Annotated in this window: 48 protein-coding genes, 10 pseudogenes and 1 other annotated feature (1 of these 59 running past the window's edge); of the genes and pseudogenes, 42 read left to right on the forward strand and 16 right to left on the reverse strand. The window is 56.4% G+C overall.

The window, feature by feature from the left end; all coding sequences use genetic code 11:
* Positions 1-388 precede the first annotated feature (388 nt).
* The 7 genes and pseudogenes from RBRH_RS15280 to RBRH_RS15315 all read left to right on the forward strand — a co-directional run.
* Positions 389-1,147 (forward strand): hypothetical protein, encoded by a 759-nt coding sequence (locus tag RBRH_RS15280; RefSeq protein ID WP_013436639.1) that lies wholly within the window; start codon positions 389-391, stop codon positions 1,145-1,147.
* An 80-nt stretch (positions 1,148-1,227) separates the two neighbouring features.
* Complete coding sequence (locus tag RBRH_RS15285) at positions 1,228-4,764, forward strand: hypothetical protein (RefSeq protein ID WP_013436640.1); 3,537 nt, start codon at positions 1,228-1,230, stop codon at positions 4,762-4,764.
* A gap of 4 nt (positions 4,765-4,768) precedes the next feature.
* The gene (locus RBRH_RS15290) at positions 4,769-8,113 is read left to right on the forward strand and encodes an SRPBCC family protein (RefSeq protein WP_013436641.1); all 3,345 of its coding nucleotides are present in this window, start codon (positions 4,769-4,771) and stop codon (positions 8,111-8,113) included.
* A 10-nt stretch (positions 8,114-8,123) separates the two neighbouring features.
* Positions 8,124-15,968, forward strand: a complete 7,845-nt coding sequence (locus RBRH_RS15295; protein ID WP_013436642.1) for a LysM peptidoglycan-binding domain-containing protein — start codon at positions 8,124-8,126, stop codon at positions 15,966-15,968.
* Positions 15,969-16,161: 193 nt separating this feature from the next.
* Positions 16,162-16,904 (forward strand): annotated as a pseudogene (locus RBRH_RS18260) (IS3 family transposase); the annotation flags it as partial.
* Positions 16,443-16,559, forward strand: a sequence feature (AL1L pseudoknot). Its footprint overlaps the pseudogene before it by 117 nt.
* Positions 16,905-17,578: 674 nt before the next feature.
* A pseudogene (locus RBRH_RS15310) lies at positions 17,579-18,804 on the forward strand (reverse transcriptase domain-containing protein).
* 83 nt (positions 18,805-18,887) lie between these two features.
* Positions 18,888-19,352 (forward strand): annotated as a pseudogene (locus RBRH_RS15315) (IS3 family transposase); the annotation flags it as partial.
* A gap of 68 nt (positions 19,353-19,420) precedes the next feature.
* Here RBRH_RS15315 and RBRH_RS15320 read toward each other — a convergent pair.
* The 3 genes and pseudogenes from RBRH_RS15320 to RBRH_RS15330 all read right to left on the reverse strand — a co-directional run.
* Positions 19,421-19,657 (reverse strand): annotated as a pseudogene (locus tag RBRH_RS15320) (transposase); the annotation flags it as partial.
* 569 nt (positions 19,658-20,226) lie between these two features.
* On the reverse strand, positions 20,227-21,108 hold the full coding sequence (locus tag RBRH_RS15325) for a ParB/RepB/Spo0J family partition protein (RefSeq protein WP_013436649.1): 882 nt from the start codon (positions 21,106-21,108) through the stop codon (positions 20,227-20,229).
* On the reverse strand, positions 21,109-21,921 hold the full coding sequence (locus RBRH_RS15330) for a ParA family protein (protein WP_041755093.1): 813 nt from the start codon (positions 21,919-21,921) through the stop codon (positions 21,109-21,111).
* A gap of 360 nt (positions 21,922-22,281) precedes the next feature.
* On the opposite strand from RBRH_RS15330, the gene RBRH_RS20785 reads away from it, so the two are divergent.
* Positions 22,282-22,605, forward strand: coding sequence for a tyrosine-type recombinase/integrase (locus RBRH_RS20785; protein ID WP_049786586.1), 324 nt, complete (start codon positions 22,282-22,284; stop codon positions 22,603-22,605).
* An 88-nt stretch (positions 22,606-22,693) separates the two neighbouring features.
* Here RBRH_RS20785 and RBRH_RS15340 read toward each other — a convergent pair whose 3' ends face one another.
* Genes RBRH_RS15340 through RBRH_RS15350 form a run of 3 tightly spaced genes read right to left on the reverse strand, consistent with a single transcriptional unit; the run spans position 22,694 to position 23,636 of the window.
* Entirely contained in the window at positions 22,694-23,029 is a 336-nt protein-coding gene (locus RBRH_RS15340) for a helix-turn-helix domain-containing protein (RefSeq protein WP_013436652.1), read from the reverse strand.
* Complete coding sequence (locus RBRH_RS15345; protein WP_013436653.1) at positions 23,026-23,340, reverse strand: type II toxin-antitoxin system RelE/ParE family toxin; 315 nt, start codon at positions 23,338-23,340, stop codon at positions 23,026-23,028. The genes RBRH_RS15340 and RBRH_RS15345 overlap by 4 nt, the downstream gene beginning before the upstream one ends.
* Positions 23,337-23,636 (reverse strand): tyrosine-type recombinase/integrase, encoded by a 300-nt coding sequence (locus RBRH_RS15350; RefSeq protein ID WP_041755094.1) that lies wholly within the window; start codon positions 23,634-23,636, stop codon positions 23,337-23,339. Before RBRH_RS15350 ends, RBRH_RS15345 begins: the two co-directional genes overlap by 4 nt.
* Before the next feature lie 422 nt (positions 23,637-24,058).
* Between RBRH_RS15350 and RBRH_RS19505 the strand changes: the two genes are divergently transcribed.
* On the forward strand, positions 24,059-24,262 hold the full coding sequence (locus RBRH_RS19505; RefSeq protein ID WP_041755095.1) for a hypothetical protein: 204 nt from the start codon (positions 24,059-24,061) through the stop codon (positions 24,260-24,262).
* A 728-nt stretch (positions 24,263-24,990) separates the two neighbouring features.
* Here RBRH_RS19505 and RBRH_RS15360 read toward each other — a convergent pair.
* Positions 24,991-25,383: a helix-turn-helix domain-containing protein gene (locus RBRH_RS15360; protein ID WP_013436657.1), complete on the reverse strand. Its 393-nt coding sequence runs from the start codon at positions 25,381-25,383 to the stop codon at positions 24,991-24,993.
* A gap of 112 nt (positions 25,384-25,495) precedes the next feature.
* Between RBRH_RS15360 and RBRH_RS15365 the strand changes: the two genes are divergently transcribed.
* Positions 25,496-26,101, forward strand: a complete 606-nt coding sequence (locus RBRH_RS15365) for a hypothetical protein (protein ID WP_157864635.1) — start codon at positions 25,496-25,498, stop codon at positions 26,099-26,101.
* A 48-nt stretch (positions 26,102-26,149) separates the two neighbouring features.
* Here the strand turns inward: RBRH_RS15365 and RBRH_RS15370 are convergent, their stop codons facing one another.
* The gene (locus tag RBRH_RS15370; RefSeq protein WP_041755145.1) at positions 26,150-27,199 is read right to left on the reverse strand and encodes a Fic family protein; all 1,050 of its coding nucleotides are present in this window, start codon (positions 27,197-27,199) and stop codon (positions 26,150-26,152) included.
* Between the two features lie 467 nt (positions 27,200-27,666).
* Between RBRH_RS15370 and RBRH_RS15375 the strand changes: the two genes are divergently transcribed.
* From RBRH_RS15375 to RBRH_RS18275, 3 genes are all read left to right on the forward strand, one after another.
* A complete protein-coding gene (locus tag RBRH_RS15375; protein WP_013436660.1) occupies positions 27,667-28,887 on the forward strand; it encodes a ParA family protein in 1,221 nt (406 codons plus the stop codon).
* The gene (locus tag RBRH_RS15380; RefSeq protein WP_041755097.1) at positions 28,884-29,912 is read left to right on the forward strand and encodes a ParB/RepB/Spo0J family partition protein; all 1,029 of its coding nucleotides are present in this window, start codon (positions 28,884-28,886) and stop codon (positions 29,910-29,912) included. The genes RBRH_RS15375 and RBRH_RS15380 overlap by 4 nt, the downstream gene beginning before the upstream one ends.
* A gap of 460 nt (positions 29,913-30,372) precedes the next feature.
* Positions 30,373-31,593 carry a Replication protein O gene (locus RBRH_RS18275; RefSeq protein WP_157864637.1) on the forward strand — a complete coding sequence of 407 codons (1,221 nt, stop codon included), beginning with the start codon at positions 30,373-30,375 and terminating at the stop codon, positions 31,591-31,593.
* A gap of 136 nt (positions 31,594-31,729) precedes the next feature.
* Here RBRH_RS18275 and RBRH_RS20790 read toward each other — a convergent pair.
* Positions 31,730-31,936: pseudogene (locus tag RBRH_RS20790) on the reverse strand (GNAT family N-acetyltransferase); the annotation flags it as partial.
* 431 nt (positions 31,937-32,367) lie between these two features.
* Positions 32,368-32,466: pseudogene (locus tag RBRH_RS19515) on the reverse strand (transposase); the annotation flags it as partial.
* 95 nt (positions 32,467-32,561) lie between these two features.
* On the opposite strand from RBRH_RS19515, the pseudogene RBRH_RS21605 reads away from it, so the two are divergent.
* From RBRH_RS21605 to RBRH_RS18295, 8 genes and pseudogenes are all read left to right on the forward strand, one after another.
* A pseudogene (locus RBRH_RS21605) lies at positions 32,562-33,038 on the forward strand (RNA-guided endonuclease InsQ/TnpB family protein); the annotation flags it as partial.
* A gap of 94 nt (positions 33,039-33,132) precedes the next feature.
* A complete protein-coding gene (gene relB, locus RBRH_RS15410) occupies positions 33,133-33,360 on the forward strand; it encodes a type II toxin-antitoxin system RelB family antitoxin (RefSeq protein WP_041755101.1) in 228 nt (75 codons plus the stop codon).
* Positions 33,344-33,610, forward strand: coding sequence for a type II toxin-antitoxin system RelE family toxin (locus tag RBRH_RS18290; protein WP_013436667.1), 267 nt, complete (start codon positions 33,344-33,346; stop codon positions 33,608-33,610). The genes relB and RBRH_RS18290 overlap by 17 nt, the downstream gene beginning before the upstream one ends.
* Before the next feature lie 460 nt (positions 33,611-34,070).
* A complete protein-coding gene (locus RBRH_RS15415; protein ID WP_041755148.1) occupies positions 34,071-34,325 on the forward strand; it encodes a type II toxin-antitoxin system prevent-host-death family antitoxin in 255 nt (84 codons plus the stop codon).
* A complete protein-coding gene (locus RBRH_RS15420) occupies positions 34,322-34,747 on the forward strand; it encodes a type II toxin-antitoxin system VapC family toxin (protein ID WP_013436669.1) in 426 nt (141 codons plus the stop codon). The genes RBRH_RS15415 and RBRH_RS15420 overlap by 4 nt, the downstream gene beginning before the upstream one ends.
* A 238-nt stretch (positions 34,748-34,985) precedes the next feature.
* On the forward strand, positions 34,986-35,276 hold the full coding sequence (locus RBRH_RS15425; protein ID WP_041755149.1) for a nucleotidyltransferase family protein: 291 nt from the start codon (positions 34,986-34,988) through the stop codon (positions 35,274-35,276).
* Positions 35,273-35,668: a HepT-like ribonuclease domain-containing protein gene (locus RBRH_RS15430; RefSeq protein WP_013436671.1), complete on the forward strand. Its 396-nt coding sequence runs from the start codon at positions 35,273-35,275 to the stop codon at positions 35,666-35,668. Before RBRH_RS15425 ends, RBRH_RS15430 begins: the two co-directional genes overlap by 4 nt.
* Positions 35,669-35,734: 66 nt before the next feature.
* Positions 35,735-35,907: pseudogene (locus tag RBRH_RS18295) on the forward strand (integrase core domain-containing protein); the annotation flags it as partial.
* Here RBRH_RS18295 and RBRH_RS19520 read toward each other — a convergent pair.
* Together RBRH_RS19520 and RBRH_RS20795 are read right to left on the reverse strand one after the other, a co-directional pair.
* Positions 35,888-36,181 (reverse strand): annotated as a pseudogene (locus RBRH_RS19520) (IS3-like element ISBcen23 family transposase); the annotation flags it as partial. The pseudogenes RBRH_RS18295 and RBRH_RS19520 overlap by 20 nt on opposite strands.
* 338 nt (positions 36,182-36,519) lie before the next feature.
* A complete protein-coding gene (locus tag RBRH_RS20795) occupies positions 36,520-36,771 on the reverse strand; it encodes a hypothetical protein (RefSeq protein WP_013436673.1) in 252 nt (83 codons plus the stop codon).
* A gap of 351 nt (positions 36,772-37,122) precedes the next feature.
* Between RBRH_RS20795 and RBRH_RS19530 the strand changes: the two genes are divergently transcribed.
* The 5 genes from RBRH_RS19530 (at position 37,123) to RBRH_RS15455 (ending at position 41,387) form a co-directional block, all read left to right on the forward strand.
* The gene (locus RBRH_RS19530) at positions 37,123-37,362 is read left to right on the forward strand and encodes a hypothetical protein (protein ID WP_157864638.1); all 240 of its coding nucleotides are present in this window, start codon (positions 37,123-37,125) and stop codon (positions 37,360-37,362) included.
* 85 nt (positions 37,363-37,447) lie between these two features.
* Positions 37,448-37,723: a hypothetical protein gene (locus tag RBRH_RS15440; protein WP_049786588.1), complete on the forward strand. Its 276-nt coding sequence runs from the start codon at positions 37,448-37,450 to the stop codon at positions 37,721-37,723.
* Between the two features lie 98 nt (positions 37,724-37,821).
* Positions 37,822-38,091: a hypothetical protein gene (locus RBRH_RS15445; RefSeq protein WP_041755103.1), complete on the forward strand. Its 270-nt coding sequence runs from the start codon at positions 37,822-37,824 to the stop codon at positions 38,089-38,091.
* Between the two features lie 565 nt (positions 38,092-38,656).
* Positions 38,657-39,160, forward strand: coding sequence for a hypothetical protein (locus RBRH_RS15450; protein ID WP_157864639.1), 504 nt, complete (start codon positions 38,657-38,659; stop codon positions 39,158-39,160).
* A gap of 1,276 nt (positions 39,161-40,436) precedes the next feature.
* On the forward strand, positions 40,437-41,387 hold the full coding sequence (locus RBRH_RS15455; RefSeq protein WP_041755151.1) for an Rpn family recombination-promoting nuclease/putative transposase: 951 nt from the start codon (positions 40,437-40,439) through the stop codon (positions 41,385-41,387).
* Between the two features lie 386 nt (positions 41,388-41,773).
* Here the strand turns inward: RBRH_RS15455 and RBRH_RS15460 are convergent, their stop codons facing one another.
* The gene (locus tag RBRH_RS15460; protein WP_232509430.1) at positions 41,774-41,917 is read right to left on the reverse strand and encodes a hypothetical protein; all 144 of its coding nucleotides are present in this window, start codon (positions 41,915-41,917) and stop codon (positions 41,774-41,776) included.
* Between the two features lie 48 nt (positions 41,918-41,965).
* Between RBRH_RS15460 and RBRH_RS20800 the strand changes: the two are divergent.
* Positions 41,966-42,175, forward strand: a pseudogene (locus tag RBRH_RS20800) (transposase); the annotation flags it as partial.
* 288 nt (positions 42,176-42,463) lie between these two features.
* Positions 42,464-43,584 (forward strand): IS3 family transposase gene (locus tag RBRH_RS15470; protein WP_157864640.1). Its coding sequence is split into 2 segments (ribosomal slippage): positions 42,464-42,713 and positions 42,713-43,584, totalling 1,122 coding nucleotides; the frame shifts between segments, so codons are not numbered across the junction.
* Positions 43,585-43,611: 27 nt separating this feature from the next.
* On the opposite strand, the gene RBRH_RS21530 is transcribed toward RBRH_RS15470, so the two are convergent.
* Positions 43,612-43,794, reverse strand: a complete 183-nt coding sequence (locus RBRH_RS21530) for a FitA-like ribbon-helix-helix domain-containing protein (protein ID WP_041755107.1) — start codon at positions 43,792-43,794, stop codon at positions 43,612-43,614.
* A gap of 629 nt (positions 43,795-44,423) precedes the next feature.
* On the opposite strand from RBRH_RS21530, the gene RBRH_RS15480 reads away from it, so the two are divergent.
* The 5 genes from RBRH_RS15480 (at position 44,424) to RBRH_RS15500 (ending at position 47,451) form a co-directional block, all read left to right on the forward strand.
* Complete coding sequence (locus RBRH_RS15480; RefSeq protein WP_041755152.1) at positions 44,424-45,065, forward strand: DNA methyltransferase; 642 nt, start codon at positions 44,424-44,426, stop codon at positions 45,063-45,065.
* A gap of 521 nt (positions 45,066-45,586) precedes the next feature.
* A complete protein-coding gene (locus RBRH_RS15485; protein WP_013436683.1) occupies positions 45,587-45,787 on the forward strand; it encodes a hypothetical protein in 201 nt (66 codons plus the stop codon).
* 12 nt (positions 45,788-45,799) lie between these two features.
* Complete coding sequence (locus RBRH_RS15490) at positions 45,800-46,339, forward strand: hypothetical protein (RefSeq protein WP_013436684.1); 540 nt, start codon at positions 45,800-45,802, stop codon at positions 46,337-46,339.
* A 556-nt stretch (positions 46,340-46,895) separates the two neighbouring features.
* Complete coding sequence (locus RBRH_RS15495) at positions 46,896-47,153, forward strand: type II toxin-antitoxin system RelE/ParE family toxin (RefSeq protein WP_049786593.1); 258 nt, start codon at positions 46,896-46,898, stop codon at positions 47,151-47,153.
* Position 47,154: 1 nt separating this feature from the next.
* Positions 47,155-47,451: an addiction module antidote protein gene (locus RBRH_RS15500; protein ID WP_013436687.1), complete on the forward strand. Its 297-nt coding sequence runs from the start codon at positions 47,155-47,157 to the stop codon at positions 47,449-47,451.
* A gap of 282 nt (positions 47,452-47,733) precedes the next feature.
* On the opposite strand, the gene RBRH_RS15505 is transcribed toward RBRH_RS15500, so the two are convergent.
* On the reverse strand, positions 47,734-48,003 hold the full coding sequence (locus RBRH_RS15505) for a hypothetical protein (RefSeq protein ID WP_013436688.1): 270 nt from the start codon (positions 48,001-48,003) through the stop codon (positions 47,734-47,736).
* A gap of 312 nt (positions 48,004-48,315) precedes the next feature.
* Here RBRH_RS15505 and RBRH_RS15510 point away from each other — a divergent pair, with 312 nt between their 5' ends.
* The 5 genes from RBRH_RS15510 (at position 48,316) to RBRH_RS15525 (ending at position 55,111) form a co-directional block, all read left to right on the forward strand.
* Positions 48,316-48,708: a plasmid mobilization protein gene (locus RBRH_RS15510; RefSeq protein WP_013436689.1), complete on the forward strand. Its 393-nt coding sequence runs from the start codon at positions 48,316-48,318 to the stop codon at positions 48,706-48,708.
* Positions 48,695-50,719 (forward strand): type IV secretion system DNA-binding domain-containing protein, encoded by a 2,025-nt coding sequence (locus tag RBRH_RS15515; protein WP_013436690.1) that lies wholly within the window; start codon positions 48,695-48,697, stop codon positions 50,717-50,719. The genes RBRH_RS15510 and RBRH_RS15515 overlap by 14 nt, the downstream gene beginning before the upstream one ends.
* Positions 50,720-50,883: 164 nt before the next feature.
* Positions 50,884-52,944 carry a MobF family relaxase gene (gene mobF / locus RBRH_RS15520; RefSeq protein ID WP_232509431.1) on the forward strand — a complete coding sequence of 687 codons (2,061 nt, stop codon included), beginning with the start codon at positions 50,884-50,886 and terminating at the stop codon, positions 52,942-52,944.
* Positions 52,941-53,813: a DNA helicase I TraI gene (locus RBRH_RS20805; protein WP_013436692.1), complete on the forward strand. Its 873-nt coding sequence runs from the start codon at positions 52,941-52,943 to the stop codon at positions 53,811-53,813. Before mobF ends, RBRH_RS20805 begins: the two co-directional genes overlap by 4 nt.
* 659 nt (positions 53,814-54,472) lie before the next feature.
* Positions 54,473-55,111 (forward strand): sensor histidine kinase, encoded by a 639-nt coding sequence (locus RBRH_RS15525; protein ID WP_232509432.1) that lies wholly within the window; start codon positions 54,473-54,475, stop codon positions 55,109-55,111.
* 110 nt (positions 55,112-55,221) lie between these two features.
* Here the strand turns inward: RBRH_RS15525 and RBRH_RS15530 are convergent, their stop codons facing one another.
* Positions 55,222-55,893 (reverse strand): response regulator, encoded by a 672-nt coding sequence (locus RBRH_RS15530; RefSeq protein WP_013436694.1) that lies wholly within the window; start codon positions 55,891-55,893, stop codon positions 55,222-55,224.
* A 453-nt stretch (positions 55,894-56,346) separates the two neighbouring features.
* On the opposite strand from RBRH_RS15530, the gene RBRH_RS15535 reads away from it, so the two are divergent.
* The 4 genes in view from RBRH_RS15535 to traL are tightly spaced (at most 17 nt apart) and all read left to right on the forward strand, a layout consistent with a single transcriptional unit that may run on beyond the window.
* Positions 56,347-56,844, forward strand: coding sequence for a lytic transglycosylase domain-containing protein (locus RBRH_RS15535; RefSeq protein ID WP_013436695.1), 498 nt, complete (start codon positions 56,347-56,349; stop codon positions 56,842-56,844).
* A gap of 3 nt (positions 56,845-56,847) precedes the next feature.
* Positions 56,848-57,285, forward strand: a complete 438-nt coding sequence (locus RBRH_RS15540; protein ID WP_013436696.1) for a hypothetical protein — start codon at positions 56,848-56,850, stop codon at positions 57,283-57,285.
* Between the two features lie 17 nt (positions 57,286-57,302).
* Positions 57,303-57,635 carry a TrbC/VirB2 family protein gene (locus RBRH_RS15545; protein ID WP_013436697.1) on the forward strand — a complete coding sequence of 111 codons (333 nt, stop codon included), beginning with the start codon at positions 57,303-57,305 and terminating at the stop codon, positions 57,633-57,635.
* A 15-nt stretch (positions 57,636-57,650) separates the two neighbouring features.
* On the forward strand, positions 57,651-57,671 hold the 5' portion of the coding sequence (gene traL, locus RBRH_RS15550) for a type IV conjugative transfer system protein TraL (protein ID WP_041755108.1). 273 nt of this gene lie beyond the right edge of the window; 21 of the gene's 294 nt are visible here — the first part of the coding sequence; its start codon is at positions 57,651-57,653; the stop codon falls past the right edge of the window.

A 57,671-nucleotide genomic window follows, 5' to 3' on the forward strand; every position in this document is an offset into this window, starting at 1 on the left:
ATAATATCATGCCCGGAAAAAAATTCACAAAACTTCGTATTGTGAAAATTTTTCATTTTTTCAACATCATAACTTTTAATAGATTTATTTGTTGTGATTCATTTTATTACTTGACATAGACATCGAATGTTGTAGATTGAAGTTAAGGCCTTATTTTACAAGGGCGGATTTGATGTAACTACGCTTCGTACCAATGTAAGTTACGGGGTACAGTATGTTTAGTCTGTGGAAAGTATAGCTGTGCAGCATTGCTGCGTCATCATGTTGACTTGGTAGCGAAAACCTGTTTTTTGGGGGCCACGACAATGTAGAAATTTGCATAGATAGATATTTCAGGATCTATAGTTATTTTAAATTTAAGTTCTTAAATTTTAAGAGGAATTTCACCATGTCACAAGAAAACAAGCCTCGCATTCAGTTGCAGCTCGGGAAGCAAACCCCCTCAAACGTTATGCAGGAAATTCGTGAGATAWRTTCCAATTACATTTTAGAGGAATATGGGGGTCCGGATGGTAACAAGCCGGCGGAGTATAGCAATTATTTGTTCGTTTGGAATGGCTCCCAGGTTCCATGGAATGAAACTCCCTTGATTGAGCTCGGGGCTGAAAAAGACGGAATGCCGATTAGTCAAGAAGGTTTTAAGTTCACGAATCAGCAGTATATAATCGGCTATTCGGTTGGACCGAATGTCAATAGCCCGAACGAGAAAAATTCAGATGGGGCGAGCCCCTATCGCAACGTCTGCGCGACGGCGGTCCTGCCAGCGAATTGGAAACTCGAAGACATCATTATTGACCCATCAAACCTGTCCGTTTCCACGATCTCGACTCGAGTCGTCACTTTTACGTTTAAGTTCCCTAACGGCTTCAACCCCGGCGCCAACAAGTCATGGATCGGGCTGTTCAACGGCCACGTGATCCCTTACGATCTGGATCCATTTGCGTTTGTCCCCATCACCACTACTACATCATTGGGCTCAGTTGCAATAGGCCAACTAGCGATCAGTCCCGGAGAGACTTATACAGCCGCTCTCTACACTTGCGGCTACGATAAGGACTTTGCCAAACGACGCGAATCCAAGCGAAGAATCGCAGCTACGCTAGTTTTCGACACGGGTTTCCCGCTCTCGCGCGACGCGCACAAGTGACAACATGCCCCCAGCCAGGGGCTTTTTTGTAAGGAAGTCAGCCATAGGCGAGACCGGCATGGCTGGCAAGGACTTGGATCATGGCCTTTTTCAGCAAAGCAGAGGACTCGCGGCTTTTTCTCAGTCAGCCCGGACCAGACGATACCGGCACCGTCGCGGCGATTTTACCCAACGCACACGACTGCGGGGCGATATGTTACGACATCGCTCAGATCCTGAACGACACGGAACTGTCGGCTTCCATTCTTTTTCTCCAGCAGCGGCCGCCGAGCGATGCCGCCGGCCAGCAGGCGCTGGTCGATGCCATCCTCGCCTTTAATGCGAGGCACGATGAGCAGAGGATGATGATCTGGGCGCCCTCTGCCTCATCTTGCACTTCGCCAGAATTCTCACCGCCATACACCGCCCTGCTACGAGATGGCGAGGCGAAAATGTATATTGGTCACACTCTAGTGGCCAACATTGGACGAACCCTGTCCGTGACGCTTTCCCATGGCGCGAAACTATCGGCCCTGTCCCAAGAGGCGGGCCTTGACATAGACACCTCGCGCGCGCCTATCACCTTCAATCAGACTTCCGGCGTTAAGCCATCCAGTGACATCCTCAGCGCGGCCATTCCCTTTTCCGGCGCCCATTGCGGCTGCCTGAGATTTACCGTCTACCTTCCGTTCAGCAGCCTAGCGTCCTTAAACATGGGTTTTGCCTTCGGAGCGCCGCAGGTTGAGCCAACATCGTCGCAGGATATCGTCTGGTCACCAATTTTATTGGCCCCCCTAGCCGTTAACTCGGGAAATAGGGGCTCGGTTAGTTTTACCGCCACGGTCGATCTCCTCGACCCGTTTAACGAGATTAAGCCCGAGCGCACAGCCTTGGCCTTCGACGGAACCACCTTGGCCTTCGACGGAACCAACCGGCGTAGCTCGACGACCGTGCTCACCAGCACCTATGTTACCACCAGCGGTGCTGACACCGTGCTGCTGACACCGGTCAGCATCCCGGGCCAGGGAAAGACGGCGCGGCTGGTATTCCACTATCCCTCCTCGATCGGTATTGATGATCCCATTTACTTGCATGTAGCCCCCGAGGGTGACTTCATCTTATCGCTGAGCTCGGGCGCCGCATCGGCCGAACTGATGTGCGGGCTACAGGGAACAGAATACCTTTTGGTCAATGCCGGAGACCGCCTGCGCTTCACGTCAGGCCAGCCAGCCTTCGCTCCCGACTTCCCATTCGGCCTGTCGTCGCCGACCGCGGCGCCGCCGGCCTCCGAAGCGCCGCTGACATCGGCCTGGGAAACATCCTATGCGTCCGTCTGGCCGGCAGGAAAGTTGGCCGTCGCGGTGGCCCAACCACCTGGCCTGAACCTGTTCGGCAACGACACGCTTATTCATGATCACTACAATACCCTGCTCGGGCCTATGGATCCCGGCCAGTCGCTAGCAGCCGCCCCGCAGCAGTGCTTTCCCCTAGTGCCCTATTCGGAGGTGCACAATGGCGACGGTAAGCCCACCTTCACCGCCGCACAGGTGGCCACTTTCGAGGCACAAGTTTTAGCACCGCGGCGGCGCCAGGCGCTGACCGCTGATTCAGTGGGAAGCCATTTGTCGGCGGCGGAACGCCTAGCCGCCGTGCCCTCGGACGACCACGGGACGGTAACCTTCACCACGCCCAATGGCTTCCTCGTAACAGCCGCTGGAAGCGGCAGCACCGCCTCGTGGCAGCAGATCTTGCTGGGAATCCTGCGAAAAACCGGCCCAGATCAAACGGACCAGAGGCTGGCCTTTAACAATCCATCCCAGCCTCTAATCGATGCTTTCCAGAGCGGAAGCCTGATGCTGGTCTGTGCCAACGGCGAAAACCTGGGCGGTAGCGCCTTCGAGAACGAACTAACCCTCAGCGGTTGGAAGCTGAAGGCCAACGTGGGAGTGGGTAGCCAATACGGTAGCTACGCCAACATCATGATCATCAAAGCGATGAAGGGACCACTCTACGATCCCACTGGCCCAGCCTCTGCCAATCTGGTCGGTAACCCAGCTAAGTGGACTATGGCCAGCGAGTTCGCGGCGCCCGTCACCACCACGCCGGGCCACAACACGCCAAGCGATCGCGACCCCGCTCAGATGACCAACCTGGCGCTGTGGCTACGGGACTATTTCGCCGAGGCCGAGGCCGAGGCCGAAGCCCACCCCGACACTCACTACTACGATTCATTCAACACCATCGCCAAGGACCCGAATTGGACTGGCCTGTTGGTGTTGCGTGGCGACATCCGGGGATTTCCTAAAGAATTTAATGGTCTTCTTAAGGAGGTACCCCCTGATGAGGTACCCGATCGCAATGCCCCCTACTTCCACCACCTGGCTATCCCAATCACGCCAATTAAGAATGGCTCCGCCGGTCCGGTGCCGGTGGAGGATCAGGCCAGCGCGATCTCCGGCCTGATTCACTACCTCGATCCGCAGGTGGACCCAACAAACAATCCACCCAACCCTTTGCCAAAATCAGCGGGCAGTGGCGCCTATGACTTCCGCTTGCTCCAGCTCAAAGTCCTGTTTGAGGGCGGCGCAATCAAGTTGTTTTCCTGCTTCGCGCAGATCAGCTTCGATGAACTATTAGGTATGACAGTGAAGGGGATGGACAACCGTGGTAAGAAGGACAATGGTAGTAATCGAGTGAACGCCATCGTGCTGACCGGCTCGTGCCAGTATGATGAGAACAAGAACCCCATCTATAGCATGTCCAGCGTCAGCGATACAGTGTTCCGCATGGGCAACGCTACTCAACCCAGCATCCGGGTGTCAGGCGTGCAGATGGTCCACCTCGGCGACACCAGCTCCATGCGCTCCATGTTCGTCCTCAGTGGTTCGCTACACTTTGCTGTTCTTCAGGGAGCAACGCCGTCCGAGACCTTCGATCTGTTTAGCTTTAGCGAACCAGCCAAAACATCACGGCCTACCGGTCCTACCGGTCTAGCCTTTAACAGCCTAGTGTTGAACATGGACTCTTCGGCCCAGCCCAAGTTCACGTTGGACGCTCAGGCTATACGCTTCGATCTCGACGCTAGTAAGGTGCGCGAGGGCAGCCTGGCGGACCAGCTGGCGTTGCAGTTGACCGACTTTGTGATCGGCGCATCGGGAACGTTGCAGGACGCCGGTTACCTGCCGATAGTCGCCAACATGATTCGACCGGGCGATTTGGGTGACAAGTGGAACGGTTTAGTGTTTCGACTGAACCTGGGCACGTTAGGCCAGCTTGGCAATGGAGTCGGCTTCAATGGCTCGCTATTGCTGGCCTGGTCGTTGCAAGACGGCCCCGCTGCCGTGCAAGTGGGTCTGTCATTATCCGGAGCCGCAACGGGAGGGGCAAAGCTGATTACCCTGCAAAACATCCTCAAGCTTTCCATTGGCCGTATCCGCCTGAGCTACGACACCATCCATTCGTCCTATCTACTGCTACTGGACGAAATTGCTCTGCAATTCCTAGGGTTGAAGATTCCTCCGAATGGCGCCACAAGCTTCTATCTGTTCGGTAATCATGATCCCGCCGGTGTCGGCTGGTATGCCAGGTACGCCCAAGAGCTCCCAACACTAACGACACCACAACCAACCGAGAGATAACGTCATGACCTTCACCAATCTACTACAGAAGTTTAATGAACAGGTTGCGACCGTGTCGGACCGCATAGCCTCACAAGCCACCGAGGCACTTTCGAAATGGTTGTCGGAGCATCTAGAGGTCCGCCTAGTAGTCGCGAGCGGCGTTGACATGGATCGCCAGGCCTCGAGCATCATCGTGCTCGACCGGCTGATTGAACTGGGATGTTCCAAGATCAACATCGTCTACGAGAAGGAAGCCAGCAGCAACTTGGAAATCCTGATTCCAGGCTTCAAAGCGGGAACAAACGCGCCGGCTGGCACGCAATACAGCGGGGCGCAACTCACGTTCACTGAGACCGATTTCAAAGCTCCGCTGACAAACAACATGTTTCTCGGCATAACTGGCGACATAGACCTTATCGAGGGAATGCAACCGAACACACTATTTAATGTGGAATATTTTTTGGAACTTAATCCGTTTGAAAAAAACCTTGGCAAGGAAGGCGCAATAAACGCGCTGTGGTATCAGGGCACCAGGACTTTGCTGAACACAGTCCCTGGGCTTGGAAAGCAGCACTTCGACAACCTGGCATTTAAGCAAATTGTACCGAAGGTCGAACCGGCGTTAGAAAGCCTCAAATCAGAAAACCTTAAAAAAAGAGTGCAAGCCCTTCTAGCCATCAATCCCAAAAACGTCAATTTCCTACCGACTGATGGGCTACTCTACCCATCGCCAACCGGGCGCACGGCATTCACCTTCATGCCGGACCAGCTGCTGGCCACCCTTTGCGGAGCCATCAGCCTGATGCAATCCTACGTGCCAAAGTCCGGCGAGCCAAAGCCGGAGGAATATGGCCGCCCGACGATCGTCGTGCTGGTAGGGGATCCGCAGGCCAGCGTCCTGCAAACATTTCCTCAGCTTTGCCAATTCGCTGCAGCCCATGACGATTGGCCGGCGGAAGTACTCGCGGAGAAAAGCGAAATAAAAATCTTCACGAACAAGATAAGGACCGAAATATTTGAAAACATCAGGAGGTCGATAGCAAATAAAACGCGGCTTCAGTTCTCCTTTACGAAGGACTCCGACGATCTTTCGAATAAGCTTAAAGCTCTGAAGCCCGGAGATATTCTTTTTGTTTCCCTATTGCCTCTGCCACCGGCCGTGCTCAACAACTTATTGCAGATGGCGACATTGCCCTACATCTTGAATGGCCAGGGCAGTGCCAATATCGCTCTGAATTTAGGCAAGCCCTTCTTAAAAATGGCTAATCAAGCATTTAACACGGAGGCCATTGAAGACATCATTTATCACTTTCCCATGATGCCCCCCGACATGGGAGAAGTTCATCAAAAGATGGCGCTTGCCACCCTCAGCCTATGTGGGACAGTGGGCAACCTGAGTCTTGACGAAAAGCTCAACGCAATAGTCAGTGTATTCGAGGATCAATTTTCCAGGGATTCCAACCTCTCAAAATATTTTACGTTACTCCGGCTCTTATATCAAGAGAAAAGCAACCGCTGCGACAAGCTGACGCTGGCTCTACGTTACCTGCTGGCACTTAGATCGCCCCCGACATCACCTCCGAACAACAAGCCTCTGGACGCCCTATTCGCCAATTTGCAGGAGCATGTTTCGAAAGGCACTCTGGCACTTTGTCCCGGCGCGTTCACCGCCGACGACAGTCCCATTGCCGCTGCACTAGACTCGCTAGCGGGTTCCCAGGCGAAGGTGAACGGCGTGAGCATTACGCGGCCCAACGCCAATTCCATTCAGGTGACCGGTCGGATGGCTATGACCGTTAGTCCCATTGACGATCAAATCACTCTGACGTTTAGCTTCGACAATACGACCCAGTCCATCGTCATGGCTATGACATTGACCGGGAAAGATTTCAGCTTCGATGGCGTCCCATGGTTCACCGTTAAAACACCAGAGATAACGCTAACCTTCTCGCAGGACGGGTTGCAAACGCTGGGTCGCCTGTCCGGCACTCTCGCCATTGGCTCCACCAACGTGCCCGTATCGGCAGACTTCCCCACCCCTGACGGCATCAGCATTGTCCTCGACGCTCCGTTCGATCAGCATGCCCCTAGTTGGCAGGGGCTGTTCCAGCTTCTGGGCGGCATCAATCCGGTGGCAACACTGCCGAATCGACTCGATGAGCTGGCTGGACTGTCTATGCATGGCGTGTCTTTTGCCTACGACTTCTCCAACAACGCCATTTCCTACTTCACCGTCCGGCTGCAAACCACGCCGGCCTGGGAACTTCTCGGGTCGCTGACGCTGCAAACTATTAACTTCTCTTTCACCGTCCAGAATCCCACCGGGTCGCGTGCCGTATCATGGACGGCGGATTCACAGGTCACCATCGCCTCTGGCCATTTCGATGTGGGCCTCACCTATCCCAACCTGACCATCACCGCCAGCATGGCCGACGACAGCCCGTCGGTGCCCCTGTCTGAGGTGGTGAAGGCTTTCGCCTCAAGCATGCCGGTGCCGGTCTCCGGCGACCTGATGGGATTCGGCATGTCAGTGGTGCCAGGACCGCCGACCGACTATTCAGTGACACTTTCCGTGTCGGCCAACTGGAAGTTGCCGTCGGAGTCCCTTCCCATTTTTGAATTGGAAGGGCTAAATTTTATCATCGACGGTCAGGACACGAAAACAACCGCACGTGTCTCTGGCCAAATGGGCTTCTTTCCCGAGGACAATGACCTCAAATTTTATCTGCCGATGACGGCTAGCTATAACAATAGCGGAAAAAGATGGATTTTTTCCGGCACGCAGCACAGCAACATTTCCGTCATCCAACTTTTGAAAACTTATTTGCCTGCCCAATTGCCTACGGCGCAAATACCGGATTTCTTCATCACAAGCTTCAGTGCAGAAATTCAAACGGGTGACGAAGAGACGGGTGACAATGCCTATTACGTTCTCGGGGGTACGATCATGTTTACCGTACCTTTCCTTGAAGGCGTTCAACTGACCGGCGTCGGACACTTCGCCAACGTCAGGAGCGGCGGTAAGAACAATCTCAGCGCCAAGATCAGCACGACCTTTGACTGGAACAATATTCCCTTAGTGCTAGGCTACAACTACGACCCTGACGCAGATAACTGTAGCTATACCCTGTCCTGGGGCAACCTTCAAGGCAACGTGAAAGAGAAAGACGGTCATTGGATGGGCTCCCTAACTTTCAGTGACGTGGTGACGCTGGGCGAGATCGTGGAAACCTTTGTCTTCTGGGCGACGGGTTACAAGTTTCGCCTCAGTTCACCCTGGAACCTGCTTGACGGTATTGTGCTGGGCAAACCAGAGTTGACCTACGACTTCACTGAAGGCGACCGTTTCCGTCAACCTCCCGATTAACTCCATCGAGTTGGGCTTCGCCAAAATCAAGTCCATCGATTTAACTTACAGGCCAAACGCAGATCCCCAAAAGGCGGATAAAGAAGTGGAAGTGACCGTTACAGGGTCTTTCCGCTGGTTGAGAACAAGTCAGGATGACCAAACGCTCAGTTGGTATGCGACCGATCCCACTTCTACGCCCGCGCCTCCTGGCCAGGGCAATGAATTCCTAGAGCTACGTTTGCTCGCTATGGGCCAGCACGTCGAAGTTAAGGACCTCGTCGCCGCCAACAATCTAAGCGCTACCAGCAACCTAGGCGCCACCATTCAACACGCCATCGGCACCTTTACGCGTTTGCCTCCCACTAGTGGGGAGACAAAGCCGGCGGTAGATTTTTCCCCTGGCAATTCGTGGCTGATCGGCACCGATTTTGGCTTGCTGAAGTATTCCGAAAAAGAGGGGAAGCCGGAATACGCCTGCACTCTCCAGTTCGTCTTCAACGATCCAGAGCTTTATGCTCTTAGGATCGCGCTGGCTGGCCCGCCGGCCAAGATCCTGGACGGCCTGGACTTTGGGATCCTCTATCGCAAGATTAGCGACACGGTCGGAGTCTACGAGCTCGAACTGACACTGCCCAATTCCATCCGCACCATCGAGTGCGGTGTCTATACCATTCAGTTGCCGGTAATTGGTGTGTGTATTTATACCAACGGCGACTTCCAATTGGACATCGGTTTTCCCTGGAAAATTGATTTTAGCCGTTCGTTCACCGTTCAAGCCATCGTTTATCCTGGCATCCCGCTAATGGGCTCGGGTGGCTTCTATTTTGGCAAGCTGCCTGGCACCATTAGCAATTCGGTGCCACAGGCGACCAACGGCACCTTCGATCCGGTGATCGTCTTCGGCTTCGGCGCCCAGCTCGGTTTAGGCAAGAGCCTGTCCCTTGGGCCGCTGCAGCTCCATTTCAGCGTGACCGTCCTCAGCATTATCGAAGGCGTCCTGGCGCGCTGGAATCCCAACCCCCCTAAGGAGCCGGATGAGCCTACCCCGTCGGTTGAGACTACCCCGTCGCAGATGGACGGTACCTACTACTACCGAATTTCTGGAACCTTCGGGGTGGCCGCCATTGTCAACGGAGTGATAGATTTCGCAGTGGTGCGCGCTGCCGTCAACTTGTCCCTAGTGGTCACTGCCCAGATCGTCTTCGCCGCCTATGAACCCATCGCCTTTACGGTGGAGGCGGTGGTGGATGTCTCGGCGTCGATAAAGATCAAGGTAAAGCGGCTATTCTCCATTACTATCCGATTTCACTTTTCGCAGGATCTCACCACCACTTTCACCATTCAGCCTTGGCGTAACGTCTCCGCACCCTGGCAACTTGCCACACCGGCCACTGGCCGCCTCGGCGCCCCGCTACGCGAACGGCTAACAGCGTTGCGCCGCATGGACGGTCTATGTAACCAGCTGACGCCAAAATGGGACAGCTTGGCGGCCAAGAAACCCGCCACCTCCGGCGTTGCGCTGAACGCGTATCTCACCTACGCCCTGACCGCAGCTGGTGATGCAGCTACCAGGCTGAATCAGCAGCTGCCCTGCTACATCGCCACCTTGGTGTTAGATGCGCCGCAGCCCGAGTCCCCCAGCGGCACCGGAACCGCCAACACCTCGTTCGATGAACTGTGCAAGCTAGTGACTCGTTGGGTAGTAGCAGCCTTTACCGGTCCGGCCACGCTCGACGATATCGACGAGCGGCTGCTTTGCGATGACACCATCGACTGCATCCTGCTCCATCTTCAGGACACGACCAGCAACCCACAGCCGATCCCCGCCGACGCCTTGCTGACCATGCTGGCTCAACAAGTGACGATGACCCTGTGGGACCCTAATTTCAAAGACAAAAAAGAAATCATCGGCGCCTTCTTCCCTATGCCGCCCGAACTTTCGCTTAATGTAAAAGCTTATGAAGGAGCACCTGCCTACAACTATACCTTCTCTGATTACAACACCCTGTCGGAAGCGGGAGTGAGCAATCTAAGAAGCTATTTCGACCAGTTGGCACTCCAGGTGGACAAGGAGAGCCCGGCTAAGCGTTTGAAGCTTACCCCCACCGCCTTGTCTGCCGGATCGGTGGCTAGCTTCGTTTTCACCGACTACTTCCTGCTAGTGGCTCGCCAGTGCCTTACCGCGCTGCGCACTGGGCTACGCGATTACAAGTGGCCGCTGCCACTCCCAGGGGACGCCCAGCCGACCCCGCAGTCCATCGTCGATGCCATGAACAATGCAGGCAACCTGGCCGCCATCAGCAAGATGTTCACGTTAGCTGACCTATTCACAGCTAACGCCTCGGCGGCCCTCGCAACCGGATCGATTTTGACCATCGCAAACGCGAAGGTTTTGGCTCAAGCCACCGATTCGTTTGCCTCCATCGCCGCCCAGGCGCGCTTTGGCAGCACCTTTACCGCCATTGACCTAGCCCGCGCCAACCAAGAAAACAGCACTTTGCTGCAGCCCGGCCAGTCCATCACCATCAACGGCCACAGCACCGTGACCCAAACAGGCGATACCCTATCTGTCATCGCCTCGCGCCTGCGCAGCGCGCCCGATGCCTTTCTGACTTCCATCACAGGCATCTCCAATCTGTTGTTCATGCCTTTTTCCGCCATCGCCTTGCCGGCTTTCCCGTACACGACCCAGCCCGGCGACACGCTGGCGATAGCAGCAGCGGCTAACGGCATCACCGTAGCCGACTTGGCAGCAGTTCCGGCCAACGGCGCCATCGCCGGCCTGTTCGATCCTTCCACCAGCCGCCACCTGGACGTGCCGCATGTGGCACGCCTGCCACTCAGCATGCTGCTGGCTGAGGCTCAGGACACCGGTGCGTTCAGCACACTGTCCGGCATGATCTCTCGGTATCACCTGCACGGGCTACGGCTGCCGACCTCGGACATTACCGCCAACTCGCCCGGTATGTGGGTGGCCAAGCCCGGCGACCCGTTGCCTTCAATGGCGGGACTGTATGCTTTAACCGGCCAGCAGTTCCCGGTGCCACCGCTGGCCCAGAACGCCCCTTTCACCGTCACCCTAGGGTTGAGCGACTCCCAATGGATCGCCTTCGAGAACGGTGGTAGCACTATCGACTTCTCGGTTAGCGCCGGCGACGAAGACGGTAAGGCGGTCGAGGATCTGCGTGCCTGGATTCACAGCAATCACTTGGACACCGACGTTACCTCCCTGGGGCTTGCTAGCCGCATCGACCGCCGGCCAGCAAGCTTCGGGCTGGGAGCCTCCATCCGGTGGGATTCTTCCACCCTGCCGTCCTTGCCGTTCGGTGCACCGCAGGCGGGGGCGCAGTTCACCCGCATTGCGCCGTTTCCAGCGTCGATGGCGAACGTCCTTGCCCGCAACAGCCATGCGGTACCGCCCGCCTTCACGCCGATAGTCCAGTCCTATGATGAGGCATCCAAGCGCACCGTCAGCACCGACATCGTCAATTACGGATGGGCCACCACTTTAGCTTTCAGCGTCAAGCAGGTGCCCAAGACAGCAGGCGCCACCGTGCCCTGCACCTACGAGGTGCTAGGGGCAGGCGCCGCTGACGTGGCGCTGCTGGAGGACGTTGTGGCGCAGTTGCAGGGGGAGAAAAAAATAGAGATCGCTGGCATCTGGCTGGGCCTAGCGCCCCCGCCTAGTCTTCAAGCTTCGGGGGGTATCCAAACGGCGCTTGACGCCAGCTTCGGCATCGGCCAGGCTAACCTGTCCACTCAGACTAATCCCCCAGAGCGTATGAAAATGGCGGGACCGCAGGCCCTTAACGGCAATGCAGCCTTTTTGACCCTGCTGTGGGAGGCGTCCATCACAGCCAGTGGTGGCTTCTATCTGTACTATTCTGTCAACGGGAAAGGTCTGCCCGACCACGTGTTCAACAGCGACGGCATCGCGACGCTTACGCTGGTGATAGTCTACGCCGCCAACAACCAGTTGGGCGACTACACTAACGCCCTAGTGTTCACCGATCCGGTGGACAACTCGGCCGCCATCAGCATCCAGGCAGTACCACAGCCGACCAGCGACAACCAACTCGACTCTCAAGGCATCGCCGAGCTGGCTGCTGCCCATTATACTGATTTAGTGGACGTGGCCCGCGACAACGCCACCACAACGCTCAAGTCCGGGGCTGTGCTGGCCATCAACGGTGGCACTTACATGGTGTCGCCACAAGGCGCGCCCCCCGGCGGCAACGTGACCGACATCGCCGCCCATTTCGAAACCGCTGCCGCCGCCATCCAGGCTGCCAATCCGCGTATTCCAGACGAGTCGTGGCAGGGTTCGCTGCCCGCCTATACGGCTCTCCGGCTGCCTCCCCTAACGATTACCGTGGGCACCAGCCCTGGCGGAACCACCTTACAATCTCTGGTTGCTTATTATGGTATTGACGCAGTCTCCATTCTAGTGGACAACCAGGATGTTGGCGGACTATTCGCCACACCTGTATCTTTAGCCGGTGGGCCGGTCACCGCCACGTCATCGCTGCCGCCAGATAGCCAGTTCTACCGCCTCCAGCGTCCAGTGCCGGCCGATTCCGACTCGCCCAAGGAGCTGCTCCTAAACAATTTTAGCCTGCTGGGCTACCGAGTGGATGGCATCACGCCGGACTTCGTCACTAGCAACCTGGGTGTTCCGGTTGGCCCCACCGGCGGCGGTGGCCAAGGGGTGGGCAAGATGCGGCGCCCGCGTCAGCAAAGAGTGGGAGACAGTTGGATTTATGATGTAGCCCTCAGCTACGGGACACTGGTGACAGGCGGAGCAGAGGGGCATCCCTATCAGGGAATCGGTAGACTGCTGCAGGTTGATTTTCAATGGTTGGACCTTTACGGCAATACCATCATCTCGGACTTAACATCGTCCATCACCGACTCCGGCGGCTCTGACCGCTCCGACAACCGGCTGCCAACTCTGACCGGCTACACCGACGACATCGTCGCGCTGAGCCAATGGCCCTCAGCCAGCGCCAGCTGGAGTGTGATGAAGAAGGACAGGGTGATGGAGGACAAGTTGCCTCAGCTCACCATCGTAATGAACTTCGATCCGTCCCGCTACCAAACCGACACGTCCGATGCGCATCGCGATCCCGTGGCCAACGCAACCGCCGATCTGCAGGTTTATGGCATGCTGCAGAAGCAATTCGGCGACTCGGCAGGCATGATGGTCAGTGTTGAGACCTCTCTGGCAACAGCGCCCCTGGCGATAACCGGCGCCAATCGCGAAGGCTTCGATAACTTCAGGAACAGCATTGTCTCCTTCCTGACAGCAGTGAAGAACCGCGAACAAGGTACGCCCCCGGGCGAGGTGACGCTGTCGTTGCCGTTGTCCTCAATCAATCAGGCCCAGGTTATCGAACTGGCCTGCGCCGTCACCATCGCGCGACAGGCCGGCATCGTTGAAGGAGAATTCTCGGCTCGGCCGGGCATTCGGTCAAGGACCACCACCATTGGCCCGAAGGGGGCCGCTTCCGGACTGAAAGACTTCGCCAGTGAACTAGAAGGGGCCTTCGCCGACAATTCCGGGGTACCTCTGCTCAAGGTGATGACTGGGCCGAACCGCTTTGACAACGACGCCGCCTCAGCCACAAGCCTTTGGGCGGTGCGCATTGGGCCGTACGGCTCTAAAGCGCCCATCCAGTATTCCATTAAAAACACCGACGAGGACCCCAAGCCCGCCGCGACCATTTTTGCGCCGGCCCCCCTTTCCACTAGCCTGGTTTCCAGGCGGCAGGTCGCCCTTTGTCCCTTCGAATCCTATGATCTTTCTAACCCCGTCAAGGGGGGCATCAACTGGAGCGCTGCTACCGATCAGCAGAATTTCATCGACATTGATCTCGACACTTGGGCAGCCAAGCTTTTTGCCGCTGTCGACGAGTTACTCACGCCAGAATACATCTCCGCCTTGGTCATTCTCGACAATCGGACCGGTGGTGACAACTTGGCGAGATTGCAGGCCAACAAGTCTGCGCTGGCCGACCGGTACGCCAAACAGATGCAGGCAGTTTTCGAAGCGACGAATAAGCCTTGCGGCGACACRGCCCCGAAGGAGGTCGTGGAGCTCTTCCGCCAGACCCTGCTCGGGCAACTGGGTAACGCCTACAATACCCARGCGGCAGTGCACTTCCCTGCCAAAGTGGAGGCCAACATCGCCGAGACGCCACCACCCGACGCCCCCCCGCGGCTTTACGGCCAGGTGGTGCCGCCCGACGCAGCGGTGAAGAAACCAGTTATCAGCGTCACTAATGCTAGACTGCCCCTGACGACCCTCAAAGACACGCCTTTCGTCTTCCTAGTAACGACATCGGCGCCTAAGACTAGCAGCGCTTCGGTCCAGTTGGCACTGGAATACCGGCCCAGCCACATCGAGCATCAGATCGCCAAAGTTCCGGGCATCGAGGCGCCATCCCAGGGTAATCCCTACATGGCGTCTAGTTGGCTGCAGTTCGTCAACCCGCCTCCGAGCAGTGGTCAGCGCGGCAGCCTCTCGGCCGACCTAGGCAGCATCGACATGCCCATGGTGCTGCGCGCCTATCCGACCAGCCCAATCTTGTCGAAGCAGGCGTGGAAAGCCACCGATCCGCTGTCCACGGATTTGACCACGGCGACGCAGTGGAACTATTGCGCCACCTATTTCCTGCCGCTCCACTCTCCGCAGGATACTGTTCACGTGTCCGTGGCCTTCAACGTGGACACCTCTACGTCGCCGCACGCCACCATCATGGGCCAGGACTGCTTCGACTACGCCGCGCAGTTTATCACCACCTATCCTAAGGTGCGCCAAGAACTGGTGGAAGCTTTGGCCCGCATCGACGACAACACTACCGACTTTACCGTCGCCCAGCATGCCATGGATGACGTCAACAAGATGCTAGAACAGCTGCGGGACAGCATCCCCCACGAAAAGACGCTGGTCCGTACCAGCAAGCCGCCGGGGGCGACGAGCACCACCGGCCTGACGTCGGTCTTCACCATACGCGAAATGGCTGATTCCTGCGGCCGCCTAGTGGTAGAAGTCGCCGTCCAGGATGGGCTGCCGCCTGCCATTGAAATCACAGGCTGGCAGACGACGAAGACACTACCATCGCAACAATTGCCGCCAGGGGTGCTGCGTTTTAGCTACCAGGATGTCAAGACTGGAAAGTGGCTAAACTTTGCCGACGCCCAGTCCATCGGAGACAGAACCATTACTTTCAGTGAACTGCAGATCATGCAAGCACAGGATGCGATAGCGACCGTCCATGTCAGCCGCAACGACAATTTGGTCAAGGGACGCACCACGTGCGACGCCTTCGTCTACCGTACGCCCAACATCACCTTCCCCAATTCGCTGCAGCCTAACTTGATCTCGACAGCGCCCATCGATATCGGTGCCAAACGGAAGGCCTCGCTGGAAGACCACCTCAACACGTTGTTTACAACACTGGTCTCCGACCCTGCCCAGCAGCCCGTCAATGTGCAGCTGGAATGCTATTATACTTATACGCTCGGCACAAACGTCAAGAGCCTGCCCATCCCCATCGGCAGACCATGCGCAATGCAAGTACCCACGCGAATGTCTTGGAGCGATACCCCGTCTGAGGGGAGTACGCCCCGGGTCCAAATGGTGGCCAATTTTGCGGGGGCGATAATAACTTGGTTCAACAAGGCCCTGCCGTCGGGAGCCAATGGCCGCCTGCATTTCTCGCTCACCATCATGCCCAGCGAGACTAAGACTAAGACCATGCCCAGCCAGACTGCGAAGAAGAAGCAAAAGCCCTTGCTAACCCTGACCGACCTGACGCTGAGTCTGGCCAACATCCTCCCCACCAAGGGCCTGCCGGTCTTCACCAAGTAAGAGCAGCCGGGAAGTATGGATTAAGTGATCTACTTCTGAACCCCGTGGAAAACGGGGAGATTACCACCCAATCACTTAACAAGAGCGGGCCATCATTGGCAACAAGTAAAGTCATAGCCTCTTTCAACCGGTTCATATCGTACTGAACCGCCCCGGGTTTGGTGGAGGCTCCAACTCTTGAGAGAATGGAGCCATGAATAAGAAGCCAAGCCAGTTTTCCCCGGAAGTGCGAGAGCGCGCAGTGCGCCTGGTACGCGAGCAGCGTAGTGAACACCCATCGATGTGGGCGGCAGTCGAATCGATTGCACCGATGATCGGCTGCACGCCGCAAACGTTGCTGGATTGGGTCAAGCGTGAGCAGCTCGATCGCGGTGAGCGCGATGGCGTGAGCACCGCCGAGCGCGAGCGTATCAAGGCCCTGGAGCGCGAGGTCAAGGAACTGCGCCGTACCAACGAGATTCTCAAGCTGGCGAGCGCGTTTTTCGCGCAGGCGCAGCTCGACCGCCGATTCAAGTCCTAAAGGCTTTCGTCGATCAGCCTCGCGACACCTTCGGGGTCGAGCCGATCTGCAAGGTCTTGCGGATTGCCCCGTCGGGCTACCGACGCCATACGGCGCTGCTTCGCGACTCGTCCAAAGGCTGCGCCCGTGCAAAACGTGATGAGATTCTGCAACCCGAGATCAAGCGTGTTTGGCAAGTCAACATGCAGGTCTATGGCGTGCCAAAGGTCTGGAGACAGATGAACCGGGAAGGCATTGTGGTGGCACGCTGCACGGTCGAACGACTGATGAGGCTGCAGGGCTTGCGTGGCGCGGTCCGCGGCAAGCGTGTGCGCACAACAATTGCCGATATGAGCGCGCCGCGCCCGCTGGACCGGGTCAACCGACAGTTCAAAGCTGACCGACCGAATCAGCTCTGGGTGTCGGACTTCACCTATGGTACGCCCAGCCAGCGTAGCCCGCCCGCATGGGGGTGGCGCTGCTTGAGCATGCTTGGAATGCAATACCCCGGAGAAGTTGACGTTGGGGTATGCCCTTCCTTTGCTGCGAGAGGAAGTGAGCCGAAGCGGCGGTGACTTGCCGACACTGGCAAGGTGACGTAGTCCGTGGGAAACGGGGCTTGCGGCGAAGCGGTTACGCCAAGATGAGCCTCCAGGCTGAGCATGGGACGGTTGAGGAACACGAACCTGTTAAACCGCATCTGAGGGTTGAAATGTCACCTCTGCCCACACCGCTTTATGGGCAGAACGCGGACTGTTGCCGGTTACACGTATGGCCCGGCAGCACGAGGGCTGACTGGATATGTATGCTGGTCGGCAGGGAACCACGGGGAGCGCGCAGCTAGACCATGGTGTTCGCGACGACYTGCGGCAAGCAAGGATAAAGKACTGCGACAGGCAACCTCGCCCATGCGTTGAGTCCGACATGTGAACTGGGGAAGGTCTGCACGGATGCCAAGGGAGTGTGCCACCGATGACGTGTAGGCTGGCGGAGCCTCCGTAGTAGTCCGAGGTCGGGAGAGCCGGCCACACGGCGAAGGGAGGCAGTTGAAGTGGTTTGCTTGGTTAATTAACTGACCATAGTGAGGTGAAGACCTTTGATAATCAGTGAAATGCAAAGCAAACTGGCGACGTGGTCAACGCAGAACAAAGAGCGCAAGTTCAATCGACTCCTGAGACTGATTGCCGATAGAGATTGGCTGAGCGAAGCGGCTCGCATTACGCTGGTATCCAGCGGAGCTCGCACGCCGGGTGTGGACGGAGTCGACAGAGGCACGTTGGAAGCAAATCTCCAGCATGAACTGGCGAGGATACGCGAAGAACTGCTGGCGGGATCGTATAGTCCGCTGCCCGCACGACGCGTGTACATACCGAAAGCGAACGGCAAGCTCAGGCCACTCGGCATTCCGAGCCTGCGGGATCGGATCGTACAACGGGCCATGCTGATGGCGATGGAGCCGATATGGGAGAGCGATTTCCATCCGGCTTCATATGGWTTCAGACCGGCCCGTAGTGTTCATCACGCGATTCGCACGGTGAAGCTTCAGCTACAAGACGGTGGCAAACACAGTGTCGCCGGACGCTGGGTTATCGAGGGCGACCTCGCCAGCTACTTCGACACCGTTCATCATCGTTTGCTTCTGAGGGGAATCCGTAAGCGGATCGCCGACCAGCGCTTCCTTGCTCTGCTCTGGAAGTTCATCAAGGCGGGCTGCGTTGATCGTGATTTGTTTCGTGCCGCGAGTGAAGGCGTTCCCCAAGGCGGTGTCATCTCGCCGCTGCTATCCAACATCATGCTGCACGAATTCGATGCGTGGATGGAAAGGAACTACCTGAGAAAGAAGGTGCGCAAAGATCGGTGGGCGTGGAACTTCGCCATTCTCAAACAGCGTCCGATTACCGTGCGAGAAAACCGCCAGTGGAAACCAGCTGTCGCCTACTGTCGGTATGCAGATGACTTTGTGATAGTGGTCAAGGGAACTCGTGAACATGCCGAGGCAGTGCGCGAAGCATGCCGTGAGTTTTTAGAAAACTGGACCGCACGGTCTTCTGGAAATTCGGCTACTGGCTCGCGCGCAGGTATCGGCGCGGGTTCAGTTCGCTGATGCGTGACTACATCCGGGCACCAGAACCGGGACAGGCTACGACATGGGTGCTGCAAGGCCAAAACAGTCGAGGTTGGTATGGGGTGGTGGCGCTTCGGCGTCTTGTTACCAGCCGGAAGGGCCAATTCAGGTGGCGTACGCCGTCGGAAAATCCGTACATCATGTGCGATGAGGCCCGGAACACCATCGAGTCGCGCTATGCCGATGTCGCCTTTGCTATGAGCAACGCTTGAATGGAGAGCCGGATGCGCTGAGAGGTGCAAGTCCGGTTCGGGGAGGAGAGGCAGGGAGATAGTTCGACTACGCCCTGCCTCTTACTCCACTGTCGACATGGCAAGGCTGGCTGTATGTGGCGTTCGTGATCGACGTGTTCGCCCGTCGCATCGTTGGCTGGCGCGTCGGTTCGTCGATGACCACGCACTTCGTTCTGGATGCACTTGAACAGGCGCTGTACGCCCGCCAGCCGGGCAACGACGGAACACTGGTCCATTATTCGGACAGAGGGTCGCAATACGTCAGCATTCGGTATAGCGAGCGACTGGCCGAAGCAGGCATCGAGCCATCAGTAGGCAGCCGTGGTGACAGCTACGATAACGCGTTGGCTGAAACGATCAACGGCCTGTACAAGACGGAACTGATTCATCGGCGTGCTCCTTGGAAAACAAGGGAATCCGTCGAATTGGCAACGCTTGAATGGGTCGCCTGGTACAACCATCATCGTCTGATGGAACCGCTCGGCTATATCCCACCCGCCGAAGCTGAGGCAAACTACTACAGGTAACTCAGAAATACCGATGGTGTGCCCGCATTAACTTAAACCAACCGGCCTCCACGATTCCCGGGGCGGTTCATGGATTTGTCCAGCGACAGCTCCGCCACCAGCCGCTTGAGCTTCGTGTTCTCCTCTTCGAGCTGCTTCAGGCGACGCAGCTCCGACGGGCCCAGGCCCCCATACTTCTGGCGCCAGTTATAGAACGTCGCATCGCTGATGCCCATCTTGCGGCACACCTCAGCTGCCGGCGTGCCCAGCTCTGCCTGTTTCAACGCAAATGTAATCTGTTCTTCAGTGTATCGGCTCTTCTTCACGACATGACCTTCTGCTTGTCAAGGTTGCATCATGCCGGATTTTTTCTACTTTTGAATGGCCCAGTTTTTTGGGGTAGCCTCACTCCACGACTGGCGTCTTGTCCGCCTCGCGCAGGATCATAACCATCTGCTCTTCCGTAAACCGGCTCTTCTTCATGACTTCCTTTCTCCGTTGGAAGCCATTCTCTCAATTTTCAACTGGGCCGAAAATCGCCGGGCAGGTCACGCACAAGACGGSTCGCCAGTCACATCGAAGCTTAAGCCGTTCGCTTTCGCCAGCCGGACCGGCCCGCTATGCGTTCGGTTTTCATTCTGAACTGCAATCTTCCTGCTCACTTACCGTATGCTGCGATCAAGGCTGCATCCGATAGGCGAAATGCTGGCATTCGGTACAGCTCTTCGGCTGCAGGCATAGCCTACCTTACCTATGCGCTGCTGTCTCATAGCACCTAAACGCGTTGTCCAAAGTTTGGACACGAGCCACGAACCAAGACCTTCCACTGCAATGGGCCGCAAAAACAGCCCCTACAACCCTGTCCAAACTTTGGACAAGTTGAAACCTGGACTCGCTATCTAAGCAACTCAACGACGAATTTTTGCAGCTTGGCTGCTTTTTCATCGGATAGCGCTTCAGCCGCTATCTTAACCACAACGTTCTTATGGTCGCGTGCGAAAGTTCCAACTTTGCTGCCATTTGACATCAAAGGGGTTTTTTGAGCTAGCGAGACACCACCACCGCTCGTTCTCGCAATATGACTGGCGACCTTAGTCTGATCCAGCCGTCCTCGCTCCACAAGGGTGATAGCTTGATCGAGCCGCTCAATGAGATCGGGGGTACTCTCGCCGTCCTTCAGTACCTTGACGATATCCGCAGCCGCCACGCGACCGAGCAATGCTGGATTTGCCCGCAGCCGCTCCTGGACAGACTCAGGCAGAGCGTGAAACGCTAGATAGCGATAAAGGTCCGACCGCTCAATACCTAAGTACTCCGCGAGTTTGGACCGCTGAGGGAACTGATCCATCACTAGCTTGATTCCGAGTGCCACTTCGAAGTCAGCCAAGTCCTCGCGCTGTAAGTTTTCCACAAGCGCAAGTATCGCGGTCTTCGCATCATCCGCATCAATGACGAGCGCCTCGATTGTCGGCTGGTTCAACAATTTAACTGCTCGCCAGCGCCTTTCGCCAGCAATGAGCTGGTATCCGTCGCCTTTACAACGCAGCAGCACCGGTTCCCCGAGCCCGTCAGCGCTAATTGTGGTCGCGAGCTCGCGTATCTTGGCCTCATTAAAGACAGTACGTGGCTGGAACGGATTCGGCTCGATCTTGTCGACCGGAATCATCATGTGCTGACGACCCACATCAAAATCGCTCGTATGGCTTGCCTCATGGTGCCGCTTGGTGTTCTCGGCAGCCTTCGCCTCAAGCATAACCTTCAAATTTTTTGCTGCCATCTACACCTCCGCAGTTTGTGCCTTGAGGCCGAGCATCTTGATAAGCTCGCTCGACAGCTGGCGATACTCGCGAGCTACCTTGGACGAACGGTCCAACGCATGCAAGCTTTGCTGCATGACTGCCGCCTGGTTCACCTTCGTGCTCGTCGAAATCTTTACTGGCAAAATTTCTCCAAATGTCTTAACTGCAGTGCTCTCGAGCATTTTACAAACCGTTTGACGCTCGTCGTGCTTGAGAAGCAGGGCGCCGAGAAGCTTGAGCGTTGGGTTAACGCGCTTAATCTTTTCTATGTGTTTTAACAAGTCCTCGGCACCGTACAGGCCGTACTGGGAGCCTGACTCAACCGGAACAATGACATGAGTAGCGGCGGCTATAGCGTTACTCGTGAGCAGCTTGAGGCTTGGTGGACAGTCAATCAGGATCACATCGTAGATGCCGTCCGCCGGCTCCAACTTCATACGAAGTTCTTCGGACGGCCGCGGAGTCTGATCCTTCAGTTCATCTTCGGCTTTGCCAAGCGCAAGCGACCCATAGATCAACGAAACACCGTCGATGTGGGTGTCCTCCTGAACCGCTCTTGGAAGAATGTCGACGCCTCCAAGCAGAAGCTCAGCCGATGTCACCGTCACCGCGCTCGGGTGTTCTTTCCCGAGATGTAGGCTTGCGTTCGCCTGCGGATCCAGATCGACAACGAGAACATTCAATCCGGCGCTGGCAAAACCGTCAGCCAGGTTGATCGTTGTTGTCGTTTTGCCGACGCCACCCTTGTGGTTGGTCACGGCAAAAACTTTTGTTTGTTTGAAAACGATCATTTTGTGTGCGTTATATCCGGTTTCCGTGCACGATACATTCACATTCGGTAGAAGTAAATTCCAGACTCGTCCAAACTTTGGACACTGTAGCTGTAGGGCAACGGAAACCCAAGGTCGCCAGCGCAACAATGGGCGACTTCTCGCGGCATCTGAGCACGCAGGAGCAGCACTAATGATGGCTCGAGATCGTTGGCAAGGGAAAACGCGCGCGAATCGTGCCGGCGTCGCCGGAGCTGATCGCTGAGCTAGCCCACTATCACCAAGCATGTGGCCTGCTTCCGTTGCCCGACCAAGCCGACACCACGCCGCTGGTCATGCCTTTTAAAGGCCAACGCCGCTGTCTGTCGCGCTCGATCCTCAATGGCGCGCAAGAATATATTCAGCCGTACCGCGTCGTGGCTGCGGGCGCGCGGAGCCGAGTTCGCCAAGCGCGTCGACGAACTGGACCGTGCGTCGGCGCACTGGCTCAGGCATACCGCCGGGTCACATCAGGCCGACGGTGGCCTCGATCTGCGCACGGTGGGCGATAATCTGGGTCACGTGTCGCTGACCACCACAAGCCGATACCTGCACCAGCAAGAGGACACGCGGCACCGCGAGACGGTGGCCGGTCACAAAATGCACTGGCACGATGCGCCACTTATACCGCCCAATAGACAAAGCGAAGACAGATTCATCTCATAGACTTTATATGCGGCGCGCCTCGCTCAATACCGCATCGATAACGGCCTAAAAAGATAGCTCGTTACCGCTAACACTGCTTGCACCAGATTTATCCCGCCATGACTTTGACCGGCTTGCCCACGCGAGCCAGCATGTCCACTAATGTGTCGATCGTAAACTTGCCCGCCTTTTTGTTTACTACGTCCGACACGCGAGGCCGTGTAATATGCAATATCTGCGCAGCCTCCGCTTGTTTGAGATGATGAACCTCGATCCACGACGCGAGTTCGCCCATGAGTTGCTCTTTGAGCGCCATCGTCTGACTGATCAGCGCTTGCGACTTGGCTTGATACCGCCGCGCCTCGTCAGGCGCGAAGCCGAGTTCTACGAACAGGTTTGCTCCCGGCTTCGTCACATGCCGGATACTTGTATCAACTTTGTTCATCTCTGTCCCTTCCTTTCCCGGACAATCGCCCGATAGCGAGCCGCTGCGATCTCTTTGTCGGGCTTCGGCGTCGCTTGCGTCTTCTTTTGGAAGCAGTGCAATACGTAGATCGCTTCCTCGAATTTCGCCACGTACATTACCCGATAGATCCCGCTCACATCCCGGATGCGAATCTCCCGTACTCCTGCGCTCACGTCGTCGAACGGCTTCCAGTCTTCAGGATCAAGCCCCACTTGAATTCGGCCCAGTTGAAAGCCCGCCTCTCGGCGAGCCTCAGACGGTTCAGCCAGCAATCCGTGCCTGCTCTTCACTTCGATTTTCTCTTTTCATACACCCGATGCAGCCGCCGCGCAGGCTTTGCCACTTCGATCTCTTGCTGCTCTGGCCGCTCCAACCACGCCGGGTGCGTCGCCGTGTAAATCTCATTCATCTCCCGAATCGCCACCTGTGTGTACATCTGCGTGCTCGTGAGCTGCGCGTGGTGCAGCATTACCTGCATGAACCGCACGTCCGCTCCATTCTCCAGCATCAGCGTCACCATCGTGTGATGGAACAGGTGGCACGAACCGCTCTTGTCCCCCGAACGCTTGGTGTAGTCCGATACCATCCATCCCAAGTTACGCGTGCCGATGCTGTCTCCCGCTCCCGCCGGAACAGCACACCTTCATCCGCAGCTCGCGACAGCTGCGGCCGGGCTGATGTATGGATGGCCGGGCAGGCTGCCTACGACCTTTGGCAGGCACGCCAAAGGCACCTCACGTGCAGCACGCACCGATCGAAGAAGCCCCATTGCCGCGCTAGCAATCGAGGTGTTCTTGGTTTGGTAATCCGGTACCTACACTACAGGATCATGAGGCCACTCATTGGGTTCACCAACTACCGCCTATGCCTCGCTCAGGCCTCACCAAGGGTCGGGGACTGTGTCACTGCATGCGTCGCTGGGCGTTGCCACCCAATAGGGCCGGCGGTTCGACCCGATGCAGACTTAGCCTGCGCGCGCCGCGCTTTTTCAGTGTCGGTGTTGATGCGATGCAGCGCCGCCAAGCTGCCTTCAAGCGCACCGATCTACTGGCACGCGTCACCCAGTTGCGCCTGAAATTTAGCGTGGTGCTGCGCCGCATTCTGCTCAACCCGCCGTACAACGGCATCGCGCTCTTGGATCAGGCGCGCGGTGTCGGCCCGCAATTTATCGAGTTAGCGAGCACAATCGGCGCACGCTTGGGTCAGCGCTGACTCTCGCTCTTGTGCGTCGCGCTGCAAGCGCTCTTGTCTGGCGACAACTATTTTTGCCGGTCACAATAGGTAGATTTGCCAATGGCACAAGGGATACAGCATTCAATAAACTACAAATTACGTAACATATGTTACAAAAAACAGTGCCGGCGCAGTTCTGCCCGAATAGCGCCTCAAACTGCCGTCGATACACCTGCCAACCACCCTTCCTGTCGCGAAAAACCGTGAAACAATTGCCCTATTACAGCGCTCTGCCTTGCTGCCATTGGTTTTCCGGCTAGGGCGTTTAAATCGTCATTGTTTCACGCAGACGGGTTCCAAGTATGGCTGACTTATCGTGCCACCGTATTCGCCGTCCATCTTGAGACAAACCCAGCCTTGACAGCGCACGAGTCCACTGGGGCAGCGCGGCCACGCAATTCAAGCGTTGAGCGGTTTGCAGCGGCTTGATGCTTGAAAGGGCAGCGCGGCGCTCACAGCAAAACTGTCAACTATGGTTGGAAACCAGCAAGTCTACCTAGTCGACATACCATCGGGGTGAGCTTTTACGGGAGGCGCTCACGTTGTAGCGTGCGCTACAACGTGCGTAGAATCTAGTTTTACCTGCTCATTTTTGCGCTCGTGCCACATGCGTTGCGATAAGCACACTGAGTCCTGTTCTGAACAACGCAGCGTACACGCACGGGCGTGGCGCACTCGATACGATGCCACGCGGCACCCTCGCCGTGTCAACTCGCGGCTTTCCGACCACGCCTGCGAGCGGCCGTGCGAGTGCCGGTCACCATCACAATGGCCTCGTCCAGCAGATGTTCCAGTGCCTCCTGCTGCGTGGGCGATAACGCCGCCAACTTCGCGTGCATGCGCATAGCGCAGTCCAGCGCACCGGTGCCCCCTTCTGCCACCAAATCCACGAGGCGACAGTCGAGCAACTGCGCGAGCTGCGCCAACCGGTCAAGACCGGGCAGCACCCTGCCGCGCTCTATCTGGGACAGCGAGGCCTGCGCCAGCCCCGCCGCTTCCGAGAGCTGTTCCTGTGTCAGTCCACGCAGCCTGCGCTGTCGCGCGATGGCTTGGCCTATCGTTCGCGCGAGTTTGCTGCGCGACTCATTCTCCTGCGCCACCTGCCCTTCCCGTTAAACCGAAACCGCGAGTGTGCGGATAGGAGTCGGTTTACAGAAGAAGGTCGTACGTAATAATATTTGTAATACATTATTTTCTAAAGGGCAAACTTACGTGCACCTTACCCGCACGACCCAGAGCTATCCGGCAGCAGATACCGCGGTGAAAGGATTTCACGTCAATGCAGTGGACCAGGCACACGTGCGCTTCATCGTGCTGCCGGCCTTCCTTACTGAAAGCAAAAGCATGGGCGTATGGCTCGCCGCCGCCGGCACGACCGCCACCGCATTCATCGTGCATCTTGAATTGGGCATCGCAGTCGTGCTGTGCGAGTTGCTGAGCGCCTGGTATTGGCTGCGTCGGTTGAAGCTGGCCCTGAGCGAAAGCCGGTTCAGTATTAGTACAACGGGTATCGTTTGGTATGGGGTGGAATCGGAGCCAATCCGTATCGCGATGCATCGGATCAATCGCGTTTGCTTGGTCTCGCCAAGCGGGCGCCGCGCAGTACTGCTGTCGTTGCGCGCGACACCCAGTGAGCCGCAGGCCTCGCCGCGGCGGCTTTGCGATCCCAGGCACCAGGCGAAGTGGTGCATCGTGGTCGAGGCCGACGGGCTCGATTATGCGATTGTGCAGGGGCTTTATCGTCATACCGCAATCCGTCTCGCGCGGGCGATGCGACGGGCATTGCGTGTTGTGCTGCGAGATGGGTATCGTACTTGACGCGGCTCGCAATGAGCGGACATGGCCTTACGCTCATTGCGAGCCTCGTTATTTCATGCCGTACCACGCGCCGCGCCCACTGCCGTGCGGCTCCAAATGCCCTCTTTCGACCAGATCGCGGAAGTGCTGCTTCAACGTATTGCGGCTGCTACCGGTGAGCTTGATCGCTTCGGCCATTGTGATTCGTCCGTGCTCCCGGGCGAACTCGACAATTTGTAAGGACAGCGCAGGCAAAGACGCCAGCACGATCTTCTCGCGCTCCACTTTCTTCTCAAGCCGTCGCACCTGTTCGGCAAGCGAGCGAAGAAAAAACATCAGCCACGGCTGCCAGTCCGGCTTATCGCTGCGGATTGTCCCTTGGGTCTGACGCAAAGCCAGATAGTAGCTCTCCTTGTTCGCCTCGATCACGCTTTCCAGCGAACTATACGGCACATAGGCATAGCCAGCCTGAAGCAGCAGCAAGGTCGTCAGCACACGACTGAGCCGCCCATTTCCATCCTGGAATGGATGGATTTCCAAAAACACGACGACAAAAATGGCAACGATCAGCAGCGGGTGCAGGCGTGCTTTTTCGCGCTCGGCGCTGACCCACGATACCAATTCGGTCATGAGGCGCGGCGTGTCAAAGGGTGTGGCCGTTTCGAACACGACGCCGAGTTGCCTGCCATTTTCGTCGAAAGCGGCGACGCTGTTGGAACTTGTCTTGTAGTGGCCCCGGTGCCGTTCGTCCTTCAGGCTATGCCGCAGAAGGATTTGATGCAGTTGCTTGATGTGATTCTCGTTGAATGGAAGGTCCTGCCATGAATGGCACATCAAGTCCATGAGTTCGGCATATCCTGCCACTTCCTGCTCATCTCTCGTTTCGAGCTTTTGGATAGCCAAGTTCGACAGCAATCGTTCGACTTCCCGGTCAGAAAGCCTGCTGCCTTCAATGCGGGTGGACGAGCCGATGCTCTCAATGGTCGCCACTCGTCGCAGGGACAACAACCGGCCTGGCGCAAGCGTGCCCAGGGCACGCCATGCACCTTTGAATTCGTCGATCCGGGCAATCAGACCCAGGATCTCTGGCGTGATTTGAAGGGTGTCGGTTCGAAACATGAGCCAATCATACACCCATTTCCACCCATTCTCACAATGCAAAATGAATGAAGAATGACACGACGGGTACGCTGGAATCCCGAAGGACTGCTCTACAAGACAACTCGCGCAATTCATACCGTCTTTGTGATGCGTCTGGCTCCATCAACGACAAATATGGAGCAGCGAAGCTCCATCCTTCGTCCGTCACGTCGCTCGGATAAGGTCTGCGTTCTCGAACTCGATTCGATTCTGAGCCTCGCTGAGAGTGCATAACACTCCGTAGGAAGCCCCGCTGTCGAGCGGATTTGAATATGTCGGCGCTTGAACCGTGGTGTGTTGTGCGCGCCGTTGATGATCTATTTCTCGCATCGCAACACATCAACCTTGTAGAGTTTACTTGAATTTTACGGAGCGACCCTTTATTCTCCGGGTTAGCTGGTTTTTTTCATACCWCSTYSRAATTTCTAAGCAACTAGGATAGCACCGTGACCGCAAATGATCTGCTCATTTCAAAGGTGCCGGAGATTGATCAATCCGTGTCCATCGCTGACATCCGGGACGAAATCGCCGGTCGAGCGTTGGACATGTTGGATCAGGTGCGAGCGACAATGCTTGAACCTTATCCACGTAAGCATCCTCCTACTTTTACAGCGGCAAACATCGCGACTCTCTGCGGGCTCGAGAAACAGCGAATGAAGTACCTTACTACAAAATTAGGACTTCCTGCCGGAACGCAAACTGGTCCAGGTAAGGCCAAGCTATTTTCGCTCGAGGAAACGCTAACTTGGATCAAGGCAACCAGCCGTCGGGCGCAACGGCCGCAAGGGGTACGAGGAAGAGTAGTAGCGTTTGCCAACTTTAAAGGTGGAGTTGCAAAAACGTCCACCTCAGTAAGCGTAGCGCAGAAGCTTACGCTATTAGGTCGCAAGGTTCTGCTTATTGATTGCGATCCGCAGGGCTCGGCGACCCAGCTGTGCGGCTACGCACCCGATGCCGAAATTACCGATACCGACACGCTGCTGCCGCTCATTTATGGCGATGAAAGCACACTTCAATACGCAGTCAGGAAGACCTATTGGACGAATCTCGATGTAATCCCTGCCTGCAACACTCTTCAGGATGCCGAGTACGCAATTCCAGCGAACATTTCACAAGATAGTCGGTTTGAGTTTTGGAATATAGTGAACAAAGGGCTACAGCCACTGCTATCGGAGTACGACGTGGCTGTCATCGACACTCCCCCAGCACTCAGCTACTTAACTACAAATGTGCTGATGGCAGCAGACGCGATCGTCATGCCTTTACCCCCTGAAGCACTGGACTTCGCGAGTTCCACTCAATTTTGGCAAATGTTTGCGGAAATCGCGAGCCGCCTGCCGAAGGCGGAAAGCAAACGCTACGATTTTATCAACATCTTCATGACCAAAGTTCGCCCTTTTGACGCGTCAAGGGGCGTGCAGGGTTGGATTAGGAAAGCTTACGGCGATAGAGTCTTTCCTTTGTATGTGCCCGATTCAAAAGTTCAAGCAGCCTCCCTTGGCGCTTTGTCGACAGTCTACGACCAAAAACGGCTTGACGTCGATGCCGACGGAGCAACCCGGATGACCGGCGAGCAATACGAGCGTTTAAAAGCGCCTCTCGACGCTCTTTCCGAATGTATCGATGACCATTTTGTCCGGATGTGGACGAAGGAGATCACCGAATGAGTAAATTACTTGAAAAAACGGCGGCCCTGGAACCCAGCCAACAATCAAACCGGACCGCTCGACAGGGCATAGCGCGTACAGCGCCAGGGCGGATGTTCGAGTTCGCAAACAGGATTAATGAGGCGGAAGATAGAGCCGCAGCTTCCGCAGCAGAGGCGGAAGAGGTCAAGCGGCAACTCGATGACGCTTTACATCAACTTGAAGCACTACAGAGTGTAGGTGGCACAGCCGGCGCTGTTGAGGTAGATATTGCCACTTTGGTTGAAGTACCAGGACGGCGCCGAGTGCTCTCCCCGTCGGAGTACGAAGAACTTCGTTCAAATCTAGCTAAGAACGAACTGGTTCACCCGATTGTATATCGTCCACTCGGCAACGGGAAAAACGAGATTGTATCGGGAAACAATCGCGTAGCGATCTATCGCGATGACCTCGGTAGGACGAAGATTCGCGGCATCCCGTTTATTGGCGACGCCAGGAGCGCAGAGCTAGGTGCCACGTTCTCCAACTTACTCGCCCCTTCGCTGCCGGACTATGAAAAATATAGACAATTTGTTCGACTCCAAAAAGAGTCGGGGTTTACTCGTGCCGACATCCTTGAGGCATCGGGACTTAGCACCTCCCACGTTTCACGCATTCTAGCTTTTGAGAAACTTCCCTCAACAGCTCTCGAAGCAATTGCGAAACGCCCTGACAGGATCGGTGGACACGCTGCGGAAAAATTCGCGTTTTTGGCAAGCAATGGAAACGCGGAATCAGTAGTTAAAGCGATCGAAGCTCTAGTCAGTGATGAATCAATGTCTCAAAAACGCGCTTTAGAGTTGGCAAGGCCTAAACCGTCTCGACCAACAGCTCCGGTCACGCGTACGATTCTCAGTGACAAAAAAAAGTTTTGCGAACTTTCAGTCCGCAATGGCGTAATTGGCGTGCGATTCAGCGGAAAGGAAAGCGAAATCAAAGCGTCATGTTGGGCAGAGAAAATTGAAAGCTTTATTCGCGCGCAGATAGAAGCTCAATCGACGCAATGAATTCGCAATAGGGGATGGTCAAAGCATAGAGGTTATGCACTCTAGCAAGCACGACCTTAACTCTCCCCAGTGGGGAATCGTTAAAAATCAATGAGTTGCAAATTAGGGAACAAAAATGACCTACCGACCAAGACACCAAACAAAAGGCCCCTGGCTGGAACCAGAGGCCTTTCAATATAGAGTTCGACTGTAACCTTACTCAGCTACTCTTAGCTTTCCCCAGCGGGGAATCGTTAAAAATCAATGAGTTGGTAATTCGGGGGAAATATGATCTAACGACCACACTATCAAACAAAAGCCTTCGGCGGCAACCGAAGGCTTTTGAGTCTAGGGCTTGACTGCAACCTCGCCCAGCTATGCTCGACCGACGGCAATCGGTAAGATCAAGCACTAAGAGTGTAGCGCAGTGTGAGAAACAGTCAAGCGTTGATCGACCATTTTGTATAAATGGGCGCTGGATATGTCTATCGCGCAACACTTTGTTGCTGGCGAGGGAAGCGTTTGTCCCCCGAATCAACAGCACTTCACCCCCGTACCAGACGATACTGAAGCACTGTCGCAGTTCGCCTGCGACACCACCAATCTGCCGTGGCTAATTTTCCGGGCTGCCTTTCGCGCCGAACACCTCGCGCAGCTGCCCGCGCGCGCGCGCGCGCTGCTCGCGGCCCTTGCACGCACCGTTGATGCTCAGCGGCCCTACGCCGCTATCTTCGCGCGCCGTGAGCTGCTTACTGGCCGCGCGCTGCAGTCGATGCGCACGTTCTACCGCGGTCTCGATGATCTCGAAGCGGCCGGCCTCATTGACCGTCCACCGCAGAAGCGCCATGGCGGCGTAGGCCTGTTTGGCCGTGCATACTTGCATTTAACGCCCAAAGCCGCCACTTTGCTCGGCCTCGTTGAGCCACAAGACGAGGTATCAGCACCGGCATTGGACACTACCACAGCCAATGCTCCAGCCATTCCCACATCCTCTACACAATCATCAACTCTACCGTCTGCCAACATGGCAGACGGTGCTATATATAAGGATCTTTACCCTACTGCTTTTCAAAAGAGACAACCAGGCGCCCTGCCTCAAGATCTCGAACGCCTCACTTCGCTGGGCTTTAATAAATTTTTCATCTTCAAACTCATGAGCGAAGCACGAAAAAGCGGCAAACGCCTCTCCGATGTTGTCGACATGTGCTGGCACTCGCTTAAAAAAGCGGTTGCCCCCATTGCATACCTTCGATCGCTGCTTCGCAAACCGGTCGATTTCGGCTATCAGGCTCGCCAACGCCGCGATGAAGCCCATCAACGGATCCAGCACGACGCTGACCATCGGAGTCTAACCCAAGCTTTGCACGACGCGGCTGGCCTGACGTTCGTCGATCCAACGAAAGGTCTAACTGTCGAAATCAGTGAAGATGGGGCAAACGCCTTGCTTCATCTTCCTGGTGAAACGCGGCCGAGGTCAGCGGCCGGGACTCGAATGCTAGACATCGCACGCGCCATCGTGAGTGGGCGGTTACAGCGCAGCGCAAAGGTGTGCCATTCCGCTCATCAAGCGGTTGATGGAAGCTGCAGGAGATCTGAAAAGATGAGCGAGGAAGGAGGGCAGGTCGCTGGCTCCCTTACACATGTGCAGCAAATGCGGGAGCTGTTGAAGCGCCGGGCGACGGCGTACTCGTTTTCGGCGTAATCGCGATCAGACAGAGTCAAACACTGTTCGCCGCAAGACGAGCGAGAGCTTGGACGGATTCAACGTCGCATCGGCCATCCGGCGTAAGCGCCGGTGCTCACTTCGTAGCGCCAGTGGTCCTTTGCGTATGGCTGCCTCACGGTAGTCGCAACATTAACGTCATAGAATGCACTGGCGAGGATTGAAATCCGTAGCGCTCGTAGAACGGACGCACATGATAATGCAGCGCATAGACAAGCAAGGCTCAAACGTCGACATTCTCCGATACGGCTTGTACTCAGCATACCGCGTCTTGCAGCAAAGCCGCACCGAGTTTGATGTCCTGAGCCCGTCGATCGACTGCAAATGTGCGTTTGTTGTGCCGCTGGCCTTCTTCTCTGAACGCAAAAGCATGGGCGTAGGGCTAGCCGCAACTGGGGATAAATAATTACCTGATAATAGCCATTATCAGGCAATGAAGGGCGGGCCTCGCCGGTCTGACCGAGGCCCCTTGGCCCGCCGGCGGACGCAAATACAGGATCGCCACGGATGATCGCAGCAACACGGCGACTACCAAGTCGACGCCGAGGAACGCGTAGCAGCGGCTGCCGAGTACTACTGTCTTTGGCGCCGTAGGGAATGGACGGCTCAATGCTTGCGCGGCTTTTGCGTTTGAGAGTTGCGATCTGTTTTGCTTGATTGTCCAAAGGCACTCTACGCATGGACGCGACTGCCGAACACGACGCTCAAGCTACCGCGCAAGTTGGAGTAATGGCGGGACTGCTGCTTAGCCCAAGCTGAGACGGCGACTTCCGGTAGGTAGTTCACTTGCAGATGGGCATGGTCATCCTCGTCGTCGAACTTCACCAGTTCCGCTTCGAAGTCGGCGCAGACGCTGGGTCGCCAAGCGGGCCGGCTGCCGCGCTTCAAGAAGAAAGGGCGGTGTGACAGCTTTCGTTACCCCGATCCGAAACAGACCAAGTTCGATCAAGGCCACGACCATGATCAGTCAAAACTACGGGGTGGCGTGCATCGAGGACTGGCAGGTACGAAACATGGTCAAGTCGGCGGCAGGCACACTCGAGCAACCAGGTAAGCGTGTTCGGGCCAAGTTCGGCCTGAACACGGCCATTCTTGGTTAAGGCTGGTTCGAGTTCTGCCGCCAACTGAGTAAAACTGGCTTGGAAAGGGGGCAGCTCACCGCCGTGCCACCGCAGAATACGAGCCGCATTTGCCTGTGTTGCGGCCATGTGTCGCCAAACAACCGCCAGACGCAAGCGCGGTTCATTTGTGTCGTGAGGAAAACATCGACCTGGTCGGGCGCAATCCGCATTCTAAGGGCGGGACACGCCCAGTTCGCCTGTAAAGTGAGCGGTGTAGTCATGCCACCAGCAGCAGGAACCCATCGAAGCGACTCACTGCGACTCGATGCCGGGGCGAGCGCCGTAGGAATCTTCAGACTTTAGTCGGGGGAGCATGTCAATTACGATCTAATCTGGATTCTTTTGATGTAATTATTGTGATACATTGAATACATGTATTCAATCGAAGGTCTTCGACATGGCTACCTCAGTTCGTCTTTCTCCCGAAACCGAGCAACGGCTCGATCATCTAGCGACTCATACTGGGCGGACAAAGGCATATTACCTGCGTGAAATCATCGATCGTGGCATTGAAGAGATGGAGGACTATTACCTTGCTGCCGACGTGCTGGAACGTGTCCGCAAGGGCCGGGAGAAAGTGCATTCCGCTGCTGACGTAAGGAAAGACCTTGGCCTGGACGATTGATTACACTGATACAGCCAAAGGACAGCTACGTAAGCTCGATAAACCCGTCGCACGACGCATCGTTGACTTCATGGACGCGCGTGTTGCCAGTCTAGAAGACCCTCGAAGTATCGGTAAAGTACTGACTGGCCCATTCGGTAGCTTTTGGCGTTACCGGGTGGGCGATTACCGTGTAATTTGTAAGATTCAAGATAGCGCTTTATGCGTTCTTGTAGTGCAGATCGGTAACCGACGCGAGGTTTACCGTTAGCAAATCCGAGAAGGCCAAGGAAGCCGAACCCCCATGATTGCAGACTGGCTCGCTCGTTACTGTGATGTCAGTCTGACTAAAATTGGTAATGCGCTTTAGGTCGCTCACTTATTATCTGCGCCATTCGGGGTGCGCCTCGCTGGTCTGATCGGCGTCTCGCGCCCAACAGCGCGTGTCCAGGGGCTGACATTGCCACCGAACTGCCCACGGGTGCTTGTCTTCCCAGCAAAGGCCCCATCGTGGGGGAATGGGTGCCCTCACGTCGGCCCCGGGACACGCGCTCCGTAAGCTGCGCCGCCACTGGCGACTGAACGGCTGTCGCGAGCAGAAGTTAACGCTGAACGGCGTGGCGAAGCGCGACCGATTTGATCATCTGCCGTGCCTCGCCCGGTCGGGGACGCGTTCGCGCTCACGCGCCGGCGTCAGCGCGCCGGAAAAACGAGCGGCTGGGAGGTACGCGATGACGATCACCACGCTATCGAGCCGGGAACTGAATCACGACGTGACCTGGGCCAAGAAGGCAGCCAACAACGGGCCGGTGTTCATTACCGATCGCGGCAAGCCTGCCCACGTACTTTTAAGCTTTGAGGCTTATCAAAAACTCACGCAACAGCGCCGCAATATTGCGGACACGCTTGCTATGCCCGGCGTGGAAGACATCGAGTTCAATCCGCCACGTGCTAATGTTCAAACGCGGCCGACTGATCTGACTTGATGTACGTACTCGATACCCATGTTGTGTCCGAGTTGCGCAAGGTTCGGGCCGGCAAAGCTGATGCCAACGTCACCGCATGGACTACCAGCGTGGATGCGGGTTGGCTTTTTGTGTCCGCTATCACCATCATGGAATTGGAAACGGGTGTCTTGCAAATCGAGCGACGCAATGCCGATCAGGGCAGGATACTACGAGCCTGGATAGAGCATCACGTCTTGCCCGAGTTTGCAGACCGCGTTTTACCGATTGATATTCGTGTGGCGCAGCGCTGCGCCCGATTGCATGTACCCCACCGGCAGTCAGAGCGAGACGCATTGGTTGCGGCCACAGCGCTGGTACATGGGATGACGGTTGTTACCCGTAACGGGGCGGATTTTGCCGCGACCGGCGTCCATCTCTTGAACCCCTGGAAGGACGCATAACCTGAGGCGAGCGTCCATTGACGCAAACGTTGAAAAACCGTGCCGGTAGCCGCTGCAGCGCCGCAGACGCCCAAGATCCCATGGCCCCGATGAAAACGACTCGGATTGCACCGTGACTGTTTGACGCCTTGTTGCCCGCCGCACCTTCGCTGTACAACTCCACCGTGACGGCCATTCTTTAAAGGTCATCCAGCAACTAGGCTATACTAGTTTCATGATCGCAGCTCGGGAGAAGCCAGTGAAACCATCCGAAGCATTAGGTCGGCATCGCGAGGAGATTCGCAGGATCGTCGTCGCCAATCGGGCAACGAACCCTCGTGTATTTGGCTCCGTTGCTCGTGGCGAAGACGAGGATGGCAGCGATCTGGACATCCTTGTCGATCCCACGCCGGATACTTCGCTGCTTGATATCGGCGGAATTCAGTACAAGCTGCAAGATCTGCTTGGGGTGCCGGTGGATGTTCTGACGCCGAAGGCTATTTCGATCAAATTCAGAGATGATGTTCTGGCTCAGGCAGTGCCCGTATGAGTAAAGACAAACAGCACCTGTCCGCGTACCTCGAACACATCGTGGAAGCGATCCAGCGAATTGAGCGCTATTCGGAGAACATGGACAAGGCCGTGTTCGAAGCAACGGATATGGTGCAGGACGCGATAGTTCGCAATATCGAGATCGTGGGTGAGGCCAGCAACAACATCCGCAAGCATCATCCTGAGTTTGTAGAAGCGCATGCTGATCTGCCGTGGGGCAACGCATACGGAATGCGAAATGCCTTGGCGCACGGCTACTATCAGGTTGATCTCGATGTTGTGTGGAACGTAGTGAAGCGTGATTTGCCTCGCCTGCGTGATGATATTCAGGCATTGCTTGACGGGATGACGGATAAAAATAATCCGTCTGCGGCATACCCTAAATTCTAAAGGGAACATTTGACGCGGTAGCAATTCTCCCCTGCCGGTTGCCGAAGATCGATGGGAGCAGCCACGCTCGACAACTGGGCGTCTAAGAGGGGCGTTGAGAGTCAACTTCTCTCGTCCTGGCATCCACCGATAACGCGAAGCACGCGTCGTTCAACGGGCGCTTGCGTGAGGCATGCCTGAACGCGCATGGGTTCTTGTCGCTCGAGGGCGCCAAGCGCAAAATCGAGGCTTGGCGCCAGTACTGCACATCAGTCGCGACAGAGTCAGGATCCCGCCCCGCGAGCGTAGGTGGGTGCCGATCTCGGTCGCTAGGTACTCGCGGGTGTATTCATTGTTCACGCAAAGCATTTTCAACGCCTGACCATCCGTCAGTTGGTCGTGTATAAAGTCGTAGCTCCATACCGAATTGGATTGTGTCGCACCGGGTAGGCCAATGTCGTTGCCACAACGACGACGGTGAGGGCGCCGCCGCGCAATGTTGAGCTGCAACGCTCGCCACATTCGCCGCACGCGATCTCCAAATAACCGGGCAGCGGATTATTCCAGTCAGTAAAGGCCTTGATCGGCACACCACAGCGAATCGCATTGCCCACTGCGCCAGCACGTCGGCATAGGCCACTGAAAGCTTGCGCGCGCACATTCCGCAACAGCCGGTCGAGGGTAGCGGCGCTGATCTGCTTGAGTCGCTGGTGCATCTGCTTCGATAGCGACAGGTGAGCATGCCATGTCATCGCTTCGACCAGTGTCGGGATGAGCGCCTTCAGTCGCTTGCCGCAGATCCGGTCACCAGGCTCCCATAGCGGGACCAGCGCGGCCCGCACCTGATTATCAGCGTCGCTGCGGGCCTAGCGTTACCTCGGCGGCTCTCGGCACAGCACTCGGATCGCTTGCTTGCGGTGATAGCCCGTCAATTCAATGAATCCCTCTAGAATCTGCCGCTTTTCGTTCCGCTTAGAACCGCGGTACCGCTCGCCAACTGCCTTAATTAATCCCATCGTGTTCTCATGCTGAGCCGCCTCGTCATCCGTCGCCCCGCCAGACGTAGCCAGGTAGCAAAACACTTGAGGCAACGGGCCTAGCTCGGTAACAAAAATCTGAGTCAATGTGCCGGACTGAATGATTAACGCTGCTCAGTGCAGCTGTTGCCACAGTAGACGAGTGGAAATGGAAGTTTGAATTTTCAGTTGCCGCCCGCCGAGAGAATAGCCTATACTGCAATTGCCGCTGAAAACAGCAGCGGTCGGGTGTGACAACCTGGTAAACGAGGCGCACAAAAGCCGCGCCACTTCATGTCGCGGCTTTCTTGTGCGTAACGTCTGGCACGTCTATGGCGGGCCGGGCGGGGCCAGCTTCGGCTGGGCCGGTTCCTTGTTTCCGGTTTGTCACCCTCGTTCGGTCCGCCACCCCTCCGTGACAAGAGGGCGCGGGTATAAACCGCAAACAAGGAGCCAGACATGAATATCCCAATATTCGCTTCTTTGCGTTCACCTGCCAGAATATCGCCCGCTGCGATTTTCTTCCAAGCGACGCTTTTCCCTTCCTCTCGTCTGTGCGTGTTCTGTACACCGCCCTTCGGCAACACGGCCGCAATAGCTGCGCTCATGCGCGCTAAAGCTGATCAAAGGACACTGAATCTGCGGCTGCCATCCCCTGTGCTCGAACGCGTCACGCCGCCGTTCGAGCAACCCGCCTAGCGGCTTAAACACGTTCCTACTTTTTCGTTTCGCCTCGTGCCGATACGGCGCGAGGGGGCTTGCTGTGTCCAAAAAGGAGACCCACATGGCAGTTATCAGTCATGGCCAGCTTGATACTTCGTTCGATTTGCCTCGCGTGCCAGTAGTGCGCTGCGAATACCTGCGCACACTGTGGGAGGCGGACATCAACGCGCAAATATTTATTGATATCGTGCACTGCTTCGGCTACGTGCTGAGCGCTCAATGGGACGGTGAGGCTGGCATGCCGGTGCTCGCGCGTCGGCGCCCCTTAACACACAGCGCGCCTGCCCGTGATCGTGGCCAAACCGAACAGAGCTGGGTGACGTACGTGCAAAACTAGTGACCTCAATGCGCCAGACGGCGCGATCAGCGCCGTCTGGCGGCAAACGGGAACAGTACGTGACATGTTCATCCCAAAACTACTATAAGGATAATATTATGAAGTCCTATGTTAGCGCTATTATGGTTTTCTCTTATCTTTTCTCTATCGGCATCAGTATCGCCGTTGGTTGGCTGCTGGGCCGGTCGGACCGTCAACGGGACGGGTCACAGTTTGATTACCTCATTCTTACCATTTTGATAGGATGTCTAATTATTGTGTTATTGCTAATCATGTTATCTGGGGAATTTTCGCGCCAAGCTAGTATAGAACACAAACGCACGGTTGCCTATCCTGACGTGCTCAGTCTTGAAATCAAGGCGCAGTAAATCAAGCGACCGCCAGCGTCGACAGGCGCTGGAAATACGTTAATGCGCGTCGTCTTTTACCATTGGGCGCTGGCCGATGCGCCACCTTATTTTAGCTATAAAGGTGCCACATAGCTCAGGTTCTAGTTTCATTGTGTGAACGAAAGTTTTAATGCAAGTTCGCTTGAATACCTCGAATATGCTGGCGCTACTGCACTTGGTTGCGCTGCCGGGTTCACTACATAATCAAGTTATCAAGGTGAGGGGCGAGCCTACGCACAGTAGACACGACTGTGTGTGGGCAAGCGATTGACTCTTCGTCCAGCCCCGTACGCCATGGTGGACCAATCGCCAACAATCATACCCTGTCACGCTTAGCAGCAAGCATCGTCTCGATCATCGACTGTAGCTAGCCGAGCGGCGTACCGGTAACTTAAGAGACACCGTGGCTGGTCGCGACTTTTATGCCATTTCGGTGGATCAGGCGCACGCGCGTTTCGTCGTGCCGCCGGCCTTCCTTTCGGTATGCAAAAGTATGGGAGTATGGCGGCCAGCCGCAGCGGGTACCACCGTCACCGCCTTCCTCATGCGTTTTGACCTCGGCATTGCAGCGTTGCTGTGCGAGGTGTTGATCACCGGGTGCTTACTGCGTTGGTTGGAACCGGCCCTGAGCGAAAGCCGATTCAGCATTAGCGCAGCAGGTATCGTTTGGTATGGGCTGGAATCGGAGCCAACCCATATCGCGATGCACCGGATTGGTCGGGTTTGCTTAGTCTCGCCGGCCGGGCGCTGCGTTGTGCTGCTGTCGCAGCGCGCGGTATCCAGTGCGCCGCAGGCCTCGCCGTGGCGGCTTGCTGACCGTAGGCACTTAGTAAAGTGGCGCATCGTGGTCGGGACCGACGGGCGCTATTGTGCTATCGCGCAGGGGCTTTCCCGTCATACCGCAATCTGCCTCGCGCGGGTGGTGCGACGGACATTGCGTGGTATGGAATTTGATACCCGGTGCGCGGCAAGCTGCCTTCAGGCCGGAGAAGGAAAGCGTGGCGGTTGGGGTGGCTCGATGCCGCCCACCGACTTCCCCCGACGCTAGCCCTTGGGACTCGCGCCCTTTGCTGTCGCCCTGCGTTTCGACATCGAAGCATGTCGCTGCGCGGCGCTGCCGCTTACTGCGCAAGAAAGCGCTCGCCGCGCGGTGTTCTGCCGCGCGCGCGAGCTACTTGCTGCCGGCACCTACTGCTCCCTGGTTCGCCGTCCATTTCCCGCGACTGTAGCTCGGGCCCCGCGCCGCACCAAGCCGCGTGGGGCCGCGTCAGTTGCTGTGCTCAATCCAGCATCACCCCACGTTTGATTCTTGACGCGGCGCCAGTCCTCACTCCTTTCGTCGCGGGACGATGAATTCAAGGGAACGGCGGCAGCCGCGAAGCGCAGCCCACCAACTTGGCAGAACACTTAACGCCGGGACTCCAAATCTAGGAACTCGGTCAGTTTAGGAAACGTAAGGAAACTATGAATTCGACTAAAGCGAAAACGAAGGCGATGGAAAAGGTTAAGCGGCTGGTATGCGGTGCGGGAGGCTAACACTATGATCACTCTGAACGTCATGCTGGTTCTTGATGTCGAGCCAGACCAAGCCGCCAACGCAGCCACGAGATCTTGCGTGAGCAGCAGGCACACTTTTGTCCGACATCGTGTTTAATCGACTATGCCATCGGCAAACACACAGGGTTAATCGGCTGTGATCCTGAGATGTAGGAGGGCGACGCTTTTGCCTATCTGAACTGGAAGGCATACGCGATGAATACGATGAGACCGACAGTGCAGCAGGACGAAGCATTTCTCGTTGCCGGTGAAACAGCTGCCGGTGTGTCGTTGTTAGCCCCGTTCGCGCTCCTGTACTGCTCTGGCTATCTTGTTAGGCCGACATTTGCTGCGCCCGTCCTATCTCGTAAAATTGCATGGTGAACCTCCCGGCCGCTCACTGGGGCAGCGCATGTATGTAAAGTATATTTTACACAAGAGATTTTCAAGGCCCTTATAGCCGCCCCTCTTGATGCGCACGGTGCCATGGGGAGTGAGCGGCTTTTCCCGTTACGTTAACGATCCACTTTGTTAATATATACCGTGGCGCAAGCGAAGAAAAAGATTGAACCGTCATGTGGTCGCGAGTGGACACCGAAAGGTGAAGGGTTCGATGGCACCGTCGGCTGACCATTTCCCTCAACCCTTCGACGCGCGCAAGGACAAAGGGAATGTGCACCGAAGAGCGGGTCGAGAAGCCAGCGTCTATCGTCGCGACGCAGGACCGCCGTAAGGGCGCCACGCGCGGGTGATGGTAAAGTAGGTGGACTTCATGATCCATGCTCGCCATGAAACGTTCATCGACGATGACGCCGCACGACGCGCTCTTCAAGCAGTTCCTCACGCATCCGGACACCGCGCGGGATTTTTTAAGCCTGCATTTGCCCACGCAGTGGTTGGCGCAGTGCGACCTGGACACATTGCGTCTGGAGTCGGGCAGCTTTGTGGAAGAAAATCTGCGCGCTTACTATTCGGATGTACTGTGGTCGCTGCAGACCCGGCAGGGCGAGGGGTATGTCTATGCGCTGATTGAGCATCAAAGCCGGCCGGAGCGTCACATGGCGTTTCGGCTAATGCGTTACGCGATAGCCGCCATGCAACGCCATCTAGAGGCTGGGCATGACCGGCTGCCGCTGGTGATTCCGATGCTGTTTTATCACGGGCAAGTCAGTCCGTATCCGTACTCAATGCGGTGGTTGGACAGCTTCGAGGCGCCTGAGTTGGCGTCGCAGCTGTATGCAGGAGGCTTTCCGTTGGTGGATGTCACGGTGATTTCGGATGATGAAATCCTCACGCATCGGCGCATGGCGATGCTAGAGTTGCTGCAAAAGCATATCCGGCAACGTGATTTGGCGACCCTGGTAGAGCAACTGGCAAGCCTGTTGACTGCGGGGTACACTACGCACGAGCAATTGGTGTCGCTGATGCATTATATGCTGCAGTGGGGCGACACGACGGATCCGGAGCGATTTATGCGAGAGTTGGCGATTCGCTCACCGCAACACGAGGAGGTTTTGATGACAATTGCACAAAAGCTCGAGCAAAAAGGCCTGGAACGCGGCCGTATGTTGGGACGCGAAGAAGGACGCGAAGAAGGACGCGAAGAAGGGCGCGAAGAAGGGCACAAGGAAGCCGCGTTAAAGATTGCGCGTACGCTGCTGGCAAGCGGCTTGGAGCGCGAGACGGTCAAGCGTATGACGAGCTTGTCCGAAGCCGATATGAAGCAGATCTGTCACTAATAAGTCAATACAGGGCTTAGTAGCATAGGGTTTGTTTTGCTTGATTGACCACACAAGCGTGCGCTTGGCTGCGGTGACGTACAGAACATCCTATGGAAGGCCCAAACTTGGCCTGGCCAGAGCCAGGCCGGGTCTCGTTAGCTGTCGTCTGGTTGCCCACGGTCAAATCCGGATAGCCGATTTTTCTCGCGCCCACTTCTGCCATGCCTTTTTGAGACGCTCGGCGGTGATCAGCGCCATGCCGAGCACCTCGCTGACCGCGTGCATGCGTCGAGCCATCTACACAACGGATGACAAGCCTGAAGGTCGATATTGCTTTGACTTCGTGAGGTTTGCCTTGGCGGCCATTGCGTTGAGGCGGGTTTATTGCCGGGTCGTGTCTGTTTCTAGCGGCAGAACAGGCGCTGATACGCCCGCTCGGCCATCGCCTGCTCCTGGTCACGCACGTTCTTCAGGTTGTAGGCCGCTGCACGGCCTTTCGGAGCGCCGCGGCGTGCGGGCATGTCGGCCTGCAGTTCGAGTGAGCGCATCTTGCTGAGCCGCCGACCACGCGGCTTCAACGAGCATCGCACGCGCATACCAATGCCATCGAGAGCATACACAGGCAACTGCGCAAGATTGTGAGAACCGCGGCCACTTCCCGAGCGACGAAGCGGCCAGCAAACTGCTGTATCTGGCCTTGCGCAACATCGAAAAGGATTGGAAGATGCCGCCTATCACTTGACGGCAGGGCACTCAATCAGTTCGCCATTGTGGTCGGCGACCGGTTCTCGAACGCCATGAGCTGAGATTCTTTTAACCGACCTCGGCACACAAGATTGCTAACACTTCCGTTTTCCGAGGTGTGTTCAGGCTATGACCTGAACAATTTCCAAATCGTAGCCGACCACCCAGTCGTTCGAAAAGAGTTCAAGACGCGAGTTTCATTCCTACAAAGTCCTCAACGTTCCGCGTGACGACCGTTAGGACTCGCACGGGATTGGCGCCGTCAACCACATTCGGCATCGCTGACCTGCCCCCGGCAAACAGTGCCGGCCGGAGTTTAGTAAAGTTCGTTTTCGGAGAAGAAGACGAACATGAAGAAGCGCTTTACGGAAGAACAGATCATCGGTTTTCTGAAGGAAGCCGAGGCCGGCAGGCCGGTCAAAGAGTTGTGCAGGCAATACGGGTTCAGTGACGCGTCGTTCTACACGTGGCGCGCGAAGTTTGGCGGCATGGAGGTGTCAGAAGCGCGCCGGCTCAAGGAGCTGGAAACCGAGAACGCGCGGCTGAAGAAGCTGCTGGCCGAGGCGATGCTCGATATGGAAGCGTTAAAGGTTGTCGTCAAGGTAAAGCCTTGAGCCCGCAAGCCAAGCGCGAAGCAGTCGCGGCGATTCGCAAGAAGGTGAATATCTCGGAGCGCCGCGCCTGCCGGCTTGTCGGGCTTTCTCGCAGCGTGTTGCATTACAAAGCGAGGCTGGACCACGAGAATGATGCGCTGAGGGCTCGCCTGGTGGAACTGGCGCACGAGCGTCGGCGCTTCGGTTATCGGCGATTACACGCGATGATAGAGCGCGAAGGTATCCAGGCGAACCATAAGCGCGTGCATCGCCTTTATCGTGAAGCGGGGCTTGCCGTACGGCGCCGTCGACGGCGCCACGGCGTCATGATTGAGCGCGAGCAGTTGGCGTTGCCAAGCGGACCAAACCAGGTGTGGTCAATCGATTTTGTGATGGACGCGCTGTCCAATGGACGGCGTCTGAAGTGCTTGACTGTCGTCGACGATTTCACCAAGGAGGCTGTCGATATCATTGTGGACCATGGCATCTCGGGCTTGTATGTTGCTCGAGCGTTGGAGCAGGCAGCGCGTTTGCGCGGCTATCCCAAGGCGTTGCGCACCGACCAGGGCCCGGAATTCACGAGCCGGGCGCTGAACCAATGGGCGTATGCGAATGGCGTCACGCTGAAGTTGATTCAACCCGGAAAGCCGACGCAGAATGCTTACATCGAATCGTTCAACGGCAAGTTCCGCGATGAATGCCTTAACGAACACTGGTTCACGAGCCTTGCGCACGCTCGCGCGCTTATCGCCGCGTGGCGCCAGGACTACAACGAGCAACGGCCGCACAGCGCACTGAATCACCTTTCGCCCGCCGAGTTCGCGGCGAAATATCGGGCAACAGCGGATGCTCCTGCCGCTTTCCAGGAGCTGGTTTAAAAGGACTTTGCTAGAAGCCGGCTGGCACTAACCAAGGGGGCAGGTCATCGCTATGAGCACTTCCGCAAAGGTCTTGCGTTGCGCTCTGCGCAATGCCTTCGCGAGCATCTCGCGATGTTCCGCCTTGGCGCTTCGACCGTACGCGGTCGCACGCTCTTTCTGACTCTGGATGAGTGCGTCATGCAAATCCCTTACCACAAGATTTGCCATCCCCCGTAATGCACAACACTCTGTCTGCGTTACGAGAAAGTATGGCTGCGGCGCATCCAAAACGCAAATTGAGGGGGTGCACCATCGGGGTTCACCGGAAAAACCAGCAGAGCGCTCAATTTTTCTATAGGCGTCTCCCTCCGCTGCGCTGCGGGCCGGGCTGTCGCGCTACGCGTCGAGCCTCGCGCAGCGAGTCTCGTCCCTTCGGGCATCCATCCCTGACGCCTCCGCGCCGTACCGGCGCTGCGCGCTGCGCTTGCCCAGCCTGCCGGCCGCATCGTGCGTCTTTCGCATGCGAAAGACGAAACCGACGCAGGCCGGTACTCCTGGCGCGCATGCTTCGTCTTCGCTCGTGGATGGGTATGTTATGCAATGACCTTTCAACCCGGAGCCCACTGTCGCCCGCCGCGATCCTGACGGATCGAAGCCAGTAACCGTGCGCGCCCACGGTCGCACGGTTACTGGCTTCTTCAAGCGCTTTCGCGGCATATCCTCGGCCGCGCTGCGGCCTGCGGTATTCCACGTCGCTTGCCCGTCATGCTGCGGCGGGCGCGCGTTTGCTCCGGGCAGTGCGAAACGCGAACCACGCCTCTGCGGCTGCCCCTTTCTCGAACGCTAAGGAGCAGACCGTGAACTATCTTTACCACGGCGATTGCCTTGTCGCCATGCCCAAACTCGCCTCTGAGTCGGTTGATTGCGTTGTCACTGATCCACCATATCTCGTTAACTACCGCGATCGCGGCGGGCGCACGATCGCCAATGACAGCAACGACGAATGGCTCGCGCCAGCATTTGCAGAAATGTTTCGAGTGCTGAAGCGCGATGCGGTTTGTATCAGTTTCTACAGCTGGAACAAGGCAGATCGATTTTTTCTCGCGTGGAAAGCTGCGGGATTCCGAATCGCCGGGCACCTTGTTTTCACCAAGTCCTATTCATCCAAGGCCGGACTGGTCAGATACCAGCATGAATCGGCCTATGTGCTCGCGAAGGGACGGCCACCCGTGCTGGCGCAGCCGATCGCGGATGTTGTGCCGTTCCCGTACAGCGGGAATCGACATCATCCGACCGAGAAACCCGTATCGAGCCTGCGCACGTTGATCCAGGCTTTCACGAATCCAGGCGATACGGTTCTCGATCCGTTCGCTGGATCGGGCTCGACGTGCGTGGCTGCGCGCGAGCTGGGTCGGCGCTATATCGGGATCGAGCTGGACGCGCGCTATTTCACCGCAGCAAAAGCACGGTTGCTCGCATTCAACCAGGGGGCAGTCTAATCGGCAGGGGAGTGCGCCAGTCGAAGGCCGGTACCGGCGGTGCCGGCGCAAGGGGATGCGTCGCGCGATCGAGAAAGCCGCGTGTGCATTCGGGACGTTCAGTGCACCAGGCGCTTCGCGCTGCGCCGCAAGCGGCGAGTTGGCTTGTTGCGGCTTCGCCGCAAATGGGCGCTCGCCGCGCGGCGTGCCGGTGCTGCCTGACATTTCCGCAATCCGCCAGTCCCCTGAGTTCGCCGTCCCATACGCGACCGTAGCGTCACGCCGGGAGCGTGCAAGCGTGCGCTTCGCCAGTCGCGGCACCCGTTCGGTGCTCGCCCTACGGGMTGCGCTCCGCATGCGGCTTTGCGCCTGCCCTTGCACGCTCCCGGCGTGACGCTCCTTATGTCGCGGGACGACGAACTCAGGGGACTGGCGGCAGCAGTTCTGCCGAAAGCGCAGGCAGCACCGGCACAACCCCTACGTGGGGACTCGGAATCTAGGGTCCCGGTCAGCCTGAACCCCTTAAACCAAGCGAGGCATACATGAAACCGAGCCTTCTTCGCCGTAACGCAGCTTTTTTTCTGGGCTGCGACTTGAACGCGGATATCCGCGTGTTGTATCGCCGGCGTCGCGTGGAGGATGACGTGCGCGCTGTGCGTCTTGAAATCCTGATCGATGGCCAGCTAAAGCGCATAATGCTGTATCGCCACGCGCGCGGCACTTGGTCCCCGATGCCCCTGTAAGGAGATCCGCAAATGACAATTTACTCAAATGCACTCGACGCACGCGTCCAATGGGCGTTGCACCGGATAAGCGTAGTCGCAGGTGACGAGAAGGCAGCTCAAGCTCAGTTGTCCTTGGCGCTCACCTATGCTGAGCGCAGCGCAGAGGTGGCAGCTAGGAAGGACGAGGATGTGCAATGTCCGGCACTTCTCGCAGACGTGCCGCAGCTTCGCGCCGCGTTTATGGGGGCCGTCGAGTCGGTGCGCGATCAGCGGCAAAAGCGGCGCACGCGTGAGGGCATCGAGGCCGAGATTGAAGCTATAGATAGGCAGGTAAGCCGAAGCTGTGGACTGTCGTATGAGTTGTTTGTGATGCGGTTTTCAGCGGAAGTGGACTACTTTCTCGAGACCGTGGAAGCACCCTATCAAGCACTTGCCCTTGAGGTTGCAGCAACCATGGGTTATGCGACACCGGCGGAGCGCGAGGAGATGCAAAACGAGATCGAGGAATCCGGTGGCTGCCCTTTAACCGGAATCGATCCCGACTGCTGTCCGTGCGGTAGACACCCGTAACGAAGCGCAGGCGCGGCTGCGCCCAGAGTCGCGCCTGCGGATATTTGCGCATACGAACAAGCTCGCCCCGGCAAGCGTGACGCCTGTTTCGCGTGTCTTTCGCTTGCGAAAGACGCAACCGGGGCGTTGGCGGTGCGCCAGTCGCACGCGCTCCGCTGCGTGGTGTGCTTGAGTGCCGCGCAAGTTGGAGTGACGGCGAGCCTGCTGTTTAATCCCAGGCAAGCTGATTGACGCCCCGCTCACGAATGCAGCCGACGATATGCCATCTAGCCGGGCATGGCAAGAATTCACTCGTGCAGCTCGGAAAAATGGCAATTCATGCTGTCAGAAGTGCAGACCGTGTCAGCTGTCACTGAGGATGTGGGTACAGAGAAGGCCGCGCCGCTTGTTGCAATGAAGAAAGATATAGCGGCTATCGTCGTTGAGCATGCGCTAAATGCGTGGATGTCGGAGCCGATGTGGCTACGCCGCGTTGAATACTTTCCTTGAACACTCGTATCCCATGGGATACAATCTGATATGAGAATTGAGCAGRMCTGCSGAATTTGCCAAGTGGATGCGTGACTTGCGTGATCCCATCGCTCGTGCACAGATCGCCAAGCGGATTCAGCGGCTGGCGCGTGGACAGTTTGGTGATGTGGAACCGGTTGGCTCTTGCGTCAGCGAAATGCGCGTGCATACTGGGCCTGGCTATCGCGTCTACTTTACCCAATGCGGTTCAGCGCTCATCATACTGTTATGCGGTGGCGACAAATCAACGCAACAACGGGACATTAAGCGAGCCTTGATGCTTGCTGCTGAATTGAGAGATTAGCATGGGAATTAAGACGACACCTTTCGATGCGGCTGACTATCTTGACGTGCCCGAGGCGCAAGCTGAATATCTTCGCGTCTCGTTCGAAACGGGCGACGCGGCCGACATTCAGGAAGCCATCGGTACTGTCGCGCGTGCGCGCGGCATGACGCAAATTGCGCGCGCGGCGGGGGTTGGCCGTGAGAGCTTGTACAAGGCGCTAGATGAGCACGGCAATCCGGAATTCGCGACTATTCTAAGTGTCGTGCGTGCGCTTGGGCTGAAACTCACTGTCACCCCTACCTACGATCATGCTTGATACCGATTCGATATCTTTCTAGCTTGCACGCACACAAAGGGATCGGCACAACACACGCGTGGTCTCGTGCATGATGCGGCTAAATCGCATAAGCGCGATCTAGACTAACTTAGCTGTAGCCGCCAAACACCTCATCGGCGCGATCATGTCGCGTGCCCGGATTCATCGGCTCTTGCAATTTTTGTATTGCGGCCGATGACTATGAGGCCCGTGGATCTGCGCAAAAACACATTGTGCGCTAATCTCGTCTGCTTGCTCTCCAACTGGGGCCGTCTAAAGAGACTATACCGGCTCTGCCGGCTGCGCAGAATGGACGACCAAAAGCGTTTTGATCTGCGGTAGCGCTTTTTCCCATTGCTCCGCAGGAACTGCATCAAGCCGTTCCGCCTTAATAAGTTCCAACACCGCCTTTTGATTCCGTTCTCGTTGGCGTTTCTCCTGCTGCTTCTTGCGCTCTTGTAGCTGCTGTAGCTTATAGGCTGCCCGCTGGATTTCTTCGTCTAGTGTGCGAACCTTACGGCCTGGCTTTGTGGTGGCGTTTTGTTGAGTCATGCTTTACCTTGGTCAATGCGATTTCCCAGGGAAAATCTGCTGGTTCAGATTTTTGACGTCTTGTGCTCCACGCTCGTCATGTTATCAAATGACGGATACCATCCACTAGAGCCTTGAGGTAGGAATAGCACGGACCGATCAGCGTGCAGGGCAAGCCCCGCGCCCCGGCAGAGGCGTCACACACCACGCAACTTTGTTGCTAGTGTCGAACTCGTCACAATAACAGGGATTTTAGCGTGGCGACACCGAAGATGTGACGAGGCGACACCGAAGACTGTGAAAATACTCCAAACCTTTAAGGAGAAAGAATAAATGCCACGGCAAAAAGGATCAGGCAAGGGACCTACAACACGCTTCAACATCCGCTTGGATGAGCACACTGGCGCATACTATCGGTCCAAGGCAAACGAGCACGGAGTGAGTGTTTCCGAGTATCTAAGGCAGATGCTAGTACAAGGCGTGATTGCGGAAAATGTCAGTGAAATCGAGCAGCGACTCAAGCAGGCTGTCGCGCAAATTAACACGGCATCTATGGGTGGGATGGGTTGCACGAGTGACGACGAAATGTTGCTTTCCGTCTTCACTTGCGAGGCGTTGCTGACGGCGATTGTTGAGGCGCGTGATCCGCAAGAGCTATACAGTGCACAAGACGCTGCGCGGGCGAAGCTAAAGCGAATAAAGGGAGAGTGGCATGGTCAAACGTGACGCGAAGCGCAGCGCGAGTAGCTTTTCGCGCGGCGCAGAACTATGGATGCATCAGGCCAGAATGTTTGTTGTGGCGATCTGGACCGTTGCGCTCGTTTCCATGATCGTTGCTCTAGCCGTGGCGGTGGGCTACTTCTGGACCGCCACCCCTCCTAATGAGCGGTACGGGTTGGAGCGCAATATCCTAGCCCACATCCGTGACGCCTTGTACATGACGGCGGGGAAGATGGAGCTGCACGTCAACGGCGAATTGCGCAAGCTGGAAGTCGCGGACGTGGCGCTCTTGACCGACGAGATAGCTGACAACGCATGGCGCAAGCTGCGCAACGGTGGAGTGATCGGCTTGCTGTCCGGCATTGGCATGATCTTTCTTATCAGTTTGTACTGGTGGGGATACGGGCGCTCAAAGATGCAGGATGTGAAGCTTCGCGGTGCCGAGCTGGTGACGGGCCGGGAACTGAAAAAAATTGTTGAATTGCGTAACGAGGCTAGCCCGTACATGCTAGCTGGCGTGCCGATGCGCAAGGGCTCAGAAAATCTGCATACGCTGATTGCGGGCACGCAGGGTACGGGTAAGTCACAGCAGTTTTTTGCGCTGATGAAACAGGTCCGCGCGCGCGGGAAGCGCATGATTGTGTATGATCCAACCGGTGAATTCACCCAGGCGTTTTATCGGGAGGGCAAGGATGTACTGATGAACCCGCTCGATGCGAGGAGCCCGAACTGGAACGTTTGGCACGAAATCAAGAAAGACTACCATTTCGATAATCTAGCGAACGGCCTGATTCCCGATCCGGCCGAAGTAGACCCATTTTGGTCCCTGGCGGGCCGGATGGTGCTAAAGGATGTGTATCGCGTCTTGGGCAGAGAGGGCCGGCGCACGAACCGCGATCTGTACAACGCCATCGCCAAGAGCAACTTAGATGCGATGCATGCGCTGCTGCAAGGCACTGCCGGTGCCACCTACGTTGATCCGAAGACCGAGCGCACCGGCATGTCGCTCAAGATGACCGTGCAGAATCAGCTCGAGTCTTTTCGCTTCTTGCACGATAGCGGCGAGCCGTTCTCCATCCGTAATTGGGTGCATGAGGAGGGTGATTCATGGATGTTTATCACGGCACGTGAGTCGATGCGCGAAGCGCTGGCACCGCTGCTATCGCTGTGGATCGACACGGCAATCAAGGCGGTACTTGACCTCGAAGCGGTGCATCGTGAACGGCTTTGGTTCTGCATTGACGAGTTGCCGACTCTACAAAAGCTTGACATCCTCAAGCTCGCGCTCACCAACACCCGCAAGTACGGGCTGTGCATGGTGCTCGGCGTTCAAGACTTCTCTCAACTCTACAAAATCTATGGCATGCACCTGGCCAGTACAATCATTTCCGGCTGTCAAACCAAGCTGCTGCTGCGTGTGACAGACGGCGAGGCGGCCGAGCTACTGGCAAAATTGATGGGGCAATACGAGGTAGACGAGAAGGAAGAAACTCTGAGCTATGGCCTGAATTCGCATCGTGACGGCGTAAGCGTTTTCGCGCGCCGGAACATCCGCGACCTCGTGCTTACCTCGGAAATCCTAAAACTACCCGATATGACCGGCTACTTGACCATTCCCGGCGATTTTCCGATTGCTAAGGTGAGCTACGACTACGTGCCAACGCCAAAAATCGCCAGTGGCTTTATTGAGCGTACGGGGCTAGCCGTCGACTTCAAGCCGAAATATGCGCTATCCGCCGTGGCTAATACATCGGCTGAAGATCCAGCAGATAAACAACCGGGTACTGAGCAGGCAGCGAAGGCCGATGCCGAGAAAAGGCCGGCCGTCGATCTGCTGGACGAGGACGATGTGGATGGTCCGACTGCCACAGTGACGGGGGTGAAGCGCAACGCCAACGGCGAAACCATTGACCCGGAAACGGGCAAAGCGCGCCCGCGTTCGCATGTGAAAGACGATGCCGCGGCAACCGATAAACCGGGCGGAAAGCACGGAAAACCGCTTGCCGACGCCTTGTAAAGAGGTCGTGAGTGGCACTGGACGGCCAACCGTGAAGGTGACCTGTGCGCAGATGACGGCGCTGCTCGCTCAATATGACCGAGCGCTGGCGAAATAGTGGCGTACTATGTCGGGCGCCAACGTGCCGATCTGACAGACTAAACGTGGCAAGGATGCGCAGTTGGATGGACGTGCGATTTGCCTTTCTTGCGAGCTTTCAGCGTTCTGGCACCGAAAGGGGGCAGGGGATGATAAGTATGCACAATGTGGGCAGCGCTGGGCAAGCGTTGCACTACTTCTCCAAAGACAATTACTACACTCAGGGCGAAGGGTTGGAGTACTCTGAGTGGTTTGGCAAGGGGGCAGCGCAGCTTGACCTGTTTGAGCAGATCGACCGGCAAGCGTTTTTTAACATCCTTTCTGGAGAAGTTGAGGGTCGTGAACTGGGCAAGTGGGTAAAAAACGGGGAAACTGGCGAGAAGGAGCGCGAGCACCGGCCAGGCACTGACGTGACATTCTCCGCACCCAAAAGCGTGTCTTTGCTGGCCGAGGTGCATGGCAATTGTCAGGTGCGCGAGGCGCACGAAGCGGCCGTCAAGCAGGCGCTTAGTTACGTAGAGTCGAACCTCGCGCAGACGCGGCAGACCGAGGGCGGTAAGACGGAGGTGGTGCAGACAGGCAATCTAACAGTGGCTATGTTCCGCCACAACACAAGCCGCAATCTGGACCCTCAAACCCACACACATGCCGTCATTGTGAACGCCACCCGCCGCGATGACGGGCAATGGCGCTCGCTAACCAACGACGACATTTATAAAGCGCAGCGCGTGGTCGGTGCAATCTACACGTCGGAGTTGGCCGATCGCCTGCAGGCGCTGGGCTACGATCTGCGGCGCACGGACGAGAAAGGCAACTTTGAGATTGCCGGCATTACCAGAGAGCAGATCGAGCACTTTAGTCAGCGCCGGGCGGAAATTGAGGCCTCTCTAAAAGCCAAGGGCGTGGACATTGACGATGCGACGGCTCAGCAAAAGGAGGACGCTACCCTAAAAACGCGGGCCCGTAAGGTGGACGTGGACCATGCCCAACTCATTGCTGACTGGAAGGATCGAGCCAAGGAGATCGGCATCGACTTCGATGCTATCCAGGCCAAGGCTGACGCCCAGCGTGCCCAGGGCGGCGTTGTGCGAGAAGACAAACTGACTGGCCGACAGGCAATGGAGTTTGCTGCGGCCCACCTGATCGAACGTGAAATCGTGGTGACCAAATATGACCTCATGGCGGTCGCCATCGAACACGGTGTTGGCCGTGTCTGCGTATCCGAGGTGCAACTGGCCTTCGATAGGCTAGAGTGCGACGGCGACTTGGTGAAGCTGCCAGACGGACAGTACACCACTAAGAAGATGTTGGGCAGCGAAATGTGGACGCTGGACCAGGTGCGGGCTCACACGGGCCAAGTGCCGAAAATGATTGACTCGGCGGCCGTAGCCGCCCGAATCCAATTGGCAGAGAAGAGACAGGGTTTTCAGTATACAGCCGGGCAAAAAGAGGCTATTTGCAAGGTGCTGACCAGCGAGGACCGCTATGTGGCGGTGCAAGGCTTGGCTGGCACCGGCAAAACCACAATGCTCAAATCACTGCGGGAAATGGCCAAGGAGCAGGGCTACACCGTTCGAGGCATGGCGCCGACCGGGATGGCTAGCAAGGTACTGGCTCGCGAAACCGGCATTGCTACTGATACTGTTTCGATGTTCCAGATTAAGGAGCGTCAGCTGCAGAAGGACATTGAGTTCGCCAAGCAGTACGCGCCCGACTTCGAGCGCAAGACCGAGGTCTGGATTGTGGACGAGTCATCACTGCTGTCGCAGCGTCAGAAGGCCCGACTTGACTACATGGCCGAGAAGGCTGGTGCCAAGGTCTTGTACCTGGGCGACACGCTGCAACTGCAGGGTGTGGAGGCCGGCAAGCCGTTCGAGTTGGCCCAACGTAATGGCATGGACACAGCCTACATGACCGAAATTAGCCGCCAGAAGACACGCGAGTTGCAGCGAGCTGTGGATATTATTGTTGGTCGTGATGTTTTGCAGGACGGGCAGCAGCTGACTCAGGTAGAGCTGGCCAACAACCGCAGGGCATTTGCCTACATGGATAAGGCGGGCATGGTTCGCGAGGTTAAGGGGGGATCCGGAGCAGTGATTGATGCTGTGGTGCAAGATGTGCTCCAGATGGGGAAGGCGGAGCGTTGAGCGCACCATCGTCATCACCCGCGTACAACAAAGACCGCGTAGCGATCAATAACGGGGTGCGCGAGGGCCTGAAGGCGATCGGTGAGCTGGACCGCAACGACGATACGCGAGAGATTCTGGTGTCAAAGGGCTGGACGCGTGCGATGCAAAGGGAGGCCCAATACTACAGCCAGGGCGACGTGGTGCGGTTCGGCCGCGACTACCAGCAGATCGACGCCCGCAAGGGTGAGTACATGCGCGTGACGTCTGTTGATGCGCCGGTCGGGACGGTTGTGTTGCAGAAGGAGGATGGTTCGACCATCGCTTGGCAGCCTAAGAAGCACAATAAGATTGAAGTCTACGAGACTGACAGGCGTGGCTTGGCCAGGGGCGATCTGATCCGCCTGACTCGAAACGAAGGCGAGTTCAAAAACGGCGAGGTAGCCAGGGTAGTAGCCATTGCCGGCGACCGCGCAACCCTGATGTTGCGCCAGGGCAAACAGGTGTCACTGCATGAGGTTGACCTTTCCAGGAACAAACATTGGGACCATGCTTACGCATCAACGGTCCACGGATCCCAGGGCGCCACTCAGTATCGGGCAATCTTCCATATTCGGGCACCTGAAACGGATAATGAGCGCAAGCAACAACGCCTCATGGAGCGCATGGCAAAGGTGTTTGGTGACCGCAGCTTTTACGTCGGTACGACCCGTGCGAGCCATGAGCTTCGCATCTACACCAACGACAAGGGCCTTGCAGCACGCGCCTTGGCCGCCAAGCAGGATAAGACAAGTGCTGTGGAAGTCATCCAGCGGTACGAAAAAGGCACCGGCATTACGGCCGGCAGAGGCTCGGTGTCGCCACAATTAAACCGTGACTATCAAAGGTAATCCCGTTAAAATTCCAACTTTTGCGGGCGGAAGCTTACAGCCTGCGCGTGCCAATATAGGTAAGCTAGCCTGCACTTTGCAACAACAAACCTTGATACATATACAGAAGCTACGCCATGACTGAATCGACAGACGCCGGAAAACCGGCGGAGGGACGAAGCGTCGGCGGGTACGAATCTACAGTGACAGAAGGACGGTATTTCTTTGCATAAAGCCCGAGTTGCGCCAGCGCATCATAGATCTATGTGACGAGTTGGAGACGCTTGCCAATATATAAGTAATTAAATTGATTGAGGCTGATCCAAAGAACGCCGCAAATCATGTCAATATGGCATTCATTTTTTGACTCCTTCGATATCTTTACGTTCATTTGTCTAAGGAAAGGTAGGGTGTATAGCACTTGCCATAGGCTATGGTGTTAAGCGCTTTGATTACGTTTTTATTCGCAGAATGTTGACCGCTTTGTCGGCATGAAGAAGGCAAAGATTGTGGTTGCCTCGACTAAGGCTAAAGAATCGAGTCAAACCAAGTTTTAGCGTCCTGCTGGTCGTCTTTGCGGTCAGCATTTTTGTAGTCAAGGAAAAACTTGGCTGTTAGATATATGCTATGTGTATAAGTTGGGCTGTTGATTGGCTTTGTCCTTCATTGCCCGATCGAACATGAACTCCAGCGTGGCCGCTGGCCTGATGCTGCTCTTCTTCCTCTTCGTCTTGTATCTGACTGCGCGGTACGGTATGAAGCGCATCGACGTGTCACACGAGGAAATCCGGCGTGTCCTGGCTGAATCGAACCGACGCATAGATGAGGAACGGCGTAATCTTGCGCGGCGGCTGCACGATGAAGTCAACCCTCAACTACTCATCAGCAAGCACGCCCTAGAGCAGCTAGAACCACTGGTTAAGGGCAATGAGAAGGCGTCGGTACTGCTGGCTCGTGCGCTTGAAATGGTGTCCGATGCCTATGCACAAACACGCGACATCATCAAGAACACTCGCATTGAGGTTATCGACTCCATCGGTTTTACGGCCGCCTTAGAGTCTCTCGTCGTTTACTACACGTCATTCTTTAATGAAACCGCGATCACTTTGAACCACAATCTGCCCAAGCGTCCAGAGCTGCCGGAGGCTATGGCCGTGAGTGCCTACAAGATCATCCGAGAAGCCCTGCTGAATGCGATGAAGCACGCCAATGCCCTCCCGAGTGCACGTTTCGGTACAGTACAACAAAGCATTCAACCAGTACAAAGTCGAAGTTGCCGACGATGGGATGGGTATGAACGCGTCTGCGAAAAATATTGAGAGTGCCGGCATCGGGCTGATCGACATGCGTGAGCGCGTACGTGCGCTGGGGGGCTGTTTGAAAATCCAGGTCACCGATTCAGCCAATGCGCAGCGACCCGGCACCCGTATCAGCTTTTCATTTTCAGGGCAGTCGTCGTGATGCCGTAGCGGATGGCCAACTTGGTAATGTCAGCTTGGCTTTCCACACCTAGTTTGCTTTTTACGCTTTTTAGCAGCGCGCTCACTGTTTTGGTGGATAGATCTATTTGCGCTGATATGTCGGATAGGGCGGCGCCGTCAGCGGCCAGAGCAAACGTGCGCATTTCCTTCTCGTCCAGCAGCTTATTGGGATCGCGCTCTTTCACTGCTGACCAAGCCAAGAGTTGGGCAATCTTCGGCGAAAAATATTCTTTTCCCGCGGCCACTGTCCGAATCGCCTCGTTGAGTATTTCGGTACTTTCGTCCTTCCGCACAAAAGCCAACACACCAAGCTTATAGGATTTTTCGATGATGTACTGATCATCAAACTGCGAAAAAATGATGATCTTGGCCGACGGCTCGCGGGCCAGTAGCTCCTCGCAGACGTCCAGCCCGTTTCTTCCGGCATTCTTTCCGCTGAATCGAAGGTCAATCACCAGCACGTCCGGTTTGACCTTCAGATAGCGGTCAACCACACCATCTAGATCGTAGGCGACCTCGACTACGCTGACACCGTAGTCCTTCAGCACGTCACGGAAGCCGGCCACCAGTAGCTGATGATCGTCCACTAAAAATACGTTGATTCCCAAGTCGTCACCCATTGGTCATGTGATCAGGTCGATCCCGAGGGTCAAGCGCTGGTGCTGCCGACACTGCGTCATGTGGTCAGTACGCAGTACATCGGCGAGGTTCGACGCTTGAACCCGTGTCCTACTCGCGAATTTTGACAGAAATGTGGCGGCAACTTCATCGCGACACACGTTCCGCCCAACGCAACGCGGTGATATGGATTTGAAGAAGTAGTAAATTTTCCGAAACAATCATTATATTTTTCCGACAATCGGAAGTTAAATTTCCGATGTGGTCTTTCTTTTTCTTCCGTCTTATGGCAACAATGCCGCGGTGAGTGCAGTCGGGCCGCTTAGCAACTGCACAGTTTTGCATGCCGGTCTGTGCTAAAGCGCCGTCGTCATAGCCGTTGCAGCACATAAAGTTAGATTGCTTTCATTGTGGAAGCATAAAACTGTACAAATAGCGCAATCGAAAACCCCTATATGAATTTCGTTGCACGTACTTTAGCCGTTGCTAGCCTACTGTTGGTACCAATCGCTGCGTCTGCAACGTGCTGGGAAGATGCGGGGCGGGGGTATGGTATCGACCCCTTGTTGCTCAAGGCGATCGCCTGGAAAGAGTCGCGCGGCTGGGCCGGCGCGGTCGGTCCTAAGCTGGCGGACGGCAACCGCGCCGTGGGCCTCATGCAGGTCAATACAATTCATTTGCCGACCCTGATACGGTTCGGCATCCGTCGCGAGCATCTGTTCGACGCTTGCGTGAGCCAGAAGGTGGGCGCATGGGTGCTAGCCGACTGCATCCAGCGCTTTGGCGCCACCTGGAAAGCAGTGGGTTGCTATTACGTTGGCCCCAACTCTCAGAATGTCGCTGCCCAAGTCAGATACGTACGGGACGTACAGCAATTCTACGAAGGCTACAGGCGGCAGGCACAGCAATACTCAACCACGCCGGCACAAGTTGCTAGCTACCAAGGGGATTGACGCATGGCGTTGCTAGCCAACACGTCTCGTTTTTCTCTCGTCTTCGCGTTGGCCGCCGCAGGTGTGACTGTCGCCAATGCTCAGTCTGTGAATCAGCTCAGCCCAATCGAGCGCTTGCCAGATGTCGTGCAATTTGGCGTGCCGCGCGACGCCAAGTTCGTCTTTTGTGACGGCGAGGACTGTCCCGAGCGTTCGATCAAACATCTGCACATTCCGCCACCGCCACTGCCCATGCCGCAACCGCAGTCTGTCCAAATGCTAACCGAACTTTCGCGCGGAAGTCGAGCCAGTCAAGCTGGAACCTGTGAAACGCAAGCCAAAGCGCAGAAGGTCAACGTTGAAGTACGAATGCAAACCCGCCCCTACGAAGTGATCGGTTTCGCCGTCTTTGCATACTCCCAGCGCAAGGCCCCAAAGTACAGGGAATCCTACTTTTCATAGAAAGGAGTGCTTTTCAAATGACCGTAATGCAAGCAATAAGCGCGCGCGACAGCAATGCTCAGCGGTGGCTCAGAACGCTGATAGAGGTAGGCATCGTCATGGTTTTGATGACGCTTGTCTCCAGCGTCTATGCTAGCGACGGTACGGAGTTCGACGCAGCAGTGACGCAGTGGGAAAGGTGGGTCAAGGGCAACCTGGGCAGGCTGGCAGCCTTTATCGCTATCGGCGTTGGTTCAGTCATGGCCGCTGTCAGGAAGGACTGGAGTTGGTTTTTCGGTGGCGTTGTGTTGTCGATGGGGGTCGGTGTGGCCGTCGGCATCGTCAACGCCAGCTTTACGGCAATCATCTAAAGGTGCAGGGTGGCTATGTCAGAAAGAACCGATCTT

The sequence above is a fragment of the Mycetohabitans rhizoxinica HKI 454 genome, assembly GCF_000198775.1.
GTDB classification, from domain to species: Bacteria; Pseudomonadota; Gammaproteobacteria; order Burkholderiales; family Burkholderiaceae; genus Mycetohabitans; species Mycetohabitans rhizoxinica.

Bases quoted from the DNA above. Each gene is read 5' to 3' on its own strand.
- RBRH_RS15285 (WP_013436640.1), top strand. From the start codon at position 1,228: ATGGCCTTTTTCAGCAAAGCAGAGGACTCGCGGCTTTTTCTCAGTCAG.
- RBRH_RS15290 (WP_013436641.1), top strand. From the start codon at position 4,769: ATGACCTTCACCAATCTACTACAGAAGTTTAATGAACAGGTTGCGACC.
- RBRH_RS15325 (WP_013436649.1), bottom strand. From the start codon at position 21,108: ATGGCAGCAAAAAATTTGAAGGTTATGCTTGAGGCGAAGGCTGCCGAG.
- RBRH_RS15330 (WP_041755093.1), bottom strand. From the start codon at position 21,921: ATGATCGTTTTCAAACAAACAAAAGTTTTTGCCGTGACCAACCACAAG.
- RBRH_RS20785 (WP_049786586.1), top strand. From the start codon at position 22,282: ATGGCGCGCAAGAATATATTCAGCCGTACCGCGTCGTGGCTGCGGGCG.
- RBRH_RS15340 (WP_013436652.1), bottom strand. From the start codon at position 23,029: ATGAACAAAGTTGATACAAGTATCCGGCATGTGACGAAGCCGGGAGCA.
- RBRH_RS15350 (WP_041755094.1), bottom strand. From the start codon at position 23,636: ATGGTATCGGACTACACCAAGCGTTCGGGGGACAAGAGCGGTTCGTGC.
- RBRH_RS19505 (WP_041755095.1), top strand. From the start codon at position 24,059: ATGCAGCGCCGCCAAGCTGCCTTCAAGCGCACCGATCTACTGGCACGC.
- RBRH_RS15370 (WP_041755145.1), bottom strand. From the start codon at position 27,199: ATGTTTCGAACCGACACCCTTCAAATCACGCCAGAGATCCTGGGTCTG.
- RBRH_RS15380 (WP_041755097.1), top strand. From the start codon at position 28,884: ATGAGTAAATTACTTGAAAAAACGGCGGCCCTGGAACCCAGCCAACAA.
- RBRH_RS18275 (WP_157864637.1), top strand. From the start codon at position 30,373: ATGTCTATCGCGCAACACTTTGTTGCTGGCGAGGGAAGCGTTTGTCCC.
- relB (WP_041755101.1), top strand. From the start codon at position 33,133: ATGGCTACCTCAGTTCGTCTTTCTCCCGAAACCGAGCAACGGCTCGAT.
- RBRH_RS15415 (WP_041755148.1), top strand. From the start codon at position 34,071: ATGACGATCACCACGCTATCGAGCCGGGAACTGAATCACGACGTGACC.
- RBRH_RS15430 (WP_013436671.1), top strand. From the start codon at position 35,273: ATGAGTAAAGACAAACAGCACCTGTCCGCGTACCTCGAACACATCGTG.
- RBRH_RS19530 (WP_157864638.1), top strand. From the start codon at position 37,123: ATGAATATCCCAATATTCGCTTCTTTGCGTTCACCTGCCAGAATATCG.
- RBRH_RS15440 (WP_049786588.1), top strand. From the start codon at position 37,448: ATGGCAGTTATCAGTCATGGCCAGCTTGATACTTCGTTCGATTTGCCT.
- RBRH_RS15445 (WP_041755103.1), top strand. From the start codon at position 37,822: ATGAAGTCCTATGTTAGCGCTATTATGGTTTTCTCTTATCTTTTCTCT.
- RBRH_RS15450 (WP_157864639.1), top strand. From the start codon at position 38,657: ATGCGTTTTGACCTCGGCATTGCAGCGTTGCTGTGCGAGGTGTTGATC.
- RBRH_RS15455 (WP_041755151.1), top strand. From the start codon at position 40,437: ATGAAACGTTCATCGACGATGACGCCGCACGACGCGCTCTTCAAGCAG.
- RBRH_RS15460 (WP_232509430.1), bottom strand. From the start codon at position 41,917: ATGCGCTCACTCGAACTGCAGGCCGACATGCCCGCACGCCGCGGCGCT.
- RBRH_RS21530 (WP_041755107.1), bottom strand. From the start codon at position 43,794: ATGGCAAATCTTGTGGTAAGGGATTTGCATGACGCACTCATCCAGAGT.
- RBRH_RS15485 (WP_013436683.1), top strand. From the start codon at position 45,587: ATGAAACCGAGCCTTCTTCGCCGTAACGCAGCTTTTTTTCTGGGCTGC.
- RBRH_RS15490 (WP_013436684.1), top strand. From the start codon at position 45,800: ATGACAATTTACTCAAATGCACTCGACGCACGCGTCCAATGGGCGTTG.
- RBRH_RS15495 (WP_049786593.1), top strand. From the start codon at position 46,896: ATGCGTGACTTGCGTGATCCCATCGCTCGTGCACAGATCGCCAAGCGG.
- RBRH_RS15500 (WP_013436687.1), top strand. From the start codon at position 47,155: ATGGGAATTAAGACGACACCTTTCGATGCGGCTGACTATCTTGACGTG.
- RBRH_RS15505 (WP_013436688.1), bottom strand. From the start codon at position 48,003: ATGACTCAACAAAACGCCACCACAAAGCCAGGCCGTAAGGTTCGCACA.
- RBRH_RS15510 (WP_013436689.1), top strand. From the start codon at position 48,316: ATGCCACGGCAAAAAGGATCAGGCAAGGGACCTACAACACGCTTCAAC.
- RBRH_RS15515 (WP_013436690.1), top strand. From the start codon at position 48,695: ATGGTCAAACGTGACGCGAAGCGCAGCGCGAGTAGCTTTTCGCGCGGC.
- mobF (WP_232509431.1), top strand. From the start codon at position 50,884: ATGGACGTGCGATTTGCCTTTCTTGCGAGCTTTCAGCGTTCTGGCACC.
- RBRH_RS15525 (WP_232509432.1), top strand. From the start codon at position 54,473: ATGAACTCCAGCGTGGCCGCTGGCCTGATGCTGCTCTTCTTCCTCTTC.
- RBRH_RS15530 (WP_013436694.1), bottom strand. From the start codon at position 55,893: ATGGGTGACGACTTGGGAATCAACGTATTTTTAGTGGACGATCATCAG.
- RBRH_RS15535 (WP_013436695.1), top strand. From the start codon at position 56,347: ATGAATTTCGTTGCACGTACTTTAGCCGTTGCTAGCCTACTGTTGGTA.
- RBRH_RS15540 (WP_013436696.1), top strand. From the start codon at position 56,848: ATGGCGTTGCTAGCCAACACGTCTCGTTTTTCTCTCGTCTTCGCGTTG.
- RBRH_RS15545 (WP_013436697.1), top strand. From the start codon at position 57,303: ATGACCGTAATGCAAGCAATAAGCGCGCGCGACAGCAATGCTCAGCGG.